The organism is Tautonia marina (genome assembly GCF_009177065.1).
GTDB classification, from domain to species: Bacteria; Planctomycetota; Planctomycetia; order Isosphaerales; family Isosphaeraceae; genus Tautonia; species Tautonia marina.
Map to the genome: position 1 here is coordinate 229113 of NZ_WEZF01000007.1, position 57671 is coordinate 286783.

Here is a 57671-nt window from a genome sequence, read left to right on the forward strand (position 1 = left end):
TGCGCGTCTGAATCGGGAGTTGGTGCGCTTCGGTGCGCGGACCGGTTGAAACGCAAGTCGTTTCAGAAGAAGCCTTTTCGCAAGAACTCACCAGTTCGTTTCGGGAAATTGAGTGTGCTGAAGAGGACGGAGAGGAAACGGGGTTGGAACGCCTGGGAGCGAGGTGTCGGGTGATGGGAGCCGGTGCGCCGTGGGTGCGCGGGCGGGTGCGCCGAGCATGCTTGACACAAATGGTTTTCACAGAAGGGCTTCGCACGAAAACACTGATTCGTTTCGGGAATCGAGGGAGTCAGCGTGATCGGGGGCAATCGAACGGGTCCGGGTGATTGCGGACATCCCAACTCAAAGATATGGCTCACCCAAAAGCCTGGTTCAGGAATCCGGCCAGGAAGACTCGACATGCCGGGTTGAGAAAGAACGGGGGGGCGGGGGGTGCAAGCGGAGAAACGATCCCTGGAGCAAGAGAACCCCCTTTAATCATCGTGCGAGGGACGAGGGGCAGTCACACAATCCGGGAGAATCGAGCGAATCGAGATGGCAAGGCAACGCGAGGCGACCGAGAAAGGTTTGCGGACGAAAGGGCAGAGGAGGGTTCGTGAAGGTGTCGAGTGAGGGCAAGCGAGGCAAGGGCGTGAAGTAGGGTAAGGCCAAAGCCGACCGGGGCGATCCAGGAGGTCAGGCCGCCGAGTTGAAGAGTGCCGAGGGTGATCGACCCGATGAGGGCAGCGACGGGATTGAGCGCTCCGATCGTCCAGGCACGAACGCGGAGGCGGTCGGCTCGGGAGAACTGGTTGGTCACGAGCTGATTGATCGGGTTGCGGAGGCCGAAGCGCAGCTCGGATTCGAGCAGGCGGCTCCAGACGGCCGCCAGCAGGGTCAGCTCCCAGAGGTTGCGCCCCATGCCGAGGAGCAACAGGAGGACCGTCACGCCGATCGCTCCCCGGAGGCCCGCGAAGCGGACCAGGCGGTTGACGATCAGCAGTTGCACCAGGAACGAGGCGAGCAAGGCCCACTGGGTGTATCGACCGAGAAACGCGGCCAGTTCGGCCTCGGACGTGAAATGATGATCGAAAAAGGAATTGTACTGATAGTTGAGAAACCATCGAATCATCATGAACAGGCCCGACGAGATGACCAGCCACCGAAAGAGAGGGGATCGGGTCAGGCCGCCGGAAGTGTTCGCGGGATCGGGAGTCGTGGCGATTGGGTCGTCCGGGGCAGGGGGGAGTCGTCTCGCGAGGATCGCGACCGCCAGGGCCCCGGCAAACATCAAGGTTGAGACAAGAGGAGCAAGCTGGAGGACTCCCAGGGCCGGGCCAAGGTGTTCGAGCGCTCCGCCGCCGACCAGGCCGCCGAAGCGACCGCCGGCGTAGACGATAGGGAGGATGCGGTTCAGATCGATGCGGGTGAAGTACTCTTGCAAGAAGGTGCCGAAGTGTGCAAGCACCAGCACGAGCGCGATCTCGCGCGTTGCGAAGAAGACGGCCGGGGCTGCGAGCCTTGGCGCACGGCCAAGGAGGCCCAGACCGGCCGCCCAGGCGATCAGGAAGACACACGCGCCTCCCATCAAAATGGTCTGGAATACCGCTGGAACCGAGCGATACCGAGCCAGCCGAATGGATCCCCCCACGGCAACCATGCTGCCGATCGCCGTCAGGCCATAGCAAAGCGGGAGCCGATCGGCCCCAACCCTTCCGAGAAAGAGAGTCAGGGCCATGCCATCGGCCATCGTCAAGGCGGCGAACAGGACCGCATAGAGGGCGAAGAACGGAACCAGGCGAAAAACGTCGCCTGGAGCGAGACAGCAGAGCGTGCCGATTCGTCGATCGAGCCATTCGAACACGAGCACAGAGACTCCAGGTACGGGAACGGCCAGGGGAACAGGTCATGCGGAGCAAACGGAGCGGCCCTTCATCAACGGAGGGCGTTTCCAAAGCGATGATCAGGGCTCGGACAGGGCGATGAGCGTGGCCTCGATCGCCCGGCCCCTCACCCCAACCCTCTCCCCGCTCGCGGGGAGAGGGGGTCAGAAGTGTTCGGTCAGAGAATCGGGCGGAGGCTCCACTCAGGCAACCTGAACAAGGGAACGCTCGCCGACAGGGACGCGGAGTCCGAGAGGAGCGGGGACGGAGGCGGGTTCGAGCGTCTCAAGAACCGACGCGACATAGCCGGTGCAGAATCGGCACAGGTCGGCAAGTTCCGATTCCTCGATACCGAGCGTGGCCAGCGTTTTCTCGTTCGAGAGCGGGAGCACGTACTCGCGTCCGGGGCGGGACGTGGTCGAGGAGGAGGCAGTGACATTATTGATGAGCATGCCGCGATCGACGGATGCGGCGTCGAAGCGAGCAGCGGAGACCTTGGCGATGGACGGGAAAGGGCGGAGGTGGTCGCCGTCGCGGTAGACGACCACGCGAAGCTCGAACTTGTGGCCGTGGAGGTGATGCGTCGGGTCGTCGATGACGGCGGAGTCGAGGTACTCGCACACGGTGTAGGGGAGGCCGCCGCCCTGATAGTCGTAGTGCTCCTGGATGAACGAGAGGGAGCGATCGATTCGGGAAATGATGGCCGCGGTCGGCTCGTCGGAATCGAGGAAGAACTCGATGCCGTGCCCCAACCCGGTTGCCATCGGCTTGATGACGGTTCGACGCCCGGCACGGACCCAGGCGAGGACCGTCTCGATCAACTCAACCCGAGTCCGGGCGCGGGCAAACGGAATCGCTCGATCGACGAGAGGAAAAGCGCCGGGGTCGAGCGTGGCGTTGTAGTGGTTGAAGACGTCGTAGGCGGTCGCCTTGTCGGCCCCGGCCACGAAACAGCGGTTGGCGGTGAACCAGCGGTCGAGATCGATTCGGTTGTCGAATCGCTTAACTAAATTCATACAAAAGCGATCGTTGACGGTCGCCGACACGGGAGAGCCACACAGGCGAAGCCTTCCGGAGGAGTCGCAGGTCATCGCCTCGGCCAGCTCGCGGAGGTGGCCGAGCACGACGGTCGGCCGGGTTGGTTGCCAGGTGCCCATGCGGGCGATTTGATCCCAGCTCAGGAGGTCGCAGCGCTCTCCCAGGCAGGCGAAGCCGCGGGCAATGGCATCGGCATAGAGAATTTTTTCATAAAAGAGCCGATTGACGCGAGGAGACTTGCGATTCTCTCGGCCCGATGAGGCGATGACGATGAGGGGGGGTGAGCCCTCGTCAGCCACGGGAAGGGCCTCGGGAATCTCGGAAAAGGCGTCGAGCACCGACGCCACCGCCGGTTCCGTCATGTTTGTCAAGCCGCCGATTCCAGTCCCGTTCAGCTCGGCCACCTGAAATCGGGGGCGGCCCTGCTGGTCTCGGTGGACGAGAAGATCGAGCGGAGCGACAAAAAAGTGACGGCGGGAGAGGGCCGACACCGGCATGAACTGACTTGCGGTCATGTGAATGCGATCGACGAGGGAGTGATCCTGACTCTCTCGGACGGCCGCGCGACTTTCCTGGGCTTCGCCAAACATGGACGACGCCGCCACAAGGGTTTCGAGCGCAATCGAGACCACGTGCGATTCCCCCTGGAACGGGGGCCCTCGATGGGTTCGAAATCATGAAAACAGTTTTTTGCGTTTCGCGTTCGATTGGACCGAGAAAACGCCGGAATCGGCGATCCGAGAGCAACGAGACGTGAGCTGCCGGGACGAGCGAACTTCGAAACGCGGTCGATGGTGGAGCGGAAACGCGAACCGCGTGCCAGAACGTGGACCAACCGCCGCCATCATGCAGACACCGACATACAAGGATTCTGGAACACGACAACTGAACCCCTGTCAAGATCGCGCTCGGAAGCTGTTGAGCGACAAGGGGCTGGGAAGGTTGAATCAAGGTTACATCGAGCGGAACGACCGAGGGATTCAACACATTCGGGAGCCGGATCGAGGATCAGGTGGGTCAGGGTGGTTCGGTCCGGAACGGGAAAAACTACAATCGGTGAAAACCCGAACAAAGCGATTCAAATTCGCGCAGGCGTGCATTGATCGACGAATCCACATCAGGGAACCCACGGAACCATGCCGGGTAGGTTCCTGAGATGACAGAACGATTGAATCGAGGATGGAGTATCCTGACGAGGAGAGCTCCCTCTCCCCCGCACGCGGCGGCGAGGGAGACGGAAGCGGCGATCAGATCCCACCAGGAGCGAGAACGGATCATCCCGTCCGTTGGGGTGCTGACGATCGACGGGGGGTCCGGTAGGATGAACAGTCCCGCCGAGCCGGGAAGGAGCCCCATCATGATGCCGAACGAGGTTGACATTCCCACCGTTGCCCGCGTCCGCCAGCGGACCGCCTTCCCCGCGCTCGAGGACGCACCGGCCGCCGTGGCCGAGGCGATCCGGACGAGCCACATCACGGCCCGGATCCCGAAAGGGGGACGGGTGGCGCTGACGGTCGGCAGCCGGGGGATTGTGGGGATTGACCGAATTACCCGGGCAGCGGTGGCCACGCTCAAGGGGCTTGGGTTTGCGCCCTTTGTGGTGGCGGCGATGGGGAGTCACGGCAAGGGGACGGCCGAGGGGCAGCGGGCCTTGCTGGCCGAACTGGGGGTGACGGAGGAAGCCATCGGTTGCCCGATCCGGTCGGAGATGGAAACGGTCATCCTGGGGACGAACTCGTTCGGACTGCCGATTCACTTCGACCGCAACGCCTTTGATGCCGAGGGGGTCGTCCTGCTCAACCGGATCAAGCCCCACACATCCTTCACCGGCCGTTATGAGAGCGGCCTGTTGAAGATGTTGACCATTGGCCTGGGGAAGCAGGAAGGGGCGGCGCAGGTGCACAAGCTCGGCCTGCCGGGGTTGCGGGCCTTGCTGCCGGAGGTCGGAGCGTTCTTGCTGCGGAAGACGCCGGTAGCGCTCGGGATCGCCCTGCTGGAAAACGCCGAGGAACGGACGGCGAAGGTCGAGGTGGTGGAGCCGGAGGAGTTGCTGGAGATTGAGCCCCGGTTGCTCGACGAGGCAAGGCAGATGATGGGGCGCTTGCCGTTCGATCAGATCGATGTGTTGATTGTCGGCGAGTTGGGGAAGAATTACAGCGGGACCGGCATGGACCCGAACGTGATCGGCCGGCAGCGGGTCGAAACGATGCCCGACTTGCCAAGGCCGGTCATTACCCGTCTGGCCGTGCTGGACCTGTCTCCCGAAACGCGCGGGAATGCCACCGGGATTGGTCTGGCCGACCTGACGACCGATCGCCTGATCCGGCGGATTGACCCCGAGCCGATGCGGGTCAATTGCTTCACCAGCAACTTTTTGACCCGGGCGAGAATTCCGCTGGCCCTGCCGAGCGATCGAGACGTGATCGCCATGTGCGTGCAAACCTGCTGGCGCCTGGATCCGTCGCAGGTCCGGATGGTGGTGATTCCGAATACGCTGGAACTGGAAACGATGTATGTCTCGCCCGCCCTGGCCGACGAGGTGAACGCCGGGGAGCGGATGAGCTTTGGCTCGGGGTTCGCTCCGCTACCGTTTGGCCCCGATGGGACACTGGATCAACGCACGATGTTCCCGAGAAGCGTGCAAGGGCGGCGGCCCGCGACGGAGGCAATTTGCCAAATTTGACCAGAAACGAGTTGCACAGGAGCAATCTGCGCAGAATGGTAACAGTGTGAGGATCGCACTGCCTTTCCGGTTGATGAGCACATCGCGCGCACTTCCAAGCACCAGCAACCGGGCATTGTGACCATGAGCGCATCGAACAGGATCGGGACCGAGCGCGGCGATCGCCGGCCCGGTGAGCGGCGGCCTCACGCAATCATCGAGCGGTTTGAGCGGGCCTCGGCCGACGAGCTTGAGGAGATTTTGACGAGCCCGACGTCGGAAGACGAGCGGGCCTTGCGGCGTTATCTCGGCGACGATCGCTTTCGTCGGATGCGAGCGCTGGCCGTGGCGCCACCGCCGGGCACCCGAGGGACGCCCGCTGCCCCTCGGGGGAATGTGGTGGTGCTGCCCGGCCTGATGGGCAGCACCCTGCATGCGATCGACCGGCGGGGGAACGATCAGGAGATCTGGTTGAACCTCTGGCGGCTGGCCCGCGGGGGGATCGGTCGTCTGCAACTGGCGAGCGATGGGATCTTGCAGGCGGACCCGAGCCTCTCGACCCGGACAGGGAATGTCTTGTGGAAATATTATGGGGAGCTGGTCCTGGCGATGCGCCGACACTGGCGAGTTGTCGTCTTTACGTATGACTGGCGGAAGGATCTCAGGCTGGCGGCCGATGCCTTGCTGGCCAGCATCAACACGCACTTCGGCCCCGATGAGCCGGTGCATCTGGTGGCGCACTCGATGGGTGGCTTGGTGGCGCGCAGTTTTATTGACCGGCACGGGGAACGGTGGCGGTCGATGTGGTCGGGAGGGGCAGAGCGGCGGTCGCGCGGGGGGCGGTTGGTGATGCTCGGAACGCCGAACCACGGGTCGTACCTGGTGCCGCAGGTGCTTTGTGGTCTGGCGAACACGGTCTGGATGCTGGAGCGGCTCGACCTGTCGCGCGACATGGCGGGGATGCTGCGGGTGGTGCACTCGTTCCCGGGGGTCTATCAACTCTTGCCATCGCCGATTGTCGATGCGAACGCAGAGGTTTTGTACGATCCGACGACGTATGGATCGACGGGGGTGTCGAGCCGACATCTGGCGGGGGCTCGGGCCTTTCACGAGGGGCTGGCCCGATCGCTTGAGACGCCCGAGACTCGACGGGCGATCGAGGAGCGCTTGATCTATGTGGCAGGGAAAGGGTTGGCAACCCCCGACGGCATCGCCTCGGGGAAAATCGACCACCTGGCCCGCGTGACGCAACCGAAGGGATTCGACCTATCCAAGCATTATCTGTTCACTAAAAATGGGGATGGAAGTGTTTCCCGGCGGTTGGGGCAGTTACGGGATCGGGACGGAAGCTTGATTCACGTGCGCACATTCACGGTCGAAAATGAGCATGCGGCGATGTTGGAAAATCCGAACGTGCTGAGCGCCGTGAACGAGGTGCTCCAGTTCGGCGATGTCCGTGCTTTGGTGGCTCGTGGGGCAGGACCGGCAGCGATGGCTGGCTCGGGGACACTGGTGGAGCAAGGCTGGAGCAATCCGGCCGAGGCGCCGGATCGTGAGCCTCGGCATGATTCCGAGGCGGCCCGGCGGTGGACGGAGCACCAGCAGGCGCAGCGGACAGCCTTCGAGGTTTCAATGCGCCGGAGCCGCGCCCAGGTCGAGACGACGCGAGGGCCAGAGGGCGAAGATGTCGATCAAGAAGCGATGGCCTTGTCGCATGAATCAGGTGCGATAGAAGGGTTGATCCTTGAAGAGGTTATCGGGGGTCGAGGGGGATCGGCGGGGGAGAGCGATGCGTCGTTGGCAATCGAGCCGCCGAGGATCGCCCTGCATCTGGCCCTGGATGAGATTGCGGCGATCGGCTCGCGAGCGTTGCGGGTGGAGGGGCAGACCGAGGCGCCTCCAATCGACGCAATCGCGCTGGGTCATTACTCGGGAGAGACGCCGAGGCCAGGAGATCCGGCGTGGGAGCTGGACGAGTTGGTCAGCCGATGTCGATGTCCGGAAACGTTCCGAACGGAGGAGGCTGGAAGTGGATCGCCGGCGTTGTCGCATGCTCATCGGTTCCTGGGTCCGATCATCGAGCGAGGGCTGGCACAGGGAGCGATTGGACAACCGTATTTTCTGCCGGACCCGCGAGAACCGTCTCGCGTGATCGCACTGTGCGGGATGGGGGTTCCGGGAGGATTCGGGGCCCCGGAGCTAACGGTGCTGGCCAGAGAGTTGCTCTGGGCGCTCGGGAAGCTGGGAAAACGTCACCTGGCGACCGCGCCGATCGGAACCACGAATGCTCATTTGCCCCCGGCTGAGGCGGCCGAGGCGTGGGTCAGGGGGATCAAGCTGGCATTCAGCGGGCTCGACGTGGCCGACAATCAGCGGGTCGAGCACCTGACGTTCGTGCTGTCCGACCCCCGAATCGTTCCGGAGGTGGACCGGACCTTCCGACAGCTTCAAAAGGAGTACCGACGGACCAATCGGTTGATCCTGGACTATGAGCCGATGACCGAAGAGCAACTGAGTGCGCTGGAGGATCGAGCGATTGCCTTCGAGCAGGAGATATTTACCCGCCAATGGGCCGAGCGTCGGCGGCGCTGGAATTCGAACGGGAGTTCGGAGCCGTGGGAAGGAGGAGAAGATCCGGTGCGGATCACGGTTCGGTTTGGTCCTGGCGACCGGTCGAATCGGCGGGTCTTCCGGTTTGGTGCGGTGACGCGATCGGCCTCGTTACCGATGCGAGAAATCGACGTGGACCCGAGCCTGGTGGCATCGGCCAATCAGGAGCTGGCGACCGAGTCTGATCTGGATCGGCAGTTCGGACGAGGACGGTTTCTGGGGCAACTGGTCTTACCTCGCGACTTCCGGCCGTTGCTGAGGACTGGCGGGCCGCTGGTGATGATGCTCGACGCGACCTCGGCCCGGATCCACTGGGAGATGGTGGCGCGGCCCGAGCTTTGGAACCAGGGGGATGCAGGTGAGGATCAGGAATCGTTGTTGGGTGGAGTGCTGGACGGGTCTGCCTTCCTGGGGACGAGCCGGGGACTGACGCGGCAGTTGATCAGTGGATTTGGGGCGCCGCCGGAGCCGCCACCACCGAGGCGGAGGTTTCTGCGCGTGCTGGTCGTGGCCGATCCGGCGGCCGATGCTCCGTTGCCGGGGGCGAGGCGCGAGGGAATCGCAACCGTCGATCTGTTCCGCGCGTTCAACACGACCTGGGGACACTCAGGAAACGTGGTTGAAGTGGATGCGTTGATCGGTCCCGAGGAGGCAACCCGGACGAATGTCTTGCGTCATTTGATGGGACGGACCTACGACGCCTTGCACTACGCCGGTCATGCGTTCTATCAGAAGGACGACCCGGCGGGGTCGGGTCTGCTGTTCTCGGACGGGCAGGTGATTTCGGCTCACGAGATGAGGAGGGTTGATCGAGTTCCGAAGTTTGTGTTCATGAATGCTTGTGAGTCGGGAGTTGTCCCGTCGATGCTTGAGGAGGGGGTGATCGGCTATCATTCAGAACGGGCGCCGAGCTTTGCGGAATCGTTCTTCGAGCGAGGGGTGTCAAACTTCGTGTGCACGGCGTGGCCGGTGCATGACGAGGCGGCAACGGCCTTCTCTCAAACGCTTTACCGAGGGTTGCTCGGGCTCTCAGAGGAAGACGACGGCCGAATCGACGCGTCGCGGCCCCAGGTAATTCATCGGGCGATGCAGGCGGCACGGCGAGCGGTTGCCCGGTTGAATCATGTGCCCGGCGGCGCACTGACCTGGGGTGCGTACCAGCATTACGGGAACCCGGAGTTCGCCTTCTTCGATGAGTCGCGGATGGTCCGGGGAGATGCCGCGGTGGTGGCGTTTGGAGGGCCGGCGGGGCCTTCGGGCACGACCGCGCCGCCGCGGCGGGGATCCTCGAAGCGGTCGCCCCGGACACCCAAACCGGGATCGACGCCGGAGGAGGGCGTGGCCTGATCTGCCAAGATCGGGGCCAGGGCACGCCTCCGGTTCGAGCAATCAGGACGGGCGGCGACGGCGGCCGGGGGGACGGTTGCGGCGAGGGCCAGGGCGGCCGCGGTCGGAGCCGCCCCCCTCGCCGGCTTCCAGGGCGTCGAGTTCGGCGGAAGGGCCTCGGCTGACGAAGTCGGGGCGGGGGAGGTTCTGGACAAGGTCGCGGATGTCCCCCTGGCGGAGGTCGTCGCGTCGGGTGCAAACGGCGCGAAAGATCGGAAGGCCGCGGCTTCGGGCGAGGATCTCGCGGCGAGAGCGGCCCTCGGGAGCATCAGGCCAGGGGGAGGGATGGGGCCGGACGGTGAAGAAGGAGGGAAGCACCTGGGTCATGTACTCCCAGTACTCGGGGCTGTCGGTCTGGACGACGAACAGGCCGCCGGGTTTCAGGGCGCGATGGATGTGCTTGAGGACTGCAGGGGTGACGAGGCGGAGGCGAGCGTCTTTTGGGTCGTGGTAGGGTTGGGGGTGGTAGAGGTGGATTTCGGAAACGCTGCCGAAAGGAACATACGATCGCAAAAACGATTGTGCATCCTTCACGGCCACGCGGACGTTGTGCAGGCCGCGCTGGTTGGCACGCTTGGTGGCGTAGCGGACAACGGCGGGCACGATGTCGATGGCGACGTGGTCGTGATCGGGGCGATTCAGGGCACTGAGCAGGGTGAAGCGGCCGTTGCCGCAGCCGAGGTCGAGGACGATCGGGGCCTCGCGGCCGAACAGGGTCGCCCAGTCGAGCGGGCCGTCCTCGGGAGGCGGCAGGCGCTTGATCGCCGTGCGGGCCCACTCGGATTCGGGAAGGATGCGTCCGGGGATGGGCACGCCGAATTCGGATTCAAGGGCGGAGGAGTCGTGTTCCATTGAGGATACCGGGAAAGGCTCGCGTGGCGTGATCACGACGCGAGGGAGGGGAAGGAAGGGAGCAGTTCCGGAAGACGGGATGAAGGACAACCGCCACGGAGAACGAATCGACAAACACCGATTTAACTGAATGATTGTTTTTCAGATGGTTTTTCGAGTGGCTGGGGTCCAGGGTCAAGGCTGGGGAATGCGGTGCAGGGTGTAGTGGGCGATGTCTGGCTCGGCCCCGGGAAGGTCGGCGCGGATCTCGTAGATCCGACCCGGAATGAGCGGCTCGCGAAGCGTCAGGCGGACGGAGTGCGGGGCATCACCCGGATCGACCGAGGCAACGGAGAGAAACTCGATGTCGGTCGGCGGCGAGTGATACGAGCCTTGAAACACATGATGATATCGCTTGATGGAGTAGCGCGAAGGATCGAGTGCGAGGTCGGGATCGGGGGGATCGGTGAAGAAGCGGAGGGTAAAGCCATCGGGCTCAGCCGTGGCCTCGGCGATCCCAAAGTCGGGCTCGCCGGTGTACCGGACACGGTAAATGGCGCCTTGCTCGGGTTCGGCTCCCCAGGAGGGTTCGCGGATGCTACCGACGTAGAGGGTGCCGTCGGGGGCAAAGGCAAGGGTTAACGGGCCGAGGAGGTTGCCGAGGAACGGATAGCAGGCCCCTTGAACTTCGCCGTCCACCGTTTCGAGTGAGGCTCGCATGATAAAACGGTTGTTATATTCGCAGAGAACAAGCTGGCCTTCGAGCGGGCCGAAGTGGCCCCCTGTCTCGGCAAAGGCGAGGCCGTTGACCGATCGGGCCCAGGGGTAGGGGATGAGGATGTTCGGCGTGTACGGTTCCGCGCCCTCGGGACCGGAGGGGGGATCGGCCTGGCTCGGATAGCCGTACCACTGGCCGGGGCGGAGGACGTTGATCTCGCAGTTGGTTTTTTGCTGCCCCTGGTTGTCGGTGAAGACGACGAGTCCATCGGTCGATCGAGTGGCCCAGCCGGTCGGATAGCGGAGGCCTTGGGCGAGGACCTCGACCGAGCCGGTTTCGGGATCGACCTTGATCGCCTTGCCTCGCAGGTGGTGACGCCCTTCAACGGAGCGCTCGCGGACGTCGTCGGTCACGGGGCTAACGACGTAAGAGCCGTCGGCCCATCGGGCGATGCCGGTCGTCCAGTCGTGGTGGTCTCGGGTCACGTCCCATTCGTCGGTGATGGTGAGCCAGCGGTCGGCCCAGTTGTCGCCGTCGGTGTCGGAGAGGCGGATCAGTGCGGATCGGGTGGCGACGATCAGGTCGTCTCCCTCGGCGATCATGCCGAGCGGCCAGTGAGGCAAGGTGCCGGCCCATCGATGGTACGAGTCGGGGATGCTGTCTTCGTCGGAATCGACCAGGAGTAAGACATCGCCATCCATCGAACCGACCGCCAGGGTGCCATCGGGGCGAACGGCCATGCAGCTTGGCAAGACGTCGGCGGGCAAGGGGAGCCGCTCGGCGCGGTAGCCGGAGAACTCAGGGCCCTGGGCCATGACCGAAGGGACGACCGCCAGTGCGAAGGCAAGACAAGCCAGTCCCAGCAGAGAGGATTTCATGGAATTCCAACGGCACATACGTCATCCCCTTGCAGTCGATCACGGGCCTTCGAGCGATGGCCCTGGTCTTCGCTCGCACGCGGAAGCATTCCATCTTTGCCGATCGAGGGGTCATCGGACAAGCGAAGCCTTCGGAGCCGATCGGTTTCGCGAAGCCGAACCGAGAGGAACGGATCGGGATGATTCGGGTATGATCCTGAAGGGGCCGATGCGCACGGATCGGCGGGATCGAGAGACCAATGGACGCGTTTGGAGTGTTTCCCGTGGCCGATCAATCGAAGGTGCTGCATACCCTGTCCGATCTGGTGGCCGAGCGGAAGGCGAACCCGCCCGAGGAGCGATCGTACATGGTCTCGCTGCTCAAGGGGGGCGTGCCGAAGATCGCCGCGAAAATCACCGAGGAAGCGGCCGAGGTGGTCGAGGCGGCCGACGAACCAGGAGAGGAGGGGAAGGAGCATCTTGTCAAGGAGGTGGCCGACCTCGTTTTTCATGCGATCGTGATGCTCGGCCATCGCGACCTGCACTGGTCGGCGGTGGAAGCGGAGCTGGGCCGACGGTTCGGGGTCAGCGGAATCGTCGAGAAGGAGTCGAGGGGGAAGGCGTGACGGAGAGGGGAGTCACACGTCCACTGACTCACCCGGGAGGTCGAGTGCCGATGCGGCCAGAGTGGCAGCCCTCGTCAGAGGTGCTTGATGCGACCGCCCTGAGCGAGGTGCTCGCGAGGCATCCGGTCGTGGTCTTGCACGTCTGGGCGGTTTGGAATCAGGTGGATCGGCAGTGTGATGAGCGGCTCAGGGTCGTCCGGGAGGAGTTCGCGGATCGGGTCGTCTTTGGTGCGATTGATGCGGACGATCCGGAGCAGGGGGCGTTTCTTCGGAGCTGGGCGGTGGGCAATCTTCCGGCGATTGTGGGCTTCGTTCGGGGGGCTCGGGTGGAGACGGTCGTCGGCCTTCGCCCGGTGGTGGAGTTGCGAGCGAGGGTTGCGGGCTGGGTGGAGCGGGCGTTTCGTCCTCCGTGATGACGGGCAGGAGCAAGCGATCGAGCGATCCGAGAGAATGGAGGGGTTCGATGTTTGGCTGGTTCCGGAGACGTCGAGACGAACGATCGGCGAAGGCAGCGGTCGAGGTGGAACCGGGCACCATCCATCAGCACCCGGAGCGTTGCCCGCTCAATGTGCCCGGCCCGTTTTACACGACGGGGCAATGCCTGGCGTGCGAGGCTCCTGAGTTCGAGGCTCCCGACCTGCTCGCGCTGTTGAATGATGAGAACATCACGACGTACTTCGTCAAGCAGCCGGAAACGGCCGAGGAAATCGAGCGGGCCTGTCGAGCGATTGAGGTCTGCTGTGTCAATGATCTGCGGTACGGCGGCACCGATCGGGCGATCCTCGAACGGCTCGGGAACGACGAGGAAACCTGTGATGTCGTGCTTCGAAACGGTCGGCTCATCCTGAGCAAATCGGCAGGAACGACGGGGTGAGCAGCGACCCGCCCGATGATTCGGACAGTTTGACGAAGGGTAGGCAAGGCCCCAAGGGCAAGGCCCCGGCATCCGATCGGTTGCGACCGAAGGGTGCCGGGGCCTTGGCTGGTTTGACGGAACTGACAAGCGAGCGGGAATCACTCGCTCGCGGAGGCGGTCTTGGCGAGGTTGCTGAACTCGGCGAGGCCGCGGTCGAGGTAGGCGACGAAGTCGTCGGGCTCGATGTAGCCGCCGCGGGGGGTGAGGACGAGCTGCTCGTCGGGGGTGAGGATGACGTAGAGCGGGCTGACCTGCTGGTTGGTCAGCTCGACTTCGAGCATGAGGTTCTGCTCGGCGAGGTCGAACTTCTCGTCGGGCGTGAGTTCCTCGACCGGGACGCGGTCGGTGTAGAGCTGGACGGGGACGAACTGTTCGAGGCGCTGGACGACCTCGGGCCGGGGGATGACGGATTTCTCCATCAGGCGGCAGTTGGCGCAGTTGACACCGGTGAAGTCGATGAGAACCGGCTTGCCGGTCGCCTTCGCCTGTTCGAGGGCGGCCTCGTAGCTCATGCCCCACCAGACACCGTGGAAATTGCGGGCGCGGCGGACGGGGTCGGTCTCGTTTTCATCCACGAGCATCCCGCCGGGGCTGGCACCGCCGCCCCCCCCGCCGGTCATGCCGCGCTTCTGCATCTGCAGCAGGATGTCCATCTCGTCGGCATCGGCCGGAAGCAGGCCGACGACGACGCGGTCGTAGATCTTGCTCTTGGGCGGGTAGCCGAACAGGGCGGGGGAGAAGTAGAGGCCGAGGCCGAGGAAGAGCGTGCCGAAGAGGATGCGGCCGGCACCGACCTGCACCTCGCCGTGGTCGTGGTTCGTCTTGAACATGCCGAGCAAGTACAGCCCGCAAACCACGGCGATGATGACCCAGGTGGCCAGCAAGACCTGAGCGTCGAGCCAGGCGTTTTCGGGGTTGGCTCCCAGGCTGATCTCGGCGGTGTTGAGGAACTTGAAGGCCGCGCCGATCTCGATCAGGCCGCCGACGACCTTCACGGCGTTCATCCAGTCGCCACTCTTGGGCATGCTCTGCAAGAGGCCCGGAGCCAGGGCGAGCAGGAAGAAAGGCAAGGCCAGGACCGTGGCAAAGGTGGCCAGACCGATCACCGGGTAGAGGTAGCTACCGCCAGCCGCCAGCACGAGCAGGGCCCCGACGACCGGGAAGGTGCAGGTGAAGGAGGTGATCGTCAACGTCAGGGCCATGAACATCACGCCGACCATCCCACCGCGGGCCTCACCCTGGGCCGAGGCGTTGAGCAGGAAGTTCGGCAATCGGATCTCGAAGACGCCGAGCAGGCTGAGGCCGAAGGCGATGAACAGGCCGGCGACCAGCAGGTTCAGCCAGGCCGCGTTTGCCAGTTGCGAGAGCGAGGCCGCGCCGAAGAAGGCCGAGAACAGGACACCGACCAGCGTGAACACGCCGATGATCGCCACGCAGTAGGTGACGGCCAGGCCGGTCGTGCTGCGGTCCTTGCGCATCTGACCCTGCTTGACGAAGAAGTTGACCGTGATCGGCACCATCGGCCAGACGCAGGGCATGAGCAGGGCCACCAGGCCGCCCAGGGCCGACCAGGCCATGAAGGAGAGCAACCCCTGGTCGAGCTTCTCAGCAAGTTCTCCGGTGGCAACACCGGGGCTGGAGGCGATCGGCTCGGCGGTGGTTTCAGCCGAGGCATCCGAGGCAGTCGGGGACGCAGTCGAGGGCGTGGAGGCGAGCGTCGGCGCCGGGGTCGAGCCGTCGCCTTCGAGGACGGTCAGGGTGACGGAGGGCAGCGTCAGGCGGGTCGGGGGCTTGCAGCTCTTCGGGTCGCAAAGCTGAAACTGGATCTGCGTGCGGAGCGTCCGCTCCCCCGGCGCCGCGTCGGCCGGAACGCGAAGCGGCAAGGTCCAGGTGACCTCATCTTCGAAGTAGTCGTAGGCCAGCACGCCGGAGACTTCCTCGGGCACGTGGGCCTCGCGGTCCGAGGTCCAGTCGCCGGCCGGTTCCAGCCCGCTCAGGCCGAACAGGTCGAAGCGGGTGGGAACGGCGGCCACCCCCTCGGGAATCGTGTCGGAAATCGCGTAAATGTGCCACGTGGGATCAAGCGTGACCGCGACCTGATAGTTGACGATCTCGCCCGGGCGGGCTTCAACGGGTTCGATTGTGGTTTTGAACTGCGCTTCTTTCGGCTGAAGGACCGGCGGGGAATCGCGGCGCTCGGGCTGGGCGTCGTCTTGCGCGGCTGAGGCCGAAGTGGTCGGTTCCGCGGCAGGAGCGGCGGAGGAAGCAGGTTCGGCGGGGTTGGACTCAGGAGCAGGGCTCGGGGTCGAGCCGTCGCCTTCGAGGACGGTCAAGGTGACCGGAGGCAGCGTCAGGCGGGTCGGGGGCTTGCAGCTCTTCGGGTCGCAAAGCTGAAACTGGATCTGCGTGCGGAGCGTCCGCTCCCCCGGCGCCGCGTCGGCCGGAACGCGAAGCGGCAAGGTCCAGGTGACCTCATCTTCGAAGTAGTCGTAGGCCAGCACGCCGGAGACTTCCTCGGGCACGTGGGCCTCGCGGTCCGAGGTCCAGTCGCCGGCCGGTTCCAGCCCGCTCAGGCCGAACAGGTCGAAGCGGGTGGGAACGGCGGCCACCCCCTCGGGAATCGTGTCGGAAATCGCGTAAATGTGCCACGTCGGGGCCAGCGTGACCTTGACCTGATAGTTAACGACCTCGCCAGGACGGGCTTCCACGGGTTCGACGGCGGTGGTGAACGCCGCTTCCTTCGGTTGCAGCGGGGCGGGGGAATCGCGGCGCTCGGGCTGGGGGTCATCCTGGGGGGCGATCAGGAGCGGGCCGAACAGGCCGAGGAGCGACGAGGCGGGGCGATCGATTCGGGCCTGGGTGTTCGGATCGAGGATCGTCAGGGTTGCGGTCGGAACGGTCCGACGGGTCGGGGGCTTGCAGACCGAATCGTCGCAGAGCTGGAAAAAGACCTGGGTTTTGAGATCGACGGCGCCGGGCCGGGCATCGTCTGGGACGCGGAGGGTGCGCTTCCAGGTGACGGTGCCTTCGTGGTAGGAGAAGCTGAGCAGGTCGGAATTCGGATCGCTCGCCTTTGGGGGTTGCGAGGGGGTCCAACCCCTGTCATCCGGTTCGAGGCCACCGAGAGAGAACAGTTCGAAGCGGGTGGGGAGGACGGCGACGCCTTCGGGAATCTCCTCGGCGTGGGCGTAGAGATGCCAGGAATCGTCCAGCTTGGCCGTGATGGCATAGGTGACCGTTTCGCCAGGCCGGACTTGTGGGGGCTCAACGGCTGCGGTGAAGGCAACTTCCCTGGGCTGGAGCGGCGCGGGGGAGTCGTTCCGGGTCGGCTTGGGATCGTCGGCCGAGGCTGAGGCCGTGGCGGAAACGGAAACCATCAGCAGGGCGAGGATCAGGCCGCCGACCGTCGAGGGTCGGAAGCGTCGGGCGATTCGCATCGCGTCATGCCTCCCGGGCGAGAGTCGAACAAAGGGGCTCGTGAAGGATCGGTCGGTCCGATCTTCGGCCCATTCGAACCAATTCGTTGTATCCTAGCGGGCGTTCCGTCGCGGCCACAACCCGACGGAAGCCGGGGAACGTGGTCTGGCCTCCCTGTACGATCTCCGGTTGGTGTTTGTGCGATCGACTTTTGTTCCGAGCCTCAGGAAGCGACATGAGCGGGCCTCGGTCGTCGAGACCGCACGGGGGCCTTTGGGAGATCGGGCGATCCGGGTTGACCGTTCGGGAGGATCGGCCTACGATCCGCCTCCCGCCGGGCGTGGAATCGGAGCGGAACGCCCCTGCGCACGCAACTCGAAGCCCCCCCTTTCGCGAGACGATCGTACCCGGCGGCCCGTGGGATGGACTCAAACACGCTCGAAGGGCCGATCGGGGAGGCGATTTCCAATGCGCATTGCGATGGCCGCGGCACTGACGGCGGTCGTCGCCGGGGTGGCGACCTGGCTGACGATCGAGGTGCAGAACAACCGCCTGGTCTGGGATCACTTCGACGTGGTCACGCCCGGGGTGCTCTACCGGAGCGGCCAGCTCAACCCCGAGCAACTGGCCGAGGCGATCGAGCTGTACTCCTTGCGAACGGTGGTCAGCTTCCATCTGCCGGGGCCGAACGTCGACGCCGAGCGTCGGCTGGTCGAGCGGCTCGGGGCCGAGTTCATCAACCTGCCGATGCCCGGCGACGGCTTCGGCCGCGAGGAGCAGTTTCGCCAGGTGATGGAGGCCATCGACGACCCCATGCGCCATCCGGTCCTGGTCCACTGTGCCCGAGGGACCTGCCGAACCGGCGCAATGGTCGCCCTCTATCGCATGGAACGGCAAGGCTGGACGCTCGATGACGTGGCGGCCGAGCTGGAGCGGCAAGGCTACCGCGAAGGTTGGCTCTGCGGCTACGTCTACGGCATGGTCGATCACTGGCCGACCGACACCTTCCCGGGCATTCCCGACCGATCGGGCCAGACGCCGTCGGACGGACAGGCCGAACCGTCACCCGATCCGGACGCAACCTTCGCAAAGGCGGAGCACGGGCACGAGCACGGAGGAACGACCCGATGAGCCAGACAACGACCAGCACCCCCGAACTGATCACCGCTCCGCGTCGTTTGCGGGCGGACCAACCGCGGGAGGGGTCGTCCTTCGGCGGAGTCCGACAAACGGCGGTGATCGTGGTGGCGATCATCACCGTGTTCACCTTGCTCGGCGCCGGCAGGCTCGACCTGGGCCCGCTGGAGGCTCGGCTCGGGATGGCTTCCGGAGAGCAAGTCGGGCCCTTCGGCCTGGTTTACGGGGCGTGGGAGCCGGGCTTGCTGCCGGGCCGGGTTGTGCCGAGCCAAATCTGGGCCTGGTTCTACGGCGGCATTACCGCGACAGCCGCCGCGGTGCGGTGGCCGGAGGCGATCGCAGCAGCCCTGATCGCCCTGGTCGCGTCGCGTCGTCTGGGGGCGGTGATGGGGCAGCGGGCGGCGATCCTGGCGGCGCTGACCACGGCCGGAACCGTGGCGATGATCGACCGCTCGGCGGCCGGAATCGGGTTGCTCGACGGGGCGATCGCCTGGCTCGTCTACGGAACGACCGGCAGCCATGCCCTGATGCTCAAGCCGATCGTGCCCGATCTGAACCTGATCGCCGGCCTGGGAGCGGTGCTGGCACTCGACCGGCTGCGATCGCAAGGGCCTGACCTGGCGGTTGGGCTGCTGGCGGGTCTGGCCGGGCTGGCCGGTGGCTGGCCGATGCTGGCGATCGTGGCGGTGCCGGCGTTCGTGATCGGCTCGAAGGAGGGGGCGAAGCCGGGGCGAGCGGTCCTCGGGGCGCTGGCGGTCGGGCTGTCCTGGTCGGTCTGGGCCTGGTCGACGGCTCGGTTCGATGCCTGGGCGGCGGCCGTGGCCCTGCCGTTGGTGAAGGGGCCGACCTGGACGCTCGCACTCTGGGCCGCAGCGTATGCCTTGCCGTGGTCAACCCTGGCGATCTTGCCCGCGTTCCGATCGGTTCGGGACGGCTGGTCGGAGGAGGGGAAGGGGTTTGTCTTCGACTGGCTGAAAATCGTCGGAGCCCTGGCGCTGGCTGGGACCTTGATTCCGGGGCTCGGCAACGCGGCTCGGGTGCCGATGCTCGTCGGACTGGCGATGGCGTCGGCCGCGGGGCTGGAACGGGTGCTCCGCGACTGGTCGGGGCTGTCGAAGGGGGCCAGGTGGACCTTCTGGGCGGCGGCCATCTTGGGAAGCCTGGGCTGGGCCGCGCTGGCCACGCCGATTTTCGGGTACGTGGCGGCGGCAATCGGGGCCTATCGATCGCTGGCGATCCTGCTGATCGCCATGGGGCTGATCGCGCCGGCCGTGGCGCTGGCGGGCCGATCGTGGTCAAGGCCGGTGCTGGGAGTGGCGGCCTTGGTACTGGTCTGCCTCGGCTTGAAGCTGGCACACTGGGGAGTGATCGTTCCGGAGTGGAATTACCGGGCCAGCCAGGGCCCTTGGGGGCGAGCGATCGGTCAGTGGATGCCGAGAACCGCGACGCTTTACTTCATCAACGCGACGACGTTCAACCCGGGCATTCCCGATCGGGACCGCTGGCCGGCCGATCTGGCCTTCCATACCGAACGGAAGGTCCGCCAGATTCCGGCCCCCGAGGCGCTCGATGTCGAACCTCGCGGACGGGCGCCGCATTTCGTGCTGCTGCACCCCTCGGAATTCGAACGCTGGCCCAAGACGGCCCCGCCCATCCAACTCGTCCGGACCTTGCAGGACCGGACCGGAGAGCCTCGGGTGCTGGCCAGGACCGAAGGGCCGATGTATCCCGATCGGCGGAAGGAACTGGGCGAGTAACGCGCGGATCGAAAGACGGACCACAATCGAAACGAAACGAACGGGCCGAGCCTTCCGGATGGGATGCTCGGCCCGTTTTGCGTCGAGAGGTACACGAGGGGCCACCTATTCGGCCCAGCGAACGGAGCGCTCGCCGGGCTCGACCTCGCCGATCACCCAGGCGGGCACGCCGGCCTCGGTGCGGAGGTAGCGGGCGATGGCATCGGCGTAGTAGTCGGCGACGATCAGGACGAGGCCGATCCCCATGTTGAAGACGCGGAAGGCTTCGTCGTCGGGCAGGTGGCCGATCGAGCGAAGCCAGCCGAAGACGGGGGGGATTTCCCACGACCCGCGGTGAAGCCGGATCGCCAGGCCTTCGGGCAGGACGCGGGGAGGGTTGTCGATCAGGCCGCCGCCGGTGATGTGGGCAATTGCATGGACGATGCGCTTGACCCGGTAGTGCCTGTAAACGGTCTTCATCGCCTTGACGTAGATACGGGTCGGCTCCAGAAACTCGTCGGCCACGGTGCGGCCGAGTTCCGGGACGTGCGATTCGGGCTTCAACCCGGCCACGTCGAAGGCGAGCTTGCGGGCCAGACTGTAGCCGTTCGAATGCAGGCCCGAGCTGGCCAGACCGATCACCTTGTCGCCGGCCCGGACTTCCGAGCCGTCGAGAATCTGCTTGCGATCGACCACACCGAGGGAGAACCCGGCCAGGTCGTACTCTCCCGAGTGGTAGAAGTCGGGCAGGATAGCCGTCTCGCCGCCGAGCAGGGCGCATTCGGCCTGCACACAGCCGTCGGAGATCCCCTGGACAATCCGGCGGGTCAGATCGGGGTCGTCGCGGCTCATGGCGACGTAGTCGAGGAACAGGAGCGGCTCGGCCCCGGCGCAGAGACAGTCGTTGACGGACATCGCCACCAGGTCGATGCCGACCGTCTCGTGCCGGTTGGTGGCGAAGGCCAGCTTCAGCTTCGTGCCGACGCCGTCGGTCGAGGCCACAAGGACCGGGTCGTGATAGGTCCGGGTCAGAAGCCGGATCTTGTCGTCGAGCCGAAACAATCCGGCAAAGCCCCCCGGCCATTCGATCACCCGAGGGGTGTACGTCCGGCGCAGCAACGGGGGAATCTGCCGCATTGTCTCTTCGTAAGCGTCGAGATCGACCCCGGCGGACTTGTAGTCGATCGGCTTCGGATCGGGCTCGGGATCAGCTTCGAGATCAGGCATGGGCGGTCGGTCCGGGTCAGTCGTGGCGGTGCCGTCCGGTCGGGTCGGGCCGGGCCAGGGGAAGGTCGAACGGGCCGGGGGGCATTTGAGGATCATCTCAGTGTACCAGACCGCCGCGGCCTGGGGGACCGTTCCCTTCGATCAACTCACAGCGCTTGCATTCTGAGGGCCCGGCGGTTTATGGTGGCAACACTGCCAGAAGATCTGCTTCGAGGCGGCGGCCGAGAATTTCGTGCGCGGTTGTCGTCTTTCTGCCGAACGAACGCAATCCCGCCTTTTTGCACGAATGACCTTTTCAGACCCCGGAGACCTTGACCGATGATGTTGCGCAAGTGGCTCGCGCTGGCCGCCAGCGTCTCGCTCGTTGCCGCCCTGTCGGCCGGCCTCTCGGCCGCCACCGTGAAGCAGGACGAAGAAAACCTCCATGAGATGATGGAGAAGGTGAGCGCCGCGAACAATAAGATCAACCGCTATCTTCGCACCCCTGTTTCGTTCAAGAAGTCGCAGGAAGACGCCCTGACCGAAGCGAAGCTGTTGCTCGAACTGGGCAAGAAGGCTCGCGAGAACGAAGAAGCGCTTGAGACGGCCAAGGATCTCGAAAATCCGAAAGAGGCCTGGGTCAAGCTGATGGACGACATGAACACGCACCTCGAAACCTTGATCGAGAAGGTCGAGGCCGGCGACCAGGCCGAGTCGAAGAACGCCCACACCGAGGTCAAGAAGTCGTGCGCCGAGTGCCACAAGGTCTTCCGCGTCGAAGACGACTTCTGAGCCACCCGTCGAGGTCATTGGTCAGACGTCCTGTCTGATCGAGTCCCGCTCATCTCGGCCCGCGGCCCGATCCGAATTTCGGTCGGCCTGCGGGCCGTGTGCGTTTCGACTCTGGAGAGAAGGCACGCCGATCGGCTTGACCCAGGCGTGACGGCTCCGAAACAATGGAACGCATCGCCCGCCCGGTCGACTTCGCCGATTCTGGAAGGATGTGCTCGCGCATGGCCACGTCTACCGCCACCGACCCCCGGCAACTGCCCGACGCCCTCGGACGCTTCGGCCCCTTCGGCGGCCGTTTCGTGCCCGAGACGCTCATCGACGCCTTGAACCAACTGGCCGAAGCCTACGAGCGGATCAAGACCGACCCGGACTTCTGGTCCGAGATGAACGACTACCTGACGAACTACGTCGGGCGGCCGTCTCCGCTCTACTTCGCCAAGCGGTTGACCGCGATGGTCGGCGGGGCCGACATCTACCTGAAGCGCGAGGACCTGAACCACACCGGGGCGCACAAGATCAACAACGGGATCGGCCAGGTCTTGCTCGCGCAACGGATGGGCAAGAAACGGGTGATCGCCGAGACCGGGGCCGGTCAGCATGGCGTGGCCACGGCCACCGCCTGCGCGTTGACGGGCCTCGAATGCACCGTCTACATGGGCGAGGAAGACATCCGGCGCCAGAAGCTCAACGTCTTCAACATGCGAACGATGGGGGCGACCGTCGTCCCCGTGACGACCGGCTCGCGGACCCTCCGCGACGCCACGAACGAGGCGATGCGCGACTGGATGGGATCGTCGGCCGAGACGCACTACACGATCGGATCGGTCGTCGGCCCGCACCCATTCCCGATGATCGTCCGCGATTTTCAGTCGGTCATCGGCAAGGAGGCGCGTCAGCAGTGCCTCGACCGCGTCGGCCGGTTGCCCGATGCCGTGGTTGCCTGCGTCGGCGGCGGATCGAACGCCGCGGGGATGTTCTTTCCGTTCATTGGTGATGACGGAGTCGAGCTGATCGGCGCCGAGGCCGGCGGGCACAATTCGAACCTCGGCCAGCACGCCTCCAGCCTCACGCAAGGGCAGCCCGGCGTCCTGCACGGCAGCTTCAGCTACGTCTTGCAGGATGACGAGGGGCAGACGAGCGACGTGCACTCGATCTCCGCTGGACTCGACTATCCGGGTGTCGGCCCCGAGCATAGCTACTGGAAGGACATCGGCCGCGTCCGATACGAGGCGATCACCGATGCCGAGGCCCTGGAAGCCTACGGCACCCTGGCCCGCCGCGAAGGAATTCTCCCGGCGCTGGAGTCGAGCCATGCCGTCTCTCAGGCGATGAAGGAAGCCGCCCGCCTCGGCCCCGGCAAGGTGGTGGTGATTTGCCTTTCGGGCCGAGGGGACAAGGACGCCTACGAAATCGCCCGCATTCGCGGGGAACCGATGGATTGACCCACTCGTGAGTCGCCGCACCGCCCTCATCGTCCGCGGGTCATTGGTCGGAGTCGCCCTGGCGATCGTCGGCCTCTGGCTCGCGTACGGTGCCGTTCGAAACAGGCAGGACCGGCAGTTCGAAGCCCGGGTCGATCAGGCCGGGGCCGACCTTGAGGCGGGGCGATTCGAGTCGGCCCGTGATGCGCTTCGCCGCCTGGTCGAGGAGCGGCCCGAGCACCCTCGGGCCGCGTATTACCTGGGCCTGACCGAGCGGGACCTCGGCGATCACGAGGCGGCGATCGTGGCCTGGGACGCGCTTCTCAATCTCAAAGAGGGCGAATTCGGCCCCCGAGCGGCCCTGGCCTCGGCCCGACTCCTGATCGACGAGGGGCAGCTCGCCTGGGCAGAGTTGATCCTCCGCCGCGCGATCGACGACCCGGCCGAAGGGATCTTACCCGAAACCCTCGCCATGCTCCGCGAGCAACTCGTGCGACTCCTGTTCCTGACCGGACGACGCGACGAGACGAGGCCGGTGCTGGAGGCCGTCTGGACCGAGGCCCTGAAGCAACCTCCCGGCCGGGAATGGGCGGGGGTGTCCTCGCCGCGCAACCTGTTGCGGCAATACTCGACGGTGGATCTTGAACCTCCCGCGATCGAGGAGCAGCGGAGCCAGCTGGAAACAGCCTTTGCGCGATTTCCAGAGGACGACCGGGTCTGGCTCGGTCTGCTCCATCTGGCCATCGAGGACGGCCGGCTCGAAGAAGCCTCCCGGTGGCTGGACCAATGCCTTGAGCGCCGCCGCGACGATCCCGCCGTTCGGATCGCCCAGCTTCGCCTGGCGATGGCTCAGGGGGATGAGGTGCAGGCAAAGGACGCCCTGGAACATCTGCCGGAGGATCGGCTTTCACCGGTTCGCCTGCTGGCCATCGAAGCCTGGTTCGCTGATCGCCGAGGCGATCTTGAGACCATGCGATCGGCCCTCGATCGCCTGCTGACGCTTGAGCCGGGGAACCCCGAGGCGCTCGAACGACTGGCCGAATGCCTTGTTCGGGTGGGCGAGGCAGACGAGGCCGCCAGGGTCCGCTCCCGGAAAGCCGCGCTGGACGTCGTGTTCAATCGTTATCGAGATCGCCACTACAAGGCCGATCTCATCGAGGAAGGCCCGCAGCTCGCTCAATGGGCCGAAACGCTGGGACGGCGGTTCGAAGCGGAGGCCTGGTGGACCTTGATCGCCCGAACTCGAGGGCATGACGACGCCTCCCGAGCAGCCCTGTCGCGGCTCCGGGAGATCCAGTCCGACCGCGAGCCCGGCTCCGAGCCAACCCTGGTGCGCTTGCTGCAATTGATCAACACCGGTTCGCTTGCGGAAGAACCATCAAAGGATGAGCCGTCTGCATCAGGGACCGTCCAGTTTGTCGATGCCGCCGCCAGCGCGGGACTCGACTTCGTACACGATCCCGGTCGGACAGCCGACCGGCAACTCCCCGAGACGATGAGCGGCGGCGTCGCGCTGCTCGACGTGGACGGAGACTGCTGGCTCGACATCTTTGCCGTACAAGGCGGGCCGCTGACGAACCGAGAAGGGCTCCCTCCGGGCTCGTGCGACCGGCTGTACCGGAATCAGGGGGACGGCACCTTCGAGGACATCACCGAACCCAGCGGACTGGGAGGAACCGCCGGTTACGGAATCGGCGCGGCCGTCGGCGATCTTGACAACGACGGTCATCCCGATCTGCTCGTGACCCGGCTCGGAGGCGGATCGCTGTACCGGAATCGGGGGGACGGAACCTTCGAGGACATCACCGAACCCAGCGGACTGGGGACGCTCGACGGCTGGCCGACCTCGGCGACGTTCGCGGACATCGACAACGATGGTGATCTCGATCTTTACATTACCCGATACGTCATCTGGGACGTGGAGAACCCGATCCGGTGTCAGCGGGAGGATGGATCATTTTCCTACTGTCATCCGCTGGCCCTGACGGCGCAGCAGGATCGGCTGTATCGGAATGATGCCGGGCGGTTCGTGGACATCTCGGAGGAGGCGGGCATACGGGTGCCGCAGCCGGGTCGGGGGTTGGGTGTCCTGGCAGCCGACCTCGACAGCGACGGCTGGATCGACCTTTCCATTGCCAACGATGCGACCGCGAATTTCTTCTTCCGCAATCGAGGGGACGGCACGTTCGAGGAGATGGGCGAAGCGGCCGGGTTGGCCGCCAATGCCCAGGGGGGCTACCAGGCGGGCATGGGAATCGCTTGCGGCGACCTGAACGACGACGGTCGGATCGACCTGCTGGTCACGAACTTCTTCGGCGAAGGGACGACCTATTACGAGAACCTCGGCGACGGCCAGTTCTTCGACCGGTCGGCCTCGATCGGCCTCCTGTCGGCAACACGGTCGCTTTTGGGATTCGGCACGGCCCTGATGGACGCGAACAACGACGGCCATCTTGATCTGTTCACGGTGAACGGCCATGTCGATGACTTCCGACCGCAATACCCTTACGCCATGCCGACGCAACTGCTTATGAACGACGGCCAGGGTCGGCTCGTTCCGCTCGCCGATCCGACCGAGGAGCCCTGGGGGATTCCTCGGCTGGGTCGTGGGTTGGCGGTCGGAGATATTGACCGCGACGACCGTGTTGATGCCGTCGCGCTGTTTCAAGGGGGACCGCTCGGCCTGTTCCTGAACCGGAGCGAGCATGCGGGGCACGCGATCGCCTTGCGTCTCGAAGGAACGCGATCGAATCGTGATGCGATCGGCGCGGTCTGTTCGGTCTGGGTGGGGGAAAGGCGGTGGGTGGTGCCTCGGGTCGGCGGCGGCAGCTATCAGTCGGCGTCGAGTCCCTGGCTGCACGTGGGGCTCGGTGAGGCCACTCGCATCGATCGCCTGGAGATTGCCTGGCCCTCGGGATTGAGGGAGACGGTCACGGGGCTGCAGGCTGATCGACGCTACCTGATGCGCGAAGGGGAAGCGCAGGCAATTCGGCTTCCTTGAGTCGGAGAGAGGGGCCGCAGCCACCGGATGACGCCTGCCCGGTCGCGTTGCGTGGCGAGGGTCAGTACAATCCTGTCGGAGATTGGCCGGCGATCGCGTTCCGGATCTCGCCCCAAACACTTCAGCACCCAGGACTCATCCATGCGTGTTCTCGTGAGATTTATGATCTGCGGCCTGCTGGCGGCAGGCTGCTCGTCTCAATCGGCCGAGCGAGCGGCCCTTGAAGGCGCCGGAGGGACGATCCAAGTTGCCGACGACGGCACGGTGTCTCAAATCAATTTTGACGGCAAGCCGATCGGCGATGAGGTGCTGGCGGATGTCGGCGCGATCACGTCGGTGAATTCCGTTTTCCTCGGAGGGACCGAGGTCACGGACGCGGGCCTTGAGAACCTGAAAACCCTGGAAAATCTCTCGTGGCTCGACCTGAGCAACACGGCCATCACCGACGAGGGGCTCGACGCGTTGAGCGGCCTGTCGCGTCTGACCGTGCTGAATCTCTCGGGAACGAGCATCACCGACGCCGGGCTGGAGAAGATCAACGGCCTGACCCAGCTCCGCGAACTGAATCTCTCGGAAACGAACGTCACCGACGAGGGGCTCAAGGCCCTCGCCCCGCTGACCCAGTTGAGCACGCTCCACCTGACCAACACGGCCGTCTCCGGTCCGGGACTGGCCGATCTGGCCCCGATCGAGGGGCTGACAACGCTTTACCTCGTCGGGCTACCCATCACCGACGAGGGGGTTGCGTATCTGAAGGAGATCCCGCAGGTCGGCAACCTTTATCTCAATGACACGACGATCACCGATGCGGCGGTGCCGGTCCTCTCCGAACTCGAAAATCTGAGTTACCTCTACCTGGATCGGACCTACATCTCGGAAAACGGGGCCGATGACCTGACCTCGGCACTCCCGGACACGATTATCCCCCCGCGAGAGATCCGAGCCGACAGCGAAGACGCTCCGGCACCGAGCGACGACCCGGAAGCCACGACAAATCCCACTGACGCAGACGCCGACTCCGCCGAGCAGCCCTGAGCCTCGGGCCACGGGGGCCTGATGCTGGTCATCGGCCCCTTCGACGATCTGCACATCAGCTGTGCCCCTGCGGTGTCACGACCAGCACAACGAAAACGAGCCCGTCCGGGGAGAATCTTCCCCCCGGACGGGCTCGTTTCGCAGAACGTCTCGCAGTTAGAGCCAGGAGAATGCTCAGAACTGGTCGGCGCTAATGACCTCACCACCGTTGGTGGTGCTCAGGCTCCGCCAGACGAAGACGTTGATGGTGTCCTTGACGAACTTGACGCTGCCGTCGGCCATGGCCGCGTTGACCCCGCCGGGGTGGTAGCTGCGGGCCGCGTAGGTCTTGTCCAGCTCGGTGGTGTTCGGGGTGCAGGGGGGGTTCGGCGGCTGCCGGTTGCACCAGTAGTCGTCGATCACGTCGGGCGACTTGCTGTTGGGGGTCAGGAAGCCGCTGAAGCCGACGGCATCGCCCCACTGGGTGAAACCGCGGAGGTCGCGGCCATTGGCGATGATGACTTCGGAGTTCATCAGGGTGTTGCTCAGGCCGTCCTTGATCGACGAGAACCCGACGACCTTGCGGGTCGTCCGGCCGGGGTAGTACTGCGGCGCAATGTCGATGTTGGGCGAGCCCATGTCATAGAACGGAGCCCCACCGAAGTTGATGCCGAACGCCGGCATGTTCAACTGCGTGACGGTGGTGTTGCCCATGTTGATGACATAGTTGCGGTACTTGCACTCGTAGCGCGTGCCGTTGACGGTCGCGGTGATCGGGTTGGCCGGGTTGGAACCCGAGTCGCTCGGGCACATGTATGACGAGATGACGAGGTTCGCGGCGGTGTGGTTCACCACACCGAAGTAGCGGTGGGTGCCGTCAGGACCGTTGACGTTATTGCCGTCGAAGTTGAAGGAGTTGTAGGCGGCAACCTGCTCGATCTGAGGCAGGATGAACAACTGCCACGTGCCCCAGCAGCATCCCTTGCGGCCGGGGGCCAGAGAGCCGAAGGTGTCGTGGTAGTTGTGCATTGCCAGGGCGACTTGCTTGAGATTATTCGTGCACTGGGCACGACGAGCCGCTTCACGAGCCGACTGAACGGCCGGAAGCAGCAGGGCGATCAAGACGCCGATGATCGCGATAACGACGAGAAGTTCGATCAGGGTGAACCCCTTACGGGAAGCCATTCGCATCAATACACTCCGGATCCTGGATCGGATAAAACAAGAGCAACGTTCACCGAACCGACACACGGCCCAGTGAGTCAGGGAATCAATCCGAGGTTAACTCGAAATTGATGGGTTCGTCGGACCCCGACTCGACGGTCGCGGTCAGGGTCGTATTCGAGTTGTATTTCGCGGGAACTTTTTCTTCGGGGGGAGGCAGGAACGTGTCGCCCGGCGCCTGACCGGCCGGAGGCTCAATGCTCTCACCACCCGAGGAGTTGATCACCACGCGATAGTCACCCGGAACCGGTCCATTCTGTGAGCTAAACGTGTAGGTCCCATCGACAATTTCGGTGGCCGTCGACGTTTCCGCGGTGGCAGAGGCCGGATCAAAGGTGATCAGACCCGTTGCAAGCGGTTGCCCGTCAAGCGTCACGGTTCCCGTCACCGCCTGGCGATCAAGCCCATCGCCCCCTCCGCAGCCAACGAGGGAAACGGTCATCGCCAGAAGGACCAGGGTCGCAAGATAATGTGATCGAATCATTCCAGTCCCGAGTTCGGTCATGGATCGCCGCCTTAGAACGTCTCAAATTTCGAAATCCGGAACCTCCCGGACATCGAAGCCGGCCGACCCAAGAGACCGTGCATGCACGAAATCTCTGGAAAAGCCGAAGAATTGCCCATTGAAACTGGTTTCGCGGATCGCATCGGAAAAGTCAAGCAAAAAGACGCAATCCCCAAAACGGGATCCTTCAGTATTCCTTGACGAGCAATTCAGGAACACGCTCGCTTTAAGCCTTCTTTCGGCATCTGTGCTTCGAAGCCGTACCGATTTCAGCGGCGCGAGGGATGCGGCCACTGCGTGGTTCGAGGAACAGGCAGCGTTCTCGTGATCCCACGAAGTAATTCGCCGGCTAAAATCGTTGAATCCAGGCGGGATCGGTATATTTCGCGGTCATGAGTTCGGCGATCAAGGCTTCTGGGACGGCAGGGGCTTCGGGGAGATCTCCTGGTCCGATCCAGGCGTCGCGAATGGCCTGGAGAATCGCCTCGCGAGGCAGGGGCAAGTTCGTGACGAACGCCTCGTGAGCCCGCCCCGATCGATAGGCCGGTTGGCGTTTCGGCGGGGCACCAAGATAGCGGGCGATGCGGTCGGCCGGCAGATCGTAGAGAATGGACGCATGCACCAGAAACCGACGCTTCAGACGTCGCTGGGCGCTTCCTGAGCATTTACGACCTCCCAGGGCAAGGTCGCCGGACCCCAGCACCTCGACCTCAGGCCCATAAGCCCGCAATTGCTCGGCAATTCTTCCAAGCACCCAACGCTGCACTTCATCGACGGCCAGCCGACCGGGAGCCGAGTCGATCGGCAAGATGACGGTCAGATTCAGGGCTCCCGGCCCGATCAAGACCGCCCCTCCTCCGCTGCTCCGTCGAGCGATGGCCACACCCTCGGCGCGGCATCGATCGACCTGAACGGCCTCGGCGGTTCGACACGAGGCCCCCATCACGACCGCCAGTTCCGGCAACTCCCAGGTCCGCAGCACCGGGGGAGCCTCGGTCTGATCGGCGTCGATCAGCAGCGCCTCATCGAGCGCCAGGTTGGCGAAAACTCCGGGCAGCGTTCGGTCGAGCGCTCGAAACGGGGGAAAGTCGGCATCCGTCATCGGGGCATTCTCGAACCGGAATCGGACTCAACCGAACGCATCGGGAAGAAAAAGTTACGGTCACTCAGATGTTGCCGATTCTCTCGCATCGGAGCGGGAGGAATCAACCGGGACCGCCGATCGACGATGCACCCCCTGGAAGATCGCACGCTGGCCAAGCGTCCGGGGTCGGCGGAATCGTCTCATCCCGATCGGCCAGGCAATGACCAGCGTCATCGAGGCGATCGAAATGGCCTTGCCCGCCGCCAGGGTCTTCGGCTGAAAACGGAGGTGGACCATGTGTCGCCCTTCCTCGACGACGATGGCCATGAAGTCGCCGTAGGCGCGGAGGATCTCGGCCGGTTGGCGATCGACGCGAGCGGTCCAGCCGTGGTGGTGCCGCTCGGAGATGACGAGAAGGCGTCGGCCGGGCGAATCGACCACGACTCGAAGTTCTCCCGGCCGGTCCCGGACGATGATCGGATCGCCCGAAGGCTCGCCGGCATCCAGCGTCACCGGACGATCGACGAGTGCAACGATCGCCGGATCAATCGTGTCAAGGTCACGGTTCGGATCGTCGCTCACGCGGGCTTCGGCCACCAGCCGAGCGCGGGGGAGCGGATCGGGCAAGCGAGAGGTGGGATGCCCGACGCTCCAGGCGGCCGAGGCCACACGTCGGCTCGACGGCTTCGAGTAATCGAGCCGACGAACGGGGGTCAGCCCGGCGTAGCCCTCGACCAACCCTCGCCCGCTGAACATCCAGAGATTATCGCACACGAGAGTTCCGGGGCCGAAGACGGCCCGCTCGGCGTTCGACCGGGTGGCCACGGGATGAAAGGCGGCCAGGAGGTCGAGCTTCGCCCGGGAGCCCGAGGCGAGGTACGTCATGGAATAGGCACCGAGATCCAGCGCAATCAGAACGGCCAGGGCCGTCGGCGCCCAGGAAACACGACGGGCCGCGGCCACCACCAGCCCCGAGGCGGTTGCGACCAGACCGACCGAAAGAATCAACGCGCCCAGCGGCGCCTGATGTTCGGCCAGCCACGCCTCGGGTGAGCCGAACCGAGCAGACGCGACGATCGCCACGGAACCGATCGTCGGCAAGGCCAGGGGCCAAAGCCGTCGCCAGGAGAGCCGATTTCCCGAGGATCGCAAGGTGCTCAAATCAGCAAACGCGACGGCAACCAGGACCGCCGAGGCGAGATGGACCAGCAGCACGAACCGCGCCGGAGCCCGAAAGACGTTGAAACCCGGAAGGCGGTGGGTCAGTTCAAAAATCGGCGCATACTTTCCGAACGCCAGGACCAGGCCAAGGCCCGCCACGGCGACCGCCCAACCGGCAAGGTGTCGGTGCCGCAGGTGCTTCCAACGCACCAAAACCCAGGCCAGGAGCACTGGAACGGCGATCCCATTGTAAAGACCATATTCCTTGACCCGAGAATCGGAGAGTGAGCTTGCGGGCTCGACCCTCCAGCCGGGAACCAGGTCTTCTCCTGGGGCGTAGACGCGGCTCTCGAACAGGTAAGGGACGAGCCATTGGATTGTATTGGCGGGAGGGAGCGAGAGCATCCCGAGGAACTCGGCGGTTGGAGCAGATCGTTCCGACTCGGCCAGTGCCCCCCAGGAGGGCAGGACCTGCACGGCCCCCAACCCCAGCCCAAGGACCTTCGCGCAGACAAGGGCCGTGAGCCATCGCGGCCGACCACGCAACTCGACCCAGACCGACGCGGCATACAGCCCTTCGATGATCGTTGAGAAGAAGACCGCCTGGGGATAGCCGAGCAAGAGCTGCGATCCGGTGATCGCCGCCAGCGCCGCCCCTGGCCAGGCACGGGATCGGGCCGAGTCGCCTCGCATGATCGCGTCGATCGCCAGCAAGGCGAAGGGGATGTGTGCCACGACACCCACAACATTCACATGCATGTAGTGATAGACGACAAATCCCCCGAAGGCCGCCATGAACCCGCCGAGCAACGACGCATCGATCGGCAGCCCTCGTCGTCGCAAGAGCCAGGCCATGCCGAGCATCGTGGCCGGATAGCTGATCAAAAATTCGAGATTCAAGGCGGTTTCAAACTGAAACGCCCGATAGAGGAAGTGATGCCAGGGGTGGGCCAGGCCGATTTGCCCTTCACCATGCAGGTCGAACCCGCAAAACAGTTGAGGGCACCAGGACGGATCGGCCCCGGTGGCGAGACAGCGGGCAAAGAAGATGCGTAAGGGGACGTGAAAGAATCCGAGGTCTTCGGTTGTGTACACTTCTCCCCAAAGGCTCGGCGCGGCCATCAGGGCCAGTAGCGCCACGGTGGCGAGCAAGAGCAGTTCGACCCGGATGCGCCGACCGTGGCCCGGGTGATGCGCCGATCCTCGATCGTCCATGATTGCCTCGTCATCATCCTGACCCCTTCGCCCAATCGCGCGCACGATCCTTCGTGCCGACCGTCGGGCCGGAGTTTGAGGCGGATTGTACCGGCGATTGGCCTTGCGTCAATCCGACCCGCCCGTGGGGCGGGCGATCCACCGGCCAGTCAGGATTGCCCAGGGTCATTCGTCGGAAATCTCGGCCAGGCGACGCCGGCGATCGGCCAGGACCGTTTGATAACGCTCGACCGACGGATCGAGGGCGACGGCCTGTTCGTTGGCCGCGATCGAGTGGGCGAGCCAGAGCCGAACGCCGTCGAGGTTGTCCCGTTTCCAGCAGTTCTTGGCCTTTTGCTGGTAAACCTCGGCCAGAAGGTAGATATAGGCCGGTTCGGTCGGGTGTCGATCGTGAAGTTCCTGAGCGATGTCCTCGTACAGCTCGGCGGTGCGCTCGGCCTCGTCGATGCCGTTGACCGTGTGCGCCATGATGCGGCCGCCCAGTCGTTGCCACTGAAAGAAGAACTTTGAGCCCTCGGGGTGATCGGCATTGCGCTGGCTGATCCCGATGTAAGACATGACGTTCATGATCGGTGTCAACGATGCCTTGCGAGAGATCCCGAGCATGTCGAGATCCTCCTCAATCGCATCAACCAACGCCGTCACCGATCCCTGCCAGTCGTACGCATAGTCCGTGTGCTCAAGATAACCGAGCGTCGCCCCGATCCGGTTCAGGAACCAATGAGTCCCGAGCCGTTCCAGGTTTCCCTCGATATGCGGAGCCGCCGGCGCCAGGCGGATCGCCTCTCGGAAGGCGTCTCGCGCTTCCATCAGATGAGGCCGGATGTCCTCAAGGGGTTGTTTTTGAGACAGCAGAATATCGGCGGTCAGCAGTTCGACCAGGCCAAGCGCGTAGAGGTTTGCCGGGTTAATCGTTTCCGAATCCCGAGCCTGCTCCAGACGAACTCGCACAGGGGTGATCTCGGCCAGGACGAACGACGCATCAATGGCTCGATCCTTGAACAACAAGGAATGCGCATAACTCGAATAATGAGTCAGGACGTCCGTCGAGAGTGTCAGATTCTCCTCCAGGCGAATCAATTCACGATCGAGGCGGGCTTGCTCGGCTCTTGAGGCACGCAATCGGGCCGACTGAATGAGGATGAGGCTCCCCACCGACACCGCCAGCGCCAGGCTCAGGCCGGCAACCAGCGGATTCCGAAGGCACCAGCGGGCCGCGTTCAAGACCTTCGGCGTCGGTCGCTGGCGGATCGGGCGGCCGTCGAGGAAGCGACGGAGATCGTCGGCCAGTGCCTCGGCCGAGGCGTAGCGACGGCCCGGCGCCTTGCGCAGGCAGGCCAGGCAGATCGTCTCAAGCGCCTCGGGAACATTAGGGTTGAGACGACGAACGGAAACCGGTTCCCGATCACGGAGATGAAGATAGGTTTCCAGCTTGGTCGAGGCCAGAAAAGGGGGGCGGCCGGTGAGCATCCGGTAGAGGATGGCTCCCATCGCATAAACATCGGCCGCCGGACCGAGGGTCTCTCGTTCTGGAACCAGTTGCTCAGGAGCCATGTAGGAGGGAGTTCCGCGCGGTCCGACGGCCAGTGTCCAGGTGGCAGCGGGGTTTTCCCAGGGTAAGGCCAGGCCAAAGTCGGCGATCAGGGGTTGAGCGTGTTCGAGCGGCTCGTCGCGTCCACCAGCAAACAGGATGTTCGAAGGCTTGAGATCCAGGTGAAGCAGTTTCGAGTTGTGCACCTGATGAATCGTTCGGGCGATGCATTCCACCAGGTGAGCGGCCGACCTGGCCGACGGCTCGGGATCGAGTCGCTGTTCCAGACTCCCCCCGGCCAGGTACTCCATGACAAGGCAGACCCAGCCGCCGACCTCGTGAACGTCGAGAAATCGGACAACGCCTGGAAGTTCGAGTCGCCGGAGGGCCTCGGCTTCACGTCGCCATCGAGCCAGATCGTCCGGACCGCCCCCAAGGAACTTCAGGGCGACGGAACGCCCGTCCCGCTCTCGGACCGCCAGGTAGACGACTCCGTGGGCTCCTCGCCCCAGCTCACGCTGGATGAGGAATCCAGGCAACGCGGGTGGTACGACCCTCGCATCGCCATCCGGCTCGTGCAAAAGCTCGCGGAACGACGAGGCGTCGGCCAGAAGCTGCTCAAGCCTCGCACGACACCAGTCGCACGATTCGAGGTGGGCTTCGAGGGCGGCGAACTCGGCGTCGTCAAGGGACTCGGCGTCGAGCTGCCGTAGCTCGTCGAGATCGGGGCAGGCCGCCGTGGCCATCGCCGCCTCCTGAATCGTCAAGCACTCGGTGTCCGGAATCGTTCCAGCTCGGATCGGAGCATCCGGGCCACGCGCTCTTGATTGCGATAGGTCGCCGCGTAGGTCTTGCCGAACAGATGACGGACCTCGTCAACCGACATTCCTTCGACGCGAACCATCCAGAAGATCCGCCAGCTTTCGGGCTGAACGCGCCGCTGGACGGCCTGCAAAACCTCGTCGGGAACCGTTGGGAACCGACCGGCGGCCGAGCATGCCGTGGACGGAGACTCGTGCAAGCGTCGCGCATCGATCATCGCGTCGGGGTCGATGATCGGCAACGACCGTCGCCGAGCTCGCAGGAGGTCGATCGCCCGAGACGAGACAACACAACGGAGCCACGCCCGGAAGGTTTTCGAGGGCTCATCGCGGAAGCTTGTGATTTTCCGGCTGAGCCAGATCATGACGACCTGGCAAAGTTCCTCCAGGTCATCCCCTTCAAGACCGAACCTCCGACCCCAGCACCGGACCATCGGCCGGTAGGTGGCATCGAACCGTCCCCAGGCCGAGGCATCACGCCAGTCGGCAACCTTTCCGATCAAGCCGCGATCTGTCTTGCCGCAGTCCGCGATCGCCATCGACCCTCCCCGCAGCCCGCTTCATGGATGAATCACTCCCCCGGTTCGCCACGACCGTGTTCATTCCGATCGTTATCCCTGGTGAGGGAGCCGTGGTGACGCGTGCCATCGCAATCACACCCACGCAGCAATGAGCAACGCTAACACTCCCCCTCAAATGATGTCAAGCAATGAGAATCGCTGCGCTGCAACACGTTGTTTTTTTCTCACAAATGCTTCCTGAAACCCCACATGACGGCCTGAATCACGGGCAAAAAACCATCGCCTGGACAGGATCACGGTGCAATTGCCTCCCAGGAGTTTCCCCAATGCCAAGCCACTGTCCTCACCTCCGATTCCTCACCGGACTCATCCTGATCGCCGCCGCGCTGCTCGCCAGTGAGGGTCGGGCAGAGTTCGTGGTCACCGAGTACGCGAGACTCCCTCGAACTCCCACACAGCTTTCGTTCGGGTCGGACGGATCGCTTTATGCCGGTTCGACGGCGACCGATGGCGCCGACATCGGGCCATCGTGGGTCTATCGGATTGCCCCCGGTGGGACCTCAGTCACCCGGCACGGGAACGAGCAGATCAACGACCCGGACGCAGTCTTGTTCGACGCCGAAGGCCGGATCTCGGGTGTTGCCGGGTCGGTCATCGTGGGAGGATTGGCCCCCTGGAATGGCGTCCAGAACCGTGGCCGACTCTCGGCGATCCGTCCCAATGAATCGATTGACTTCATCAATTCGCTCCAATTCGAGAATCCGCATCAGATGGTGTTCGACTCCACCGGAAGAATGCTCCTGACGGATATTGGCGAGTCTCGGAGCGTGTTCGCCGTGACTCGCGATCCCGGGCCGAATCTTCAAATCACTCGCTTGATTGAATTCGACACCTTTGGAACCACTCCCTCGGGCCTGGCGATCGGCGCAGGCGACCAGATTTTCACCAGCCACCACGACGGAGTGATTCGCGTGCACAAGGCCGACGGCACGCTGGTCAACAATGCCTTCGCCACGTTGTTCGATCCGACCGGCTTACCTCCCCAGGGACGACAGACCAATCTCGCGTTCGCTCCCGGCGGGATGTTCGGCACTGACCTGTATGCAAGGGGCCTGACGGGTGAAATCATTCGGATCGATGCCAGTGGACAAACCGAGGTCATCCTCTCGGGCCTGGGGCCGATCAGCGGGATGACCTTTGGTCCCGATGGGGCTCTGTATCTGGCCGATCCTCGGAACGACCGCATCCTGAGGGTGACCCCCACGGTCATCCCCGAACCTTCGTCGCTGCTCTTGCTTAGTCTGGGAGGGGTGGCGGTCGTCGGGGTACAACTGCGTCGGAGATTCAGGCGGCTGGGCTGATCCGCAACACTGGGACTCCCCGACCCGCGAATCCCCCCTGGATCGGGGAGCGCCGGCGAATTGCCGGATGAGTTGCACATTCGCTCAAATTTTCACTCACGGTAATGGCCGACGACTGGCAAAGGCAATGAAGCGGCCATCGGGTGACCAGGCGGGATCGCGGTCGCCCAGAGGATTGAGAAGCAGGGGGCGGACAACCTCACTGGCCAGGTCGAGAATGAGGATCTGGCTGTTCGGGCGGTCTGGCTGCTCGGTAAAGGCAATCCGGGAAGCGTCGGGGCTGAGGCTCGCTCCTTCTTCGCGGCTCGGATGATTGGTCAAGCGTCGAGGGGCAGCGACGCCATCGGCTGGAGCGCGATAAAGATCCCAGCGAACACCCCGGTTGGAGAGAAAAATCACCTCTCGACCGTCGGGGGTCCAGAGGGGCTCGGTATCCATCGCGGGGTTGTCGGACAGGCGAGCCAGGCTCATGCCGTTGGCCGATCGAACAAAAATATCCCAGCTTGCCCCCTGTCGGCTGGAAAACGCCAGGCGATCATCGGTCGGCGACCAGCGCGGCCAGAGGCCCGCGCCGACGTCCTCAATGGCCTCAGGCTGGTCGAGCCGAACAATGGCCAACCGCTCATCATTTCGGCCCAGACGGGTCCAGTCGGTCGCAATCGTGCGTTTTCCGCTGATCATGCACGCGAGTTTTGACCCATCGTGCGACCAGGAGGGAGCGACACCTTCAACGATCGTTCGAGATGGGCCGCCCTCCCGGGAAACCACGCGAATCTCAGGCCGTCTGCCCGTCGCATCGAAGGCCGTGAAGGCAAGCAATCGACCGTCGGGCGACCAGCTCGGGTAGGCCGCCCGATGAAATCCGTTCGGCCCGGAACCAGACGCCGCGACCGTTCGCAGCCCCGTGCCATCAGCCCCAACCACGAACAGGCTGGCCGCCCCCTGAGCCCAGGCCGAGATCGGACCCGCCAGAACAATCCCGAGGACCACGGTCGTCGTTCGGATGAGTGAGCCACCGCGAGTGGAGCCACCCCGAGAAGCCGAATCGATCACGGTCATCCCCTTTGTTCATTCGCCCGTGCCCATCGTGGGCCTCGCGAAGATGTTCGACGACGAGTGAGCGTCATTGACAGGAATCGCCTCGACTCGGACGGACGATTTCCGATTGAAACGCTTCACCTCCACCTCAAACGAGGGCCCGGAGGGTTCGCAAGCGGGCGATGGCCTGATCGAGCGTTTCATCTTGCTTGCAGAAGCAGATTTCGAACGTTGCGACGCATCTCATTTGCTGAAAACAGGTTGCGTCGCGCAACTCGACCCTAAAATTTGCTGATTGTCAGCAAATTCCTGACGGAGGGCTCTCAGTAAGGGGCCAATCTACTGCATCAGGGGGAGGAAGGGTAGCCGGGGGTGGTTATCGGTCAGTGCGTGCAACAATGTTAGCCGTCCTAACAAATAATGTTTGACAAGCTAACATGATTGCGCTAGTTTAGGCTTGTTGTTGGCTGAGCAGATAGCGAGACAAATAATCAAGTGTGAGGGGATGTGAAAGCAGGCGACAGAATCAGGGTTCAAAAATACATCATGGGGCATCCAGCCTACACTGATGACTACACGGTGGAGGAGTTCCGGCATTGTCTGGGTATTTTCCTTTCAGGCGCTCACAGGGAAGCGGGCGAGTTCACCCCATTGTGCGATCTGTATGAGCCGGGGCCGGACTCCGAGAAGCGGTATATCAGCAACTACGGCGAGTATCACACGAACATGGTGCAGGGCTGGATGGACTTGCCAAGGGAGGGTACGGCATGAGCATCATCGACGAAATATGGGCGTTGATCACCGTGAGTAACCGGCAGTATTACCAGCCGCCCAACCATTTCATCTGCTCACCGCAATATCTGGACGAGCTGAAAAACGAAGCCAAAACCAGCGGAAGCCCGGTTGAGGTGAAATTCCACGGCGGCGAGTATGGCTACCGTTTGTCCGTGTTCGGCATTCCGGTCTATGTGTCAGGCGATGCGGCGAACATCCAGCCCTACATCAACTCCGCCAAGCCAGCGAGGAAGCCGGATAACCTTTGGAAAGTACCGGAGGACGCGAAGTGACATCCGACCGCTTCGCCGAACTGGCCGAAACCATCGCTGGCCGCCACTGGCGCGTCCGGCTCGGCCCGATGATCGACCGTAGCCGGACGCAGGTGTGGGAGTACGCCACAGGCAGGAGTGCGGTGGATGGCACGGTGGCGAAGCTGATGGAGGCGCTGGCGAGCGCGAAGCATTAGAGGCCAAATTGCTTCTTCAACGCCTCAAGAATCAGCGGCGGCGCTATTCCCAGAATGAACGGGTTAGTTGAGAGTGCCCTGATCTGGCCGATGAGCGAAGGCTTCTGATCTTCCGGGATGCTCGTGTCCTCGGTCACGGCGGCGGCAAGCGCATCGAGGATGTTGGTCACGGTGATCGTCGTGTTCACTCCGCCGTGAATGTCCCGACCGGCGACGGTGTGTGCGCTACCGATATGCTGGATAATCTGCGTGCGGGCCGCTTCTTCTCGTCGCTTCAGTGCCTGCTTCTCGTACACGAGTGTCAGCGTGCAATGGCTCATGTCATGCCGCATGATAGCCGGGGCTTTGTGACGCTCTACGCTGGTCACGATGAATCGCTCGTCGGTGGATTTGCGGATGAGCAGGTCATCCTCTTCTACATCCATGTCGAGCGGGCCGATCACCTTTTTCCCCTGAAAACTGACCTCATACGTCACCGGCCCGCCGTCGCGCTCGATGACAATGTGATCGTTCAGGAAGTTCTTGAAGGACACGAGACGCCTCCGCATTCAAAATTAGCCGCAACAAAAACCCCGGCGGTGAGGCCGGGGCGTTGAAACGGTTCGTCGGTCAGGGAAGTTCCGGCTTTCCTGCCGCCCTGAGCTTGGCGTTAATAGCCATTTTGCGAGCCGCGAACTTCGCAGGCTGTACGAAGGCGAAGTCGAAGAGGCCTTCCAGCGTCTCTAGCAACCACTGCGCTTCGCCCGGCTCGACCTCCGTGATCTCCCCTGTTGACGAATCCTTCATTGGATGGGCTGCGAAATTCCCGACAAGCCTGATTGCATCAAGCTGATCGCTGAGGTGAGCAGGCGGATGAAGCGAGTTGATAAATTCCTGAATCTCTTGATGCAACACCGGCTTCGAGATCGAGAAACGATCTCTCAATATTTGCTGGAGCAGCCGACGGCTCAATGCGGCGCTCGACTTGGGGCTGAGATCGAGGACATAGACGGCCTCATCAAAATCTTCACGATATTCTGGTGGAACCTCGGGAGGCAATTGCTTGATGGCACGGCTGCGTGGATAAATTACCTCCTTGAACTTTGGTTCTTCCCAATCGCTTTGCTCGTGATATTGCTTCTCTTTTATGGGCTCTGCAACTGCCAGAGCAACGATAACCTCGGAGCACGATGGGCAATTGTCAGCGTAGAAGTAGAGCAACTCGCTCTGCCCAAAAACATCCGTACTCCGCATCTGAATTTGCTGATTCTGACGAATCGGAATATGAACGTGCTTTTCACAATACGGGCAGAGCATTGTCCGAAACCCTCATGAACACGAACTCCGACCACATCATAGCGTTCGATCTCGGCCAAATCCATGCAAGCCCGACAACCAGTCGAACACTCGGCCCAATCCCATCAACAATCGCAACTCTGCACGTGCAGATATAGCAGCGAAAGCTTGCAAGCAATGCTGGGCGAAGCTCGGAGCGGGGCGGACGCGCGAGAAATTCGCTCATATCAACTATATAAGCACCTGCGATGTCAGGATTTTGGCAGAGAATTGGGGCTAAATGGGGACAAGCGGTGGGAATTCATCCAAACCGTGGAAAACCGCTAACACAGTGCCCGCAAGGATTTCAGGCGTTTTACCGCTTTGTCGAGCGTCTCCGTTTTTTTGCAGAAGCAGAAGCGTATGAGATGGCGGCCCAGTTCCTTATCCCGAAAGAAGCTGGAGCCGGGAACGGTCGCCACGCCAACCTCGCGGACAAGGTGCCGGGCGAACACCTTGTCGTCGGGCCGATCTCCCACGAAGCTTGAAAAATCGGCCATCACATAGTAGGCCCCTTGTGGCGGCTCGAAGTCGAAGCCGATCTCCAGCAAAGGCGCGCAGAAGCGATCTCTGCGGGCCTGATAGGCCGAGGAGAGACCGTCGAAATACGATCGGGGAAGGCGGTAGGCCACCGCGCCGGCCTCTTGCAACGGGGCCGCGGCACCGATCGAGATAAAGTCATGCATCTGGCGAAAGGCCCAGGTCATTTTCGGCGGGGCGATGATCGTCCCGACCCGCCAGCCGGTCACGCCAAAGGTCTTCGACATCCCTGAAACAGTCACCGAACGCTCCCGCATGCCGTCGAGCGAGGCAATGCAGAGATGGTGGCGGCCGTCATAGAGAATATGCTCATAAATTTCGTCAGTAATGGCGATCACGTCCCACTTGCGGCAAAGGGCGGCGACGTGTTCCAGTTCCTCTCGGCTGAAGACGGTGCCGGTCGGATTGTTGGGATTGCAAAGAACGATAGCCTTCGTCCGCTCGTTGAACGCGGCGGCCAGTTCGTCGAAGTCGAACGACCAGTGGGGCGGCCGAATGGGAACAAAGCGCGGTTCGGCCCCGGCGATGATGCAATCGGGCCAGTAATTCTCATAGTAAGGCTGGGTCAGGATCACCTCGTCACCGGGGTTGATGAGCGACAGCAAGGCGACGATCATCGCCTCGGTGCTCCCACAGGTGACGGTGATTTCCTGCTCCGGATCGACTTCCATGCCCAGGTGCCAGGCGGCATGCTCGGCAATGGCCTCGCGGAGATTCGTTGATCCCCAGGTGATGGCATATTGATTGATGTCGTCCCGGATCGCCCGACAGGCAGCCTCCTTGATGGCCTCGGGAGCGGGGAAGTCGGGCATCCCCTGGGCCAGGTTGACAGCGCCGTACTTACGCGCCTCGATCGACATGCCTCGGATCACACTCTCGGTGAACCGCTCGGCTTTTCGAGATAAGAGCGGATGGTGCATCGTCCGTCGCCTTCGACTCCCGGATCGGGCCGCACGGCCGAATCGGCGCGGCCCTGGGGGAGCATTGTCACCGATTCTCCCCCCGCCCCGCAACGTCGTCTGGAGGAACGAGAGGCACGATGCGCCAGAGTTCACCGAGCCGTCGAAGATGCCGGAGGTGATCCTCCCCCTCGGCCCCTTCGAATCCGAGCACTCGAAGCGATCCGTGGTCAAACCGCCTCGACAGCAGCCAACCGTGCCCAAGGTCCTCGGTCACCGATTCAAACGTCCCGCCCACATGACGGACAAGATCGTCGGCCGTCTCGGCCGTGCTGCCGTAATCTTCTGGAACGAGCGCGCAATGGCTGACGAGCATGGCCTTGCGGCCCGCATGCGCTTCGCTGGCAAAACGGCGGAACCCGGCCATCTTCTCGGGATCGAGCCGACGATTCGCCGGGCTTCCTTCGTATCCGCAGTAAAGCGAATCGGCCAGCACGAGCGCATCGATCTGATCTACCACCTCGGGCTGAGCAAGCAGCTCGCGCACGCCACCAAACCCAGCCGAGAAGGAGCTGACAATCAGACGGCCACGGTCAAGATCGACGCCCGGCAGTCGCTCGACCATCGCGGTTCGAACCTCATCGAGCAGGGCAGGGAACCGGGCGGGATCGGCGAAAGGCCGCGCATAGGCCGACGACAGGCCCGGCTCGTTCACCACCACAACGACGGCCGACCATCCCGAGACTGCCAGGGCCCGCTCGACCGCCTCCACCGCGCCGTGCAAATGGACAACCAGATCCATCGAGCCGGAGTCGGGCAACTCCGCTGGAACAATCACGGTCGCTCCACTCGGGAGCCGAAAACGGTGGCTGTCGGTCTCGGAATTCTGGGAACCTCCCAGCATCACCAGCAGGGCGCAGAGGGCAATCATGGGGGCCTCGTCATTCTCGTGGACCAAGCGGCGAGCGATTCCCCGATTGTGACCGAGACGCGGATCGATCGGCAACGCTCTGGTCGATCGGGCGATTCAAAAGGGTCGAGGCGATCACCAGACTCCGGCCGAGCAGGGTTCCCTTGGTTGACAGCGGCGTTCCCTGTTCGCCATGCTCGATAGTGCGCATGAACGATCACGCAATCGACGAATCGGCCCCACAATCATGTACCGAATGCTCATTCCTGGACTGGTCATGGTCACCGTTGCGGGTGGCGTTCCGGGCTTCAACGACGAGCCGGAACGGATCGAGGCGCCCGGCATCGAAAACCTGTTCCGTCTTTCACCGAAGTTGCTGAGTGGGGGACAACCGGAGGGGGAAGAAGCGTTCCAGGCTCTGGCCGACCTGGGCGTGCGAACGATCGTCAGTGTGGATGGAGCGCGCCCTGACCTGGCACTCGCCCGGCAATACGGTTTGCGTTATGTGCATTTGCCCGTGGGCTACGATGGCATTCCGCTCGATCGCGCGATGGCGCTGGCCAAGGTGATGAAGGACGCAAAGGGTACAATTTACGTTCACTGTCACCACGGAAAGCATCGCGGACCGGCCGCGGCGGCGGTCTGCGCCATGGTTGCCGAAGGATGGGACCATGCCACGGCCCGGCAATGGCTCGAACGTGCCGGAACCTCGCCCGATTACACGGGCCTTTACGCGAGCATCGCATCCTTCGTCCCCCCTTCCGAGACGGCGCTGAAGACCCTAACCGCCGCCGACCTTCCCGAGCAGGCTGAAGTTCCCGATCTGGTGGAAGGGATGGTCGAGATCGACCTGCGCTGGGAGCATCTGAAGCTCATGGCCGACGCCGGGTTCACTGTCCCCAACGATCATCCCGACCTCGACCCAGCCCACGAGGCCACCCTGCTCGTCGAGCATTACCGCGAACTGGCTCGGCTGGACGAGTCGAAGGGCAGGGGAGAGGTCTTCCTCTCCTTGCTGGCAAGGTCCGAACGGAACGCCCTGGCCTTGCGGGACACATTGCGACCCTCCACGATCAATCGTGAGGCGGCATCAACCGCGTTTCAGGCCGCGGCGAAGGACTGCAAGGCCTGTCACTCCCGCTTCCGGGACCGCTTGCCGTGAGTGGAGCGCCCCCTGCCCAACAATCGGCCGAGGTGAAGCGTCTGGCCAGCGACCTGAGGTTCGACCTCGTCGGCATCGCCCCGGCCGTCTCGCCGCCAGGGTACGGCTCGTTCCTCGACTGGCTTGCCGGGGGGAACGCGGCAGAAATGACCTACATGCAAACTCACGCCGCAGCTCGACAGCATCCCGAGTCCGTCCTGGAAGGCGTTCGTTCGGTCGTGATGGTCGCCCTGTCGTACAACCCCGGAGAGCCTGACCCTTCTGCCACGCCTCGGACCGGCAAGGTCGCCCGCTATGCCAGGGGGAGAGATTACCACAAGGTCCTCTGGAAACGCCTGGGACGATTGAAGGAGCAGATTGACGCCGCGTTTCCTCAATCTCGGTCGCGGGCGGTCGCCGATACCGCGCCGCTGCTGGAGCGAGATTTCGCACGCCTGTCGGGTCTGGGGTGGATCGCAAAGAATACTATGCTCATCAATCGTCAGCTCGGCAGTTATACCGTTCTTGGCGCGCTCTTGACCGATCTGGAACTCGAACCCGACGCTCCCCACGAATCAACCCATTGCGGCACCTGCACCCGATGCCTCGACGCTTGCCCGACCGACGCCTTGACGACCCCCGGTCGGCTCGACGCCCGAAAGTGCATCAGTTACTGGACCATCGAGCACCGTGGCCCCCTCCCCGACACCGCCGCCGACCAGCTCCACGGCTGGCTTTTCGGCTGTGACATCTGCCAGGAAGTCTGCCCCTGGAACCGCAAGGCTCCCCCCGGCACCGCCCCTGAGTTGACAGCCGATCCAAGGCGAGTTGCCGTTGATCTGGTTGAGTTGCTTCGAAGCGACGATACAACCATCGCTTCCCTGATCCAGGGCTCGGCCATGACGAGGACCAAACGCATCGGCCTGCTTCGCAACGCGGCGAGTCTGCTCGCAGCCCGCGCGATTGCCGATCCGGACGTGCTCGATGCGCTTGCCTTCAGGCAGAACGACCCCGACCCCGTCGTCCGCGAAGCCTGCAAGAAGGCCCTCGCACGACTTCGTCGGACTTCATAACTCCGGATTCCGAGTAATCCGTTGTGACTGAGTCTCTCCGACCGGCAAGGAACCGTCTCGCCGATCGGGAGGCCGCCCCACCGAATCACTCGCGCGACCCCGGTCCGTTCCCGGCAAAATGCTTCAGATAGTACTGAATCAGTGCTAAACTCACCTCATCACAGGCTATTGGCCCCGCCTCTCCCGCCTGGTTGGTGGCGGCCAGGACGGCAAAGCGGCGGTTCGGAGCCATCCAAACGACGGCATAGTTCAAGGTATTGCTCCCGGCATGGGTCAAGACCGTGCCGCCTCCCCAGGCACGGTCATGGAAGCCCCAGCCGAAGGCATAGTCTCCTTCGGTCGGTCGAGTGTGCAGGACGGCAAAGGTTTCGGGAGCAAGCAACGCAGGTCCGTCTTCCCCTGCCCGCAAGTGACAGGCGACGAAGCGAGCCCAGTCGGCCATTGAGGCATGAACAGTGCCTGCGGGGCCAATGACCATGGGATTGTCCGACCCTGGTCCAGGAGGAATCGGCATCGTCTGTCCATTGCGAACAAGGTGCGACCAGGGCTGATCGACTTTCCCGGGCGACGCCATCGGGCCAAAGCCGCTTGAGTTCATGCCGAGCGGCTCAAAGAGCCGGCGGCGTATCAGGGTTTCCCAGGGTGCGCCTCCCAGTCGTTCGGCGATCGCTCCGGCAACAAGATAACCCCGGTTGGAGTACTCGAAGTTCGATCCCGGAGGGGAGGACGGGGCCTCGGCCAGGACGCGCCGGAGGTAGTCGGTCCGCTGGTCGGTCAGGGAGGCCTTCGAGGTCTTCATGGCCCCCAACGACAGCCCCGGCGCGGCCGTTTCACCCGAGAAACCGGCGCGGTGGGCAAGCACCTGTTCAAGCGTGGCCGATCGAAGGTCGGGGTGGATCACCTCGATCAGATCAGGTAACGCCTCGGCGAGAGTTGTTTGCCAGGTGATCGCCCCCTCCTCGACGAACGTGGCGAGCAAGGTCGCGGTCATCGCCTTGGTGCATGATCCGAGATGAAAGCGATCGTCGGAGGTCACTGGCGGTCCGTCTCCTGCTCGCCGCAGGCCGACCGCTCCCACGGCGATCGGCCCTTCCGTCGTGACGATCGCGCCAGCCAGCGCGGGTAAACCGTGACGCTCCCGAATCGGTTCGAGCACGGCGGCCAGTGCATCAGCCTCCGCCCCAGCGGGGTCTTCCGCCCCCTGACCCAGGCAGGGAAGGACTGGGCACAACGTTGAAACCAACGCCACCAGGAGAACGCAACGCATGACTGAGGCTCCAGGACCATCATCGGCCGGGACAATGAGACGGATTCTAACCCCAAGGAACCCCGAATGCGATCACCATCGCATTCTTCAGATCCGTTAGGAACGAGCCCCGCACAACGACGAAGCTCCTCACTCCGTGATCTGATCGTCAACTCATCATCATTCACCGTTCTGAACGCGAATCCACTCGATGGCCGCATCGAGAACCGGATCACCGCCCGAGAGCAAACCCTCGCGCGACGGCCAGACTTCCTCATCAGGGATCACCCCGATCCCCTCCAGCGTTGCTCCGCTGGCGGACACATAATTGGCGAAGGCGTACTGAAAGCCGTCTCCGTTGGGAAGCTTCACAACAATTGACGGCAAGGCCGCCCCGGCTGTCCGAGTCCCGAAGATCCGGGCCCGACCAAGGTCTTGAAGGCCACCAGCGAAGATCTCGGAGGTCGAGGCCGAGCAGCCGTCCACCAGCACCGCGACCGGCCCCTGGAACGTCTCGGCTCTCGGGAATACGACGAAGTTCAGGTTCGTGTCACGGGTGGTCATGGTGCCGAGCTTCAGGCCCGACTCATCAATCAACCAGCCGCAGATGCCCATGGCCATGGCACCGATCCCGCCCGGATTCCCGCGCAGGTCAAGAATCAGGCCCGGCGCGTCGAGTTGCCCCGTAATCGCCTCGCCGATCCTGGGAATGAGGGACGCCGGATCAAAGAACGCACTCCAGTGAACATAAGGGATGGTTTCATCGACCTGGCGCGTTTCGAAGTAGACCGTCATCGGTGGCAGGTTTCCGAACCGGGCCGTCGTTCCCCGAGGACGGGCCAGTGTGAGCGTTCGCTCGACCTGCTCCCCCTCGCCATCGCGGAAGGTGATGGTCCGATCCGACCCGCTCGGCCCATCGAGCCTGCGCTCGACCACCCGAGAGGCGTAGAGGTCGAGCTGGGTCGAGTCGCGGTACGCCTCGGCCACCTTTTCAAGGACCGGGGCGACCGGCTTCCCTTCAATCTGATCAACGATCCAACCGGCCTTGATGCCACTTGCCTCGGCGGGTGAGCCCGGTTCGACCAGGACAACCAGCGCTTCCCCCTCGACGGCCCGGATGTGCAGACCGGTCGAACCATCACCGCCGGATTGAGCGTCCTCGCCATCAATCGCATCGTACACCGATCGGGAAATGATCCCAAAATGCGATTGGTTCAATCGCTTCACCATGTCTTGCAGCGTCTCCCTCGCCTCGTCCATGGTTTTCGCCTCGGCCATCCTGGGCCGGAGTTCCTCGCGGACGGCAGGCCAGTCCACGCCGTTGAGGTTGGGATCGAAATGCTTGTCTCGAATCGTTTCCCAAACGATGTCAAACGATTCGAGGTTCAGGCGAGCCTGTTCCGCGGTCAGTCGAACGGCGTTGGGCTCCGCGGCGGCTTCGGTAGAACGGGCCTCGGCAACCGGCTCCTGCGCCCACAGGGAGCCGGAGACGATCGGCAATCCTAGAACACCCAGGACGAACACCAGTCGGGTCGATCGGAGCATGGAGGTTCATTCCTCGACAAATGAAAAGGACAGGCGAGCCGGGCGAGTGACTCGTCAAGGGAACGCTCGATTGTACTTCGCTCAGGCGCCAGTCGTCTTGAGTGATTCCGCTCAAATCGGTGGGTGATCCTCCAAAGAGGACCGCCGAAGCTCTCCCCCCGCATCGCATTTTCCGTCATAATCGAGACCTCTTTGCTTCCGCACCCTTCGCCCCTGGAGCCGTCGAAGATGTCGCGCCTCGTTGTGATGCTCCTCGCGATTGCCATCTCCCCCGCCTCGGCTCAGGAGGTCATTGGTCCTCAGCCACCCATGACGGCCGAGGCAACCGCGGCGCTCGAAGCCTTCATCGACCGAGAGATCGAACAGAAAGGGATTCCCGCCCTGTCGATCGCCCTGGTCGATGGTGAGGAGATTGTCTGGGCTCGCGGCTTCGGGCTGGCTGACCCGGAGCAGGGCACCCCCGCGACAGCCGAGACCATCTACCGGGTCGGCTCCGTTTCGAAACTGTTCACCGACCTGGCGGCGATGCAGTGTGTCGAGGCCGGTTCGCTCGAGCTCGATGCCCCGATCACCGAGGTCTTGCCCGAGCTGACCCCGGAGAACCCGTTCGAGACTCCCATCACCCTTCGCCACCTCATGAGCCACCGCGCCGGCCTGGTGCGCGAGCCTCCCATCGGCCACTATTTTGACCCCGACGAGCCGAGTCTCGCCGAAACCGTTGCCAGCCTGAACCAAACACGCTTGCCGATCGCTCCCGGATCAAAAACCAAGTACTCGAACGCCGGACTCGGCGTGGTCGGTCTGGCCGTCGAACGGATCGCGGGGGAACCTTTCGTCGACCTGATCCGATCCGATCTCTTACAACCGATGGGCATGTTGTCCAGCGACTTCGAGCGGACACCCGCCATCGAATCCCAGCTTGCCCAGGCGATCATGTGGGGTTACGACGGCCGACGGTTCGAAGCCCCTGGCTTCGCGCTCGGCTACGCTCCGGCCGGCAGTCTGTACGCCTCGATGCCCGACCTTGGCCGGTTCCTCATCACCCTCTTTCAAGATGGGAAGACCAAAACCGGCGCGATTCTCGAAGCCAAAACACTTGCCTCAATGTTCGAACCTCAGTTCGATGAGAAGGGCCGCTTCGGCCTCGGCTTTGCCGTGAGCGAGTGGAAGGGGCATCGGCGGATCGGCCACGGCGGGGCCGTCTACGGCTTCGCCACCGAACTGGCCGCCTTGCCTGAGAAAAAACTCGGCGTGGCGGTGTCCGCATCCCTCGATGTCGCGGACGTGGGCACGATTGCCGACTTCGCCCTGGAAACGCTGATTGCCCTGAAGGACGGGGAACCGCTGCCCAGGTTCCCCCGATCCGCCCCTCTTCCCGACGGCCTCGCCCGGCAGCTTCGCGGCCGATATCAGGATGAGGATCAACCCGGCCGCGTCATCGAACTGCTCGACCAGGGCAATCGCCTGCTCATGATGCCCGCTCGGAGCGGTTATCTGCACGAACTCCGATCGGTGGCCGATGCCGAAGGGGCCACCCTCGTGATCGACGGTCCCATCCTTGCCCACGGCGAGACGATCACCCGAGATGGCGACACCCTGACCCTCGGCGACACCACCTTCCGCAAACTGCCCGACAACGAACCTCCTGCTCCCGCTCCCGAGGACTGGATGGGGTTGATCGGCGAGTACGGATGGGATCACAACATCCTCTACATCCTCGAACGCGAAGGGAAGCTCTACGCGTTGATCGAGTGGTTCTTTCTCTACCCCCTCGAACCGATCGAGGGTGACACCTATGCGTTCCCTTCGACGGGTCTTTATCACGACGAAACGCTCCGGTTCGAACGCGATCCCAACGGCAAGGCCCAACGCGCCATCCTGGGAGAGAGCGTCGTCTTTGAGCGTCGGCCGATTGATGGGGAGGATGGTTCGACCTTCCGCGTCGATCCGATTCGAGCCGTTGCCGATCTTTTACCCGAGGCTCGCGCCGCCTCCCCGCCGAAGGAGGAAGGCCCGTTCCGCAAGACCGACCTTGTTGACCTGACCACCCTCGATCCGACCATCCTCCTCGACATTCGCTACGCGACCGACAACAACTTCCTCGGCACGCCGTTCTATTCGTCGGCTCGGGCGTTCTTGCAGCGTCCGGCGGCCGAGGCCCTGGTGCGGGTGCATCAGGCACTCGAACCGCTCGGTTACGGGCTTTTGATCCACGACGCCTACCGCCCGTGGTACGTCACGAAGATGTTCTACGACGCGACCCCCGAGCAGTCGCGCGGGTTCGTCGCCAATCCCGCGAGCGGGTCGAAGCACAACCGAGGCTGCGCGGTCGATCTGACCCTTTATGACCGATCCACGGGCAAGCCGATTGGAATGGTTGGCGGCTACGATGAGTTCTCCGAGCGAGGCGGGGCGCACTACCTCGGCGGCACCGCTCGCCAGCGTTGGCATCGGCTCCTGCTTCGACGGGTCATGGAGGACCAGGGGTTCGCCGTCATCTCAAACGAATGGTGGCATTTTGATTACAAGGACTGGCGATCTTATCCAATCGGCAACCAAACGTTCGAGGAGATTGAGGCCGGAGCTTCCTGACCACTCATGCATACCGACGACTTCGACTTCCACCTGCCCGACGACCTGATCGCTCAGCACCCGGCCGACCGTCGCGATCAGTCGCGCCTGATGATCGTCCACCGAGACTCGGGCACGATCGAGCACCGCGTCTTCGCCGAGCTTCCCGACTTGCTCCGCGAAGGAGACCTTCTCGTTCGGAACGATTCGAAGGTCGTGCCCGCGCGATTGATCGGCCGTCGCGAGGCCACGGGGGGGCGCTGGGAGGGGCTCTACCTGCGCGAGCACGACCGGAACGTCTGGGAGCTGATGACGCAGACTCGCGGCCGTCCTCAACCCGGCGAGCATATTTTGATCGACGACGGCTTGCGTCTGCAACTGCTCGAACGGCTCGACGATGGTCATTGGCTCGCCCGAGCGCTCGACCTGCGCCCGACGTTCGATCTGCTCGAAACCTACGGCCACATCCCGCTACCGCCTTACATTCACCGCGAGTCGGACACCCCCCAGGACCGCGAGCGCTATCAAACCGTTTACGCCTCGGCCCCTGGTTCAGTCGCCGCGCCAACGGCGGGCCTTCACTTCACGGAAGCCATTTTTGATCGGCTGCAAGCCCTTGGAGTCTCCATCGCCGATGTCACCCTACACGTCGGCCCCGGCACCTTCCGACCGATCAAGACCGACCGCATCGAAGATCACGAACTGCACGCCGAATGGGTGTCCCTCGCTCCCGCCGTGGCCAGAAGGCTCAACGCGGGTCGTTCCGCCGGCCATCGGATCGTCGCGGTCGGCACCACGGCCACGCGGGTTCTGGAAACCTGCGTGGGCGACACCGGCACCTTCCGGCCCTACACCGGCCAGACGAACATCTATCTCCATCCCGGAGTCCCCATTCGCGGGGTCGATGCGCTCATCACCAACTTCCATCTGCCGAAAAGCAGCCTGCTCGTCCTTGTCTCGGCCCTGGCCGGGGTCGAGTTGATCCGGAAGGCATATGCCGAGGCAGTCTATCAACGGTATCGCTTTTATAGTTATGGCGATGCGATGCTCATCCTCTGAGCGTGGCCACCATGTCCACCGCTCTCGGGAGATCGCCACGCGATCGGCAGAACCGACGAAGCAAGAGCTTCGGGATCAGCAAGGCATCCCGAAGCTCCTGCCTTTCGGTCATGAGTTACTGCCCCTCACCCGCGTTGCTGGCTGCGGGATCGACCGGGTTTCCGTCGGGGTCGAGCGGAGTGAGCGAGGGAACAAAGGGAAGCTCTTCCAGCGAGGAAGCGATGGCGTTGCGGTCGCCGACGACCAGCAGGGTCATGCGGTCGGGGTGCAGGTGCTCCTGGGCGGCCTGCTGGACCTGCTCGGGGGTGACGGCTTCGACCTTGTCCTGATAGGTCGTGAAGTAGTCGTCGGGCAGGTTGTAGAGGACCAGGTCGATCACCTGAGAGGCCACGCCGCCAGTCGTCTCGAAGTCGCCGGGGAAGCCGAGAATCAGCCGGCCCTTGGCGTCCGCCAGCTCCTTCTCGGTCACCGGGCGATCGCCTCGGATCTCAGTCAACTCCTTGTACAGCTCGACCAGGGCAGGGGCCGTGACGGCGGTCTGCACCGAGGTACTGGCCGAGAAGGGGCCGGGGCCTCGTCGGAACGAGAAGGAGGTGCGGGCGCCGTAGGTGTACCCTTTGTCCTCTCGCAGGTTCAGGTTGATCCGACTGGAGAACTGGCCTCCGAGCACGGCATTCATCAACGTGACCGGGAAGTAGTCCGGCGTATCGCGCGAGAGGCCGATCTGGCCGACGGCCAGGACCGATTGCGCCGACTCGGGCCGGTCGACAAGGTAGAGCGTATCCTTCGGAGCCGGCTTCGGCTCGGGAAGGGTCAGCGAGGGGGCGCCGCCGGCCTCCCAGTCGCCGATGGCCGCCTGGCCGAGCCGCTCGATGATGGCATCGGCCGTCGTGTCTCCCACCACGATCAAGGCCGCATTATTCGGGCGGAACAGGCGCGAGTGGAAGGCGACAATGTCGTCTCGGGAGATGGTCGGCACCGTTTGCAGGGTTCCCGACACCTGGCGGCCGTAGGGGTGATCGTCTCCATAGAGCAAGCTCGGGAAGACAAGCGAGGCGATCCCCTCGGCACTGTCCCGACGTCGGAGCAGGCTGGACAGGAGCAAGGCCCGCTGGCGCTCCAGGTCACCTTCGCGGAAGGCGGGATTGAGGACCACGTCGGCAAACAGCTCCAGCGCCGCGTCGGTATGCTTCGTCAGGGTCGAGAGCGAAACCGTCATCTGCTCCATCCCGGCTGAGGCATTGATCGACGCCCCGAGGCGCGACAGCGCACCGGCCAGTTCCTGAGCGTCTCGGGTCGCGGTCCCTTCGGTCAGCAGGTTCGCCGTCAGCTCGGCCACGCCGTCCTGACCTTCGGGGGCGAGGGTGGCCCCTCCCTTGACAACCAGTTGCAGGGTCAGGATCGGCAGCTCGGGGCGGTTGACGACCAGCAGTTCCAGACCGTTGTCGAGCGTCCGACGTTCGACGGGAGGCGGCGAGAACTCGGGAGCGTCCCCCAGCGTCGGCATGGTCGACCGATCAAGCTCCTCGACGATCGGCTCATCATCGGGCACGATCTCGACCGGAGCGGCGTTGACGAAGACCTCGGGGGCCCGTTCGGTCGGAGCGCCGGGGGTCACGTCCATCCGGACGCGGTTGGGCGAGAGGTACTCGCGAGCCACGCGGCGGACATCGTCGGCTCGCACATCAAAGAGGTTCTGCAATTGTTTTCGGTAGGCGAGCGGATCGCCGAAGGCAACGTTGTTGGCGTTGAAGAAGTCGGCACGGGTTCCGACCGCCTGAAGTCCGAAGACAACACTGCTCTCAGTCGTGTTCTGCGCCTTGAGTACCTCGTCCTCGGTCGGGCCGTCTTGCTGAAGCCGCTCGATCTCGGCCTCAATCCGGGTGGCCAGGTCGTCAAGATCTCCGTCGGGCTTGCCGGTCGCGATCACGTTGAACGTGCCCGAGACGGCCCCAGTGCTGTGGTAGGCGAACACCTGACTGGCAACCGATTCATCATAAATCAACGCCTTTTCCAGGCGGCTTTCCTTGTCAAGCTGACCGAGGATGGCGGAGAGAACGTCGAGCGCCTCCTCGTCCGGGTGGCCTTCGGGAACGGTCGGCCAGGTCAGATAGATGCGAGGCAAGGAGACGCGGTCGGTGATCGCCAGGTTGACCGGAGCCTCAAGCTCGGGAACCTGATGCGGGGTCCGCTCAACCTCCGGGCCTTTCGGAATGGCGCCGAAGTAAAGCTCGACGAGCCGCTTGGCTTCGGCCGGGTCGAAGTCGCCGGCGATACACAAGCTGGCATTGTTCGGGTTGTAATAGGTCCGGAAGAAGTTCTTCACATCCTCCAGCGAGGCGGCCGACAGGTCTTCCATCGAGCCGATGACGCTGTGGTGGTACGGGTGCCCTTCGGGATAGAGCGCTTCGAGCATCCGCTCGGAAACCTGCCCGTAGGGAACGTTATCGACCCGCTGCCGCCGTTCGTTCTTGACCACGTCGCGCTGGTTGTCGAGCGATTCCTGGGTCAGGGCCGGCAGCAGGAAGCCCATGCGGTCGGCTTCGAGCCAGAGGGCCAGTTCCAGGGCATTGCTCGGAACCGTCTCGAAGTAGTTCGTGCGGTCGGTCGTCGTGCTCCCGTTGATCCGGGCGCCGAGCGGTTCGAGCGGGGCGAAGTACTCGTTGTTATGGTTCTCAGAGCCCTGGAACATCAGGTGCTCGAACAGGTGGGCGAAGCCGGTGCGGCCTTCGGCCTCGTTCTTCGAACCAACCTTGTACCAGATGTTCACGGCAACGACGGGGGTCGTATGATCCTCGTGAAGGATCACCTCCAGGCCGTTGGGCAAGGTGTACGTCTCGACCTTCAGGTCGGGAATCTGCGGTGTCCTGGGTTCGTCCTGAGCCACACTCAGGTTCGGAACCGACGCGACGAGGGCCAGAGTGGCCATCGCGAACAGGGGGGCGAGTCTCGGGTGCATCTCGGGTCGTGCTCTGGGGTGCCGGAACCGGGTTCCGAGGTCGCCCTGCGGAGCGGACGCAGGCGAGCATCGGTTGCCGGGCGTCGGGAAATCACGAGACGGAACGAAGACCCTATCTTGCCCCCTTGCCCCTCGAATCGTCCAGAGCAGCCGACCGAAGAGCACGGCCGATGATCCCGCTCCCAGGCTCGTCGGAGCACCTTACTTCATGGGCTGGATGGGGGTCGCCTGGTCGTGGATCAAGACCCACCGCTGTCCCTGTCGGGCGAAGGCGAAGGTGTAATAGGCTCGCTGCACCCACCGATCGCCGTCGGGCGGCTCATCGCGGTAGGTGACATGGACCACCGCCAGGCCCAGGGCATCGCACTCGGTCAGTTCTTCGAGTCGCGTCTCGATGGTCCATGACGGCGACGCGAACCAATCGCGGTACAGGGCGACGAACTCGTCGACCGAGCGCAGCCGTTGGCCATCGGGCCGAATCAAGGTCAGCTCTCCTTCCGGGAGCGTGGCCATCAGGGCGGGCAGATCCCGCATCTTAATCGCGCGGAGATGCTCCTCCAACGATTCTCGAAAGGTCATGGGACAACACTCCTGCCTCGGACCGAAGACGGTCCCGGGCAGAGGGAAGGCTCTCTCGTGCTCGATCACCCGGGAAGTCCGAGAGACTCAGAACGCAAATGCCGCGCCGGGCGAACCCACCCGCTCGCCGTTTCTGAATCGATCCGAGCACCACCGCGCCCCCAGAACTCACAAACGGCCAAGGAACCCATTGGTTCCCCGGCCGTTTGTGGGAGTGTCTTGGCCCAGACCTGTCGGGCTCATCGCGCGTTGATCAGCGGGCTCCCGCGCGTTCCTTGATCGCCTCGGGAATGGCAAAGGTTCCCTCGGGGAACGAGACGCCATGCTCAACCGACTGGATCGTGGTCTTGACCTCCTGGCCGAGCAGCACCTCCGTGCTGACGAACGGGATCTTCAGGCCATCGACTTCCTGATAATCGCTCACGATCGATTCGACCGGGATCTCACCCATCGGCGATTCAACAATCCGGCGCGATTTGACCAGCAGCCCGGAATCGACGGCGTAAAAGCGGGTTTCGACACGCCCTTCCTTCGGGGTCATGGCCACCACGTAGCACGGGGTCCCATCGACCTCCATGACCTCCTTGGTTTCGGCCTGATCGTAGTAGTTTCGCCATTCCACGTCGGAGTAGAAGGCCGCCTCGCGCAGGAAGGCGGCTTTCTCGGGGCCTTCCAGCACCCGCTCACCGCTGACGGGGTTGATCTCGTAGGCAATGGTGCCGTCGGTTCCTTGCAAAAACGTGCCGACGTTTTCCAGCTCCAGGGAGGTCTTCATCTTGTTTGGAGCTTCTTGTTCAAGAATCAGCTTACCCTTCAACCCCGCGCCGACGAATTCGATCGTACCGGTAACCTTGCGGGTGCTGAGTGCCTTGTAGGCCGCCTCGCCGCCGGTCGCCTCGATCGCTTTGGCCAGAATCTCCTCAGCCTTGGGCAAGGCATCGTCCTGCCCAACCGCGGGAGACACCGCCGCGACCAGCAGCCCCAGAGACAGCAGGCGGAGCAGGGGGGGACCGTAATTCCGAGTCATCGACGTGAGAACCTTTCTCGTAAAGGAAGGGAGCAGCGAACCTGAGAATCTGTCAAACCGAAAACGAAAGGGAAAGACTGAAGTCAGCCGAACGAGGGTCGTACCGAGACGCAAGCACTCAGCGCTCGCTCGCCTTGCGCAGCGCGGGCTGCGGCTGGTTCTTCGCTTCCGAGACATCTTGCTTGAGTCGTTCGATCGCCTCGGCAAGCTGGCGGTCGTCGCCTCGGGGCCATTCGCCGGGCTCGGGCCAGACAATCACGTCGGGCACCGCCCCATTGAGTTCCATGTCCTCGCCGGTCCCGGCCACGTACCAGCCTCGGAAGGGCAACCGCAAGGTGCCAAGGTCCATGATCGAGGTCGCCCCCGTGCTAATCACTCCTCCGGCCGTCGGCACGCCGACCAGAGGCCCCCGGCCGAGCGTCTTGATGGCGTGGCTGAAGATCTCGGCATTGCTGAAACTGTTCTGATTGCAAAGCACAACGATCGGCCGGGACCACGAAGCGAACACCTTGCGGTCCTGCGGATAACCGGGGTTCCCCCCTCGGGGAACGGTGATCGCGTGAAACGGCTGCGTGAGGCTCGTGAGCAACAGGTCGGCCGTCGAACCACCGCCGTTCTCGCGAACGTCGATGACCAGCCCTTCCTTGCCCGCGGCGGCCGAGTACAGCTCTTCCTGGAACTTCGAGAAGCTCGCCCCGTTCATCGCCCGGATATGCAGGTAGCCGAGCGTCCCGTCGCTGGCCTCCTCCACCGCCTTACGGTTCCCCTTCACCCAGGCGTCGTAGAGCAACGATCGGGCCGCGCCGAAGGAGATCGGCCGCAAGGTCACCGAGCGTTCTTCCCCCTCGTCGTTCTGAACCGTCAGCGTGATGTCTCGGGCCAGGGGGCCGTTAAGGATCTTGGTCAGGTCCATGTCGGGATCAACCGTCTCGCCGTCGATGGCCAGGATGATCTCTCCCGGCTCGATCGTCGATCGGGTCTGATCGGCTGGTCCTCCCGGCAAAACGTCTCGGACCTTCAGGCCCGGCCCCTGGTGCTCGGGATCGAACCGCACGCCCAGGTGGGCGGTCGAGATGCTCCAGTCTCCTCGAACCGGCTCGATCGTATCGTTGCCCCTCGGCGAGAAGCCCAGGTGCGAGCCGTTCAGTTCGCCAAGCATCAGGCGAACGACCTCGGCGAACATCGACCGATCCACGCTCGACGCCGCCAGGTCGGCGTATTTTCGGCGGATCGCATCCCAGTTGCGGTTGTTCAGGTTTTCGTCGTACCAGCGGTCGCGCATCGTCCGCCAGGCCATGTCGAAAGCCGCGCCGTACTTGGCCGCGCGGTCGATCTCCTGAAGGGCCGTGAAGGGGTATTTCGACACCGAGTTGCCCGAGCCCGAGATGCTCGTCGGCACTCCTTCCAGGTTACCGACGATCTGATCCCCTTGTTTCAACCATCGAGCATCGCCGAGCGTTTCACTTGACAATCGCTTGGGAGCGAGGTCTCCCGTCGGCTCGATGGTGTACGTCCCCGACTGACCGTCGATGTTCGCCCGGAAGGCCAGCCGCTTCGAATCAGGAGACCAGAACAAGCCCCCTTCCGACGCATTCGGAATCTGAACGCGGCGAATCCGCTCGTGGATGTCGTCGAAGTCGATCACAACCTTCGGAATCTCGTCCTTCTCGTCCTCGTCCGATTCGTCGGAGTCCTTCTCCCCGTTCTCTTCGTCCGAGTCCTTCTCCTCGGCCTCCTCGTCGTCGGGTTCCCCGTTGGGGTTCGGAGTGTCCCCCTTGCCGTCGCGACCGCCGTTGCCCTTTTCCTTGCGGGCCTTGCGGATCTTCTCGATCGCTTCCTCGATCATCCGGTCGCGGCGGCCCAGTTCGTCGTCC

General features: G+C 63.7%; 43 protein-coding genes (1 of these 43 only partly in view). 19 read left to right on the forward strand and 24 right to left on the reverse strand.

All coding sequences use genetic code 11. The features are described from left to right. Positions 1-502: 502 nt before the first annotated feature. Both GA615_RS10950 and GA615_RS10955 read right to left on the reverse strand, forming a co-directional pair. Complete coding sequence (locus GA615_RS10950) at positions 503-1843, reverse strand: hypothetical protein (protein ID WP_152051329.1); 1341 nt, start codon at positions 1841-1843, stop codon at positions 503-505. 222 nt (positions 1844-2065) lie between these two features. Further along, positions 2066-3532, reverse strand: a complete 1467-nt coding sequence (locus tag GA615_RS10955; RefSeq protein ID WP_152051330.1) for a hypothetical protein — start codon at positions 3530-3532, stop codon at positions 2066-2068. A 725-nt stretch (positions 3533-4257) separates the two neighbouring features. Here GA615_RS10955 and GA615_RS10960 point away from each other — a divergent pair. Together GA615_RS10960 and GA615_RS10965 are read left to right on the forward strand one after the other, a co-directional pair. Beyond that, positions 4258-5583 (forward strand): lactate racemase domain-containing protein, encoded by a 1326-nt coding sequence (locus GA615_RS10960; protein WP_235905330.1) that lies wholly within the window; start codon positions 4258-4260, stop codon positions 5581-5583. Between the two features lie 123 nt (positions 5584-5706). Further along, entirely contained in the window at positions 5707-9519 is a 3813-nt protein-coding gene (locus GA615_RS10965; RefSeq protein ID WP_152051331.1) for a CHAT domain-containing protein, read from the forward strand. 42 nt (positions 9520-9561) lie between these two features. Here GA615_RS10965 and trmB read toward each other — a convergent pair whose 3' ends face one another. Continuing rightward, positions 9562-10371 (reverse strand): tRNA (guanine(46)-N(7))-methyltransferase TrmB, encoded by an 810-nt coding sequence (gene trmB / locus GA615_RS28425; protein WP_261343936.1) that lies wholly within the window; start codon positions 10369-10371, stop codon positions 9562-9564. 213 nt (positions 10372-10584) lie between these two features. Beyond that, positions 10585-11985: a PQQ-dependent sugar dehydrogenase gene (locus GA615_RS10975; protein WP_152051333.1), complete on the reverse strand. Its 1401-nt coding sequence runs from the start codon at positions 11983-11985 to the stop codon at positions 10585-10587. Between the two features lie 263 nt (positions 11986-12248). Here GA615_RS10975 and GA615_RS10980 point away from each other — a divergent pair, with 263 nt between their 5' ends. The 3 genes from GA615_RS10980 to GA615_RS10990 are packed head-to-tail and all read left to right on the forward strand — an operon-like array spanning position 12249 to position 13464. Then, positions 12249-12590 carry a phosphoribosyl-ATP diphosphatase gene (locus GA615_RS10980; protein ID WP_235905333.1) on the forward strand — a complete coding sequence of 114 codons (342 nt, stop codon included), beginning with the start codon at positions 12249-12251 and terminating at the stop codon, positions 12588-12590. Between the two features lie 50 nt (positions 12591-12640). Next, positions 12641-13003 carry a thioredoxin family protein gene (locus GA615_RS10985; RefSeq protein WP_152051335.1) on the forward strand — a complete coding sequence of 121 codons (363 nt, stop codon included), beginning with the start codon at positions 12641-12643 and terminating at the stop codon, positions 13001-13003. A gap of 50 nt (positions 13004-13053) precedes the next feature. Continuing rightward, the gene (locus GA615_RS10990) at positions 13054-13464 is read left to right on the forward strand and encodes a ferredoxin (protein ID WP_152051336.1); all 411 of its coding nucleotides are present in this window, start codon (positions 13054-13056) and stop codon (positions 13462-13464) included. A 140-nt stretch (positions 13465-13604) separates the two neighbouring features. Here GA615_RS10990 and GA615_RS10995 read toward each other — a convergent pair whose 3' ends face one another. Then, complete coding sequence (locus tag GA615_RS10995) at positions 13605-16943, reverse strand: thioredoxin family protein (protein WP_152051337.1); 3339 nt, start codon at positions 16941-16943, stop codon at positions 13605-13607. Between the two features lie 448 nt (positions 16944-17391). On the opposite strand from GA615_RS10995, the gene GA615_RS11000 reads away from it, so the two are divergent. Beyond that, positions 17392-18054 (forward strand): fused DSP-PTPase phosphatase/NAD kinase-like protein, encoded by a 663-nt coding sequence (locus GA615_RS11000; protein WP_152051338.1) that lies wholly within the window; start codon positions 17392-17394, stop codon positions 18052-18054. Continuing rightward, the gene (locus tag GA615_RS11005) at positions 18051-19817 is read left to right on the forward strand and encodes a hypothetical protein (RefSeq protein WP_152051339.1); all 1767 of its coding nucleotides are present in this window, start codon (positions 18051-18053) and stop codon (positions 19815-19817) included. Before GA615_RS11000 ends, GA615_RS11005 begins: the two co-directional genes overlap by 4 nt. A 105-nt stretch (positions 19818-19922) precedes the next feature. Here GA615_RS11005 and purM read toward each other — a convergent pair whose 3' ends face one another. Then, positions 19923-21023 (reverse strand): phosphoribosylformylglycinamidine cyclo-ligase, encoded by a 1101-nt coding sequence (purM, locus tag GA615_RS11010; protein ID WP_152051340.1) that lies wholly within the window; start codon positions 21021-21023, stop codon positions 19923-19925. 318 nt (positions 21024-21341) lie between these two features. On the opposite strand from purM, the gene GA615_RS11015 reads away from it, so the two are divergent. The 4 genes from GA615_RS11015 to GA615_RS11030 all read left to right on the forward strand — a co-directional run bounded on the left by GA615_RS11015 (position 21342) and on the right by GA615_RS11030 (position 27251). Next, positions 21342-21794, forward strand: coding sequence for a cytochrome c (locus GA615_RS11015; RefSeq protein ID WP_152051341.1), 453 nt, complete (start codon positions 21342-21344; stop codon positions 21792-21794). 221 nt (positions 21795-22015) lie between these two features. Beyond that, positions 22016-23236 carry a tryptophan synthase subunit beta gene (trpB, locus tag GA615_RS11020; RefSeq protein ID WP_152051342.1) on the forward strand — a complete coding sequence of 407 codons (1221 nt, stop codon included), beginning with the start codon at positions 22016-22018 and terminating at the stop codon, positions 23234-23236. Between the two features lie 7 nt (positions 23237-23243). Next, positions 23244-26216: an FG-GAP-like repeat-containing protein gene (locus GA615_RS11025; protein ID WP_152051343.1), complete on the forward strand. Its 2973-nt coding sequence runs from the start codon at positions 23244-23246 to the stop codon at positions 26214-26216. A gap of 141 nt (positions 26217-26357) precedes the next feature. Continuing rightward, on the forward strand, positions 26358-27251 hold the full coding sequence (locus GA615_RS11030) for a hypothetical protein (RefSeq protein ID WP_161602279.1): 894 nt from the start codon (positions 26358-26360) through the stop codon (positions 27249-27251). A gap of 174 nt (positions 27252-27425) precedes the next feature. Here GA615_RS11030 and GA615_RS11035 read toward each other — a convergent pair whose 3' ends face one another. The 6 genes from GA615_RS11035 to GA615_RS11060 all read right to left on the reverse strand — a co-directional run bounded on the left by GA615_RS11035 (position 27426) and on the right by GA615_RS11060 (position 35310). Continuing rightward, on the reverse strand, positions 27426-28415 hold the full coding sequence (locus GA615_RS11035) for a DUF1559 domain-containing protein (RefSeq protein WP_152051384.1): 990 nt from the start codon (positions 28413-28415) through the stop codon (positions 27426-27428). Positions 28416-28500: 85 nt separating this feature from the next. Then, positions 28501-28938, reverse strand: coding sequence for a hypothetical protein (locus GA615_RS11040; RefSeq protein WP_152051345.1), 438 nt, complete (start codon positions 28936-28938; stop codon positions 28501-28503). 370 nt (positions 28939-29308) lie between these two features. Beyond that, positions 29309-30061, reverse strand: a complete 753-nt coding sequence (locus GA615_RS11045; protein WP_152051346.1) for a lipoate--protein ligase family protein — start codon at positions 30059-30061, stop codon at positions 29309-29311. A gap of 60 nt (positions 30062-30121) precedes the next feature. Beyond that, entirely contained in the window at positions 30122-32419 is a 2298-nt protein-coding gene (locus GA615_RS11050; protein ID WP_152051347.1) for a hypothetical protein, read from the reverse strand. 165 nt (positions 32420-32584) lie between these two features. Continuing rightward, positions 32585-34717: a protein kinase domain-containing protein gene (locus GA615_RS11055; RefSeq protein ID WP_161602280.1), complete on the reverse strand. Its 2133-nt coding sequence runs from the start codon at positions 34715-34717 to the stop codon at positions 32585-32587. After that, entirely contained in the window at positions 34714-35310 is a 597-nt protein-coding gene (locus GA615_RS11060) for an RNA polymerase sigma factor (RefSeq protein ID WP_152051349.1), read from the reverse strand. The genes GA615_RS11055 and GA615_RS11060 overlap by 4 nt, the downstream gene beginning before the upstream one ends. Positions 35311-35618: 308 nt before the next feature. On the opposite strand from GA615_RS11060, the gene GA615_RS11065 reads away from it, so the two are divergent. Continuing rightward, positions 35619-36653 carry a PEP-CTERM sorting domain-containing protein gene (locus GA615_RS11065; protein ID WP_161602281.1) on the forward strand — a complete coding sequence of 345 codons (1035 nt, stop codon included), beginning with the start codon at positions 35619-35621 and terminating at the stop codon, positions 36651-36653. A 96-nt stretch (positions 36654-36749) separates the two neighbouring features. Here GA615_RS11065 and GA615_RS11070 read toward each other — a convergent pair whose 3' ends face one another. Then, entirely contained in the window at positions 36750-37712 is a 963-nt protein-coding gene (locus GA615_RS11070) for a PD40 domain-containing protein (RefSeq protein WP_152051351.1), read from the reverse strand. A 106-nt stretch (positions 37713-37818) separates the two neighbouring features. Here GA615_RS11070 and GA615_RS27420 point away from each other — a divergent pair, with 106 nt between their 5' ends. From GA615_RS27420 to GA615_RS11080, 3 genes are all read left to right on the forward strand, one after another. Beyond that, complete coding sequence (locus GA615_RS27420) at positions 37819-37986, forward strand: hypothetical protein (RefSeq protein WP_161602282.1); 168 nt, start codon at positions 37819-37821, stop codon at positions 37984-37986. A 472-nt stretch (positions 37987-38458) separates the two neighbouring features. Beyond that, entirely contained in the window at positions 38459-38758 is a 300-nt protein-coding gene (locus GA615_RS11075; RefSeq protein ID WP_152051352.1) for a hypothetical protein, read from the forward strand. Next, on the forward strand, positions 38755-38934 hold the full coding sequence (locus GA615_RS11080; RefSeq protein ID WP_152051353.1) for a hypothetical protein: 180 nt from the start codon (positions 38755-38757) through the stop codon (positions 38932-38934). Before GA615_RS11075 ends, GA615_RS11080 begins: the two co-directional genes overlap by 4 nt. Here the strand turns inward: GA615_RS11080 and GA615_RS11085 are convergent. The 4 genes from GA615_RS11085 to GA615_RS11100 form a co-directional block, all read right to left on the reverse strand. Further along, positions 38931-39467, reverse strand: a complete 537-nt coding sequence (locus GA615_RS11085) for a hypothetical protein (protein WP_152051354.1) — start codon at positions 39465-39467, stop codon at positions 38931-38933. The two genes, GA615_RS11080 and GA615_RS11085, sit on opposite strands and share 4 nt — an antisense overlap. A 76-nt stretch (positions 39468-39543) precedes the next feature. Continuing rightward, entirely contained in the window at positions 39544-40230 is a 687-nt protein-coding gene (locus GA615_RS11090; protein ID WP_152051355.1) for a DUF4145 domain-containing protein, read from the reverse strand. A gap of 302 nt (positions 40231-40532) precedes the next feature. Further along, positions 40533-41708 carry a pyridoxal phosphate-dependent aminotransferase gene (locus GA615_RS11095; RefSeq protein WP_152051356.1) on the reverse strand — a complete coding sequence of 392 codons (1176 nt, stop codon included), beginning with the start codon at positions 41706-41708 and terminating at the stop codon, positions 40533-40535. Positions 41709-41775: 67 nt separating this feature from the next. Next, positions 41776-42618 (reverse strand): hypothetical protein, encoded by an 843-nt coding sequence (locus tag GA615_RS11100; protein ID WP_152051357.1) that lies wholly within the window; start codon positions 42616-42618, stop codon positions 41776-41778. A gap of 226 nt (positions 42619-42844) precedes the next feature. On the opposite strand from GA615_RS11100, the gene GA615_RS11105 reads away from it, so the two are divergent. Together GA615_RS11105 and queG are read left to right on the forward strand one after the other, a co-directional pair. Continuing rightward, positions 42845-43759, forward strand: coding sequence for a phosphatase domain-containing protein (locus tag GA615_RS11105; protein WP_152051358.1), 915 nt, complete (start codon positions 42845-42847; stop codon positions 43757-43759). Next, on the forward strand, positions 43756-44811 hold the full coding sequence (queG, locus tag GA615_RS11110) for a tRNA epoxyqueuosine(34) reductase QueG (protein WP_152051359.1): 1056 nt from the start codon (positions 43756-43758) through the stop codon (positions 44809-44811). Before GA615_RS11105 ends, queG begins: the two co-directional genes overlap by 4 nt. An 85-nt stretch (positions 44812-44896) precedes the next feature. On the opposite strand, the gene GA615_RS11115 is transcribed toward queG, so the two are convergent. Together GA615_RS11115 and GA615_RS11120 are read right to left on the reverse strand one after the other, a co-directional pair. Continuing rightward, entirely contained in the window at positions 44897-46078 is a 1182-nt protein-coding gene (locus tag GA615_RS11115; RefSeq protein ID WP_152051360.1) for a serine hydrolase domain-containing protein, read from the reverse strand. Positions 46079-46237: 159 nt separating this feature from the next. Beyond that, on the reverse strand, positions 46238-47602 hold the full coding sequence (locus GA615_RS11120; protein ID WP_152051361.1) for a S41 family peptidase: 1365 nt from the start codon (positions 47600-47602) through the stop codon (positions 46238-46240). A 228-nt stretch (positions 47603-47830) separates the two neighbouring features. Here GA615_RS11120 and GA615_RS11125 point away from each other — a divergent pair, with 228 nt between their 5' ends. Together GA615_RS11125 and queA are read left to right on the forward strand one after the other, a co-directional pair. Continuing rightward, entirely contained in the window at positions 47831-50194 is a 2364-nt protein-coding gene (locus tag GA615_RS11125; protein ID WP_152051362.1) for a serine hydrolase, read from the forward strand. A gap of 6 nt (positions 50195-50200) precedes the next feature. Beyond that, positions 50201-51232 carry a tRNA preQ1(34) S-adenosylmethionine ribosyltransferase-isomerase QueA gene (gene queA / locus GA615_RS11130; RefSeq protein WP_152051363.1) on the forward strand — a complete coding sequence of 344 codons (1032 nt, stop codon included), beginning with the start codon at positions 50201-50203 and terminating at the stop codon, positions 51230-51232. Here queA and GA615_RS28430 read toward each other — a convergent pair. The 5 genes from GA615_RS28430 to GA615_RS11150 all read right to left on the reverse strand — a co-directional run. After that, the gene (locus GA615_RS28430; protein WP_261343937.1) at positions 51222-51344 is read right to left on the reverse strand and encodes a hypothetical protein; all 123 of its coding nucleotides are present in this window, start codon (positions 51342-51344) and stop codon (positions 51222-51224) included. The genes queA and GA615_RS28430 overlap by 11 nt on opposite strands. Before the next feature lie 3 nt (positions 51345-51347). Next, on the reverse strand, positions 51348-54191 hold the full coding sequence (locus GA615_RS11135; protein WP_235905336.1) for a M16 family metallopeptidase: 2844 nt from the start codon (positions 54189-54191) through the stop codon (positions 51348-51350). Positions 54192-54392: 201 nt separating this feature from the next. After that, positions 54393-54770, reverse strand: a complete 378-nt coding sequence (locus GA615_RS11140; RefSeq protein ID WP_152051364.1) for a YybH family protein — start codon at positions 54768-54770, stop codon at positions 54393-54395. Positions 54771-55023: 253 nt separating this feature from the next. Continuing rightward, a complete protein-coding gene (locus GA615_RS11145; RefSeq protein ID WP_152051365.1) occupies positions 55024-55797 on the reverse strand; it encodes a hypothetical protein in 774 nt (257 codons plus the stop codon). Positions 55798-55915: 118 nt separating this feature from the next. After that, on the reverse strand, positions 55916-57671 hold the 3' portion of the coding sequence (locus GA615_RS11150; RefSeq protein WP_152051366.1) for a S41 family peptidase. The gene runs 1628 nt beyond the window's last position; the window shows 1756 of its 3384 coding nt (coding positions 1629-3384); the start codon falls outside the window, past its right edge; the stop codon is at positions 55916-55918.

Excerpts from the sequence above, each read along its gene's own strand:
- GA615_RS10960 (WP_235905330.1), top strand. The coding sequence starts at position 4,258 with ATGATGCCGAACGAGGTTGACATTCCCACCGTTGCCCGCGTCCGCCAG.
- GA615_RS10965 (WP_152051331.1), top strand. The coding sequence starts at position 5,707 with ATGAGCGCATCGAACAGGATCGGGACCGAGCGCGGCGATCGCCGGCCC.
- GA615_RS10975 (WP_152051333.1), bottom strand. The coding sequence starts at position 11,985 with ATGAAATCCTCTCTGCTGGGACTGGCTTGTCTTGCCTTCGCACTGGCG.
- GA615_RS10985 (WP_152051335.1), top strand. The coding sequence starts at position 12,641 with ATGCGGCCAGAGTGGCAGCCCTCGTCAGAGGTGCTTGATGCGACCGCC.
- GA615_RS10990 (WP_152051336.1), top strand. The coding sequence starts at position 13,054 with ATGTTTGGCTGGTTCCGGAGACGTCGAGACGAACGATCGGCGAAGGCA.
- GA615_RS10995 (WP_152051337.1), bottom strand. The coding sequence starts at position 16,943 with ATGCGAATCGCCCGACGCTTCCGACCCTCGACGGTCGGCGGCCTGATC.
- GA615_RS11000 (WP_152051338.1), top strand. The coding sequence starts at position 17,392 with ATGCGCATTGCGATGGCCGCGGCACTGACGGCGGTCGTCGCCGGGGTG.
- GA615_RS11005 (WP_152051339.1), top strand. The coding sequence starts at position 18,051 with ATGAGCCAGACAACGACCAGCACCCCCGAACTGATCACCGCTCCGCGT.
- purM (WP_152051340.1), bottom strand. The coding sequence starts at position 21,023 with ATGCCTGATCTCGAAGCTGATCCCGAGCCCGATCCGAAGCCGATCGAC.
- GA615_RS11015 (WP_152051341.1), top strand. The coding sequence starts at position 21,342 with ATGATGTTGCGCAAGTGGCTCGCGCTGGCCGCCAGCGTCTCGCTCGTT.
- trpB (WP_152051342.1), top strand. The coding sequence starts at position 22,016 with ATGGCCACGTCTACCGCCACCGACCCCCGGCAACTGCCCGACGCCCTC.
- GA615_RS11030 (WP_161602279.1), top strand. The coding sequence starts at position 26,358 with ATGCGTGTTCTCGTGAGATTTATGATCTGCGGCCTGCTGGCGGCAGGC.
- GA615_RS11035 (WP_152051384.1), bottom strand. The coding sequence starts at position 28,415 with ATGGCTTCCCGTAAGGGGTTCACCCTGATCGAACTTCTCGTCGTTATC.
- GA615_RS11040 (WP_152051345.1), bottom strand. The coding sequence starts at position 28,938 with ATGATTCGATCACATTATCTTGCGACCCTGGTCCTTCTGGCGATGACC.
- GA615_RS11045 (WP_152051346.1), bottom strand. The coding sequence starts at position 30,061 with ATGACGGATGCCGACTTTCCCCCGTTTCGAGCGCTCGACCGAACGCTG.
- GA615_RS11050 (WP_152051347.1), bottom strand. The coding sequence starts at position 32,419 with ATGGACGATCGAGGATCGGCGCATCACCCGGGCCACGGTCGGCGCATC.
- GA615_RS11060 (WP_152051349.1), bottom strand. The coding sequence starts at position 35,310 with ATGGCGATCGCGGACTGCGGCAAGACAGATCGCGGCTTGATCGGAAAG.
- GA615_RS11065 (WP_161602281.1), top strand. The coding sequence starts at position 35,619 with ATGCCAAGCCACTGTCCTCACCTCCGATTCCTCACCGGACTCATCCTG.
- GA615_RS11070 (WP_152051351.1), bottom strand. The coding sequence starts at position 37,712 with ATGACCGTGATCGATTCGGCTTCTCGGGGTGGCTCCACTCGCGGTGGC.
- GA615_RS11075 (WP_152051352.1), top strand. The coding sequence starts at position 38,459 with ATGAGCATCATCGACGAAATATGGGCGTTGATCACCGTGAGTAACCGG.
- GA615_RS11090 (WP_152051355.1), bottom strand. The coding sequence starts at position 40,230 with ATGCTCTGCCCGTATTGTGAAAAGCACGTTCATATTCCGATTCGTCAG.
- GA615_RS11095 (WP_152051356.1), bottom strand. The coding sequence starts at position 41,708 with ATGCACCATCCGCTCTTATCTCGAAAAGCCGAGCGGTTCACCGAGAGT.
- GA615_RS11100 (WP_152051357.1), bottom strand. The coding sequence starts at position 42,618 with ATGATTGCCCTCTGCGCCCTGCTGGTGATGCTGGGAGGTTCCCAGAAT.
- GA615_RS11105 (WP_152051358.1), top strand. The coding sequence starts at position 42,845 with ATGTACCGAATGCTCATTCCTGGACTGGTCATGGTCACCGTTGCGGGT.
- GA615_RS11115 (WP_152051360.1), bottom strand. The coding sequence starts at position 46,078 with ATGCGTTGCGTTCTCCTGGTGGCGTTGGTTTCAACGTTGTGCCCAGTC.
- GA615_RS11120 (WP_152051361.1), bottom strand. The coding sequence starts at position 47,602 with ATGCTCCGATCGACCCGACTGGTGTTCGTCCTGGGTGTTCTAGGATTG.
- GA615_RS11125 (WP_152051362.1), top strand. The coding sequence starts at position 47,831 with ATGTCGCGCCTCGTTGTGATGCTCCTCGCGATTGCCATCTCCCCCGCC.
- queA (WP_152051363.1), top strand. The coding sequence starts at position 50,201 with ATGCATACCGACGACTTCGACTTCCACCTGCCCGACGACCTGATCGCT.
- GA615_RS28430 (WP_261343937.1), bottom strand. The coding sequence starts at position 51,344 with ATGACCGAAAGGCAGGAGCTTCGGGATGCCTTGCTGATCCCGAAGCTC.
- GA615_RS11135 (WP_235905336.1), bottom strand. The coding sequence starts at position 54,191 with ATGCACCCGAGACTCGCCCCCCTGTTCGCGATGGCCACTCTGGCCCTC.
- GA615_RS11140 (WP_152051364.1), bottom strand. The coding sequence starts at position 54,770 with ATGACCTTTCGAGAATCGTTGGAGGAGCATCTCCGCGCGATTAAGATG.
- GA615_RS11145 (WP_152051365.1), bottom strand. The coding sequence starts at position 55,797 with ATGACTCGGAATTACGGTCCCCCCCTGCTCCGCCTGCTGTCTCTGGGG.